The sequence below is a fragment of the Corynebacterium sp. CCUG 69979 genome (assembly GCF_024454095.1).
Taxonomy (GTDB): domain Bacteria; phylum Actinomycetota; class Actinomycetes; order Mycobacteriales; family Mycobacteriaceae; genus Corynebacterium; species Corynebacterium genitalium.
This window is the reverse complement of sequence record NZ_JAGPZA010000009.1, coordinates 1-56604: the sequence shown is the minus strand read 5'-3', so window position 1 is coordinate 56604 and position 56604 is coordinate 1. Positions and strand designations below refer to the sequence as shown.

The 56604-nt window shown below is 62.5% G+C and carries 56 protein-coding genes and 2 tRNA genes (1 of these 58 only partly in view); 12 read left to right on the top strand and 46 right to left on the bottom strand.

Annotated elements, in window-relative coordinates; translation table 11 throughout:
- A protein-coding gene (locus KBX18_RS06725) for an aspartate carbamoyltransferase catalytic subunit (RefSeq protein WP_255995367.1) crosses the window boundary here: on the bottom strand, positions 1-885 show its 5' portion. 57 nt of this gene lie to the left of the window's left edge; the window shows 885 of its 942 coding nt (coding positions 1-885); its start codon is at positions 883-885; its stop codon lies beyond the left edge, outside the window.
- Complete coding sequence (pyrR, locus tag KBX18_RS06720; RefSeq protein WP_005289999.1) at positions 885-1433, bottom strand: bifunctional pyr operon transcriptional regulator/uracil phosphoribosyltransferase PyrR; 549 nt, start codon at positions 1431-1433, stop codon at positions 885-887. The genes KBX18_RS06725 and pyrR overlap by 1 nt, the downstream gene beginning before the upstream one ends.
- Before the next feature lie 128 nt (positions 1434-1561).
- Here pyrR and KBX18_RS06715 point away from each other — a divergent pair, with 128 nt between their 5' ends.
- The 5 genes from KBX18_RS06715 to KBX18_RS06695 are packed head-to-tail and all read left to right on the top strand — an operon-like array spanning position 1562 to position 4523.
- A complete protein-coding gene (locus KBX18_RS06715; RefSeq protein ID WP_255995334.1) occupies positions 1562-2899 on the top strand; it encodes a TIGR01777 family oxidoreductase in 1338 nt (445 codons plus the stop codon).
- Positions 2896-3384 carry a YbjN domain-containing protein gene (locus KBX18_RS06710; protein WP_255995333.1) on the top strand — a complete coding sequence of 163 codons (489 nt, stop codon included), beginning with the start codon at positions 2896-2898 and terminating at the stop codon, positions 3382-3384. Before KBX18_RS06715 ends, KBX18_RS06710 begins: the two co-directional genes overlap by 4 nt.
- A gap of 2 nt (positions 3385-3386) precedes the next feature.
- Positions 3387-3878, top strand: coding sequence for a hypothetical protein (locus tag KBX18_RS06705; protein ID WP_255995332.1), 492 nt, complete (start codon positions 3387-3389; stop codon positions 3876-3878).
- A gap of 50 nt (positions 3879-3928) precedes the next feature.
- Positions 3929-4075 (top strand): hypothetical protein, encoded by a 147-nt coding sequence (locus KBX18_RS06700; protein ID WP_255995331.1) that lies wholly within the window; start codon positions 3929-3931, stop codon positions 4073-4075.
- A 25-nt stretch (positions 4076-4100) separates the two neighbouring features.
- The gene (locus KBX18_RS06695) at positions 4101-4523 is read left to right on the top strand and encodes a hypothetical protein (protein WP_255995330.1); all 423 of its coding nucleotides are present in this window, start codon (positions 4101-4103) and stop codon (positions 4521-4523) included.
- Between the two features lie 8 nt (positions 4524-4531).
- On the opposite strand, the gene KBX18_RS06690 is transcribed toward KBX18_RS06695, so the two are convergent.
- From KBX18_RS06690 to aspS, 16 genes are all read right to left on the bottom strand, one after another.
- Positions 4532-5380, bottom strand: coding sequence for a PPK2 family polyphosphate kinase (locus KBX18_RS06690; protein WP_255995329.1), 849 nt, complete (start codon positions 5378-5380; stop codon positions 4532-4534).
- The gene (nusB, locus tag KBX18_RS06685; RefSeq protein ID WP_370687232.1) at positions 5361-6014 is read right to left on the bottom strand and encodes a transcription antitermination factor NusB; all 654 of its coding nucleotides are present in this window, start codon (positions 6012-6014) and stop codon (positions 5361-5363) included. Before nusB ends, KBX18_RS06690 begins: the two co-directional genes overlap by 20 nt.
- A gap of 1 nt (position 6015) precedes the next feature.
- Entirely contained in the window at positions 6016-6579 is a 564-nt protein-coding gene (efp, locus tag KBX18_RS06680; protein WP_255995328.1) for an elongation factor P, read from the bottom strand.
- 61 nt (positions 6580-6640) lie between these two features.
- Entirely contained in the window at positions 6641-7732 is a 1092-nt protein-coding gene (locus tag KBX18_RS06675; RefSeq protein ID WP_255995366.1) for a Xaa-Pro peptidase family protein, read from the bottom strand.
- Entirely contained in the window at positions 7732-8163 is a 432-nt protein-coding gene (gene aroQ, locus KBX18_RS06670; RefSeq protein WP_255995327.1) for a type II 3-dehydroquinate dehydratase, read from the bottom strand. The genes KBX18_RS06675 and aroQ overlap by 1 nt, the downstream gene beginning before the upstream one ends.
- Positions 8160-9233 (bottom strand): 3-dehydroquinate synthase, encoded by a 1074-nt coding sequence (aroB, locus tag KBX18_RS06665; protein WP_255995326.1) that lies wholly within the window; start codon positions 9231-9233, stop codon positions 8160-8162. Before aroB ends, aroQ begins: the two co-directional genes overlap by 4 nt.
- 26 nt (positions 9234-9259) lie before the next feature.
- Entirely contained in the window at positions 9260-9796 is a 537-nt protein-coding gene (locus tag KBX18_RS06660) for a shikimate kinase (RefSeq protein WP_255995365.1), read from the bottom strand.
- A gap of 103 nt (positions 9797-9899) precedes the next feature.
- Positions 9900-11126: a chorismate synthase gene (gene aroC / locus KBX18_RS06655; RefSeq protein ID WP_255995325.1), complete on the bottom strand. Its 1227-nt coding sequence runs from the start codon at positions 11124-11126 to the stop codon at positions 9900-9902.
- 12 nt (positions 11127-11138) lie between these two features.
- Positions 11139-11573 carry a prepilin peptidase gene (locus KBX18_RS06650; RefSeq protein WP_255995324.1) on the bottom strand — a complete coding sequence of 145 codons (435 nt, stop codon included), beginning with the start codon at positions 11571-11573 and terminating at the stop codon, positions 11139-11141.
- Between the two features lie 4 nt (positions 11574-11577).
- Complete coding sequence (locus tag KBX18_RS06645; RefSeq protein ID WP_255995323.1) at positions 11578-12462, bottom strand: shikimate dehydrogenase; 885 nt, start codon at positions 12460-12462, stop codon at positions 11578-11580.
- A 3-nt stretch (positions 12463-12465) separates the two neighbouring features.
- Complete coding sequence (gene mltG, locus KBX18_RS06640; protein WP_255995322.1) at positions 12466-13620, bottom strand: endolytic transglycosylase MltG; 1155 nt, start codon at positions 13618-13620, stop codon at positions 12466-12468.
- Positions 13617-14120, bottom strand: a complete 504-nt coding sequence (gene ruvX, locus KBX18_RS06635; protein WP_255995321.1) for a Holliday junction resolvase RuvX — start codon at positions 14118-14120, stop codon at positions 13617-13619. The genes mltG and ruvX overlap by 4 nt, the downstream gene beginning before the upstream one ends.
- 99 nt (positions 14121-14219) lie before the next feature.
- A complete protein-coding gene (alaS, locus tag KBX18_RS06630; protein WP_255995320.1) occupies positions 14220-16901 on the bottom strand; it encodes an alanine--tRNA ligase in 2682 nt (893 codons plus the stop codon).
- Between the two features lie 45 nt (positions 16902-16946).
- On the bottom strand, positions 16947-18293 hold the full coding sequence (locus KBX18_RS06625; RefSeq protein WP_005289962.1) for a replication-associated recombination protein A: 1347 nt from the start codon (positions 18291-18293) through the stop codon (positions 16947-16949).
- Positions 18290-19534: a phosphotransferase gene (locus tag KBX18_RS06620; protein WP_005289961.1), complete on the bottom strand. Its 1245-nt coding sequence runs from the start codon at positions 19532-19534 to the stop codon at positions 18290-18292. The genes KBX18_RS06625 and KBX18_RS06620 overlap by 4 nt, the downstream gene beginning before the upstream one ends.
- Positions 19535-19548: 14 nt before the next feature.
- Positions 19549-21411 carry an aspartate--tRNA ligase gene (aspS, locus tag KBX18_RS06615; RefSeq protein WP_040424421.1) on the bottom strand — a complete coding sequence of 621 codons (1863 nt, stop codon included), beginning with the start codon at positions 21409-21411 and terminating at the stop codon, positions 19549-19551.
- 178 nt (positions 21412-21589) lie between these two features.
- Here aspS and KBX18_RS06610 point away from each other — a divergent pair, with 178 nt between their 5' ends.
- Together KBX18_RS06610 and KBX18_RS06605 are read left to right on the top strand one after the other, a co-directional pair.
- On the top strand, positions 21590-22498 hold the full coding sequence (locus KBX18_RS06610) for a neutral zinc metallopeptidase (RefSeq protein WP_040423675.1): 909 nt from the start codon (positions 21590-21592) through the stop codon (positions 22496-22498).
- Between the two features lie 20 nt (positions 22499-22518).
- A complete protein-coding gene (locus KBX18_RS06605; RefSeq protein WP_255995319.1) occupies positions 22519-23238 on the top strand; it encodes a CBS domain-containing protein in 720 nt (239 codons plus the stop codon).
- A gap of 217 nt (positions 23239-23455) precedes the next feature.
- On the opposite strand, the gene KBX18_RS06600 is transcribed toward KBX18_RS06605, so the two are convergent.
- The 6 genes from KBX18_RS06600 to KBX18_RS06575 all read right to left on the bottom strand — a co-directional run bounded on the left by KBX18_RS06600 (position 23456) and on the right by KBX18_RS06575 (position 29716).
- Positions 23456-24091, bottom strand: a complete 636-nt coding sequence (locus tag KBX18_RS06600; protein WP_005289951.1) for a DUF624 domain-containing protein — start codon at positions 24089-24091, stop codon at positions 23456-23458.
- 12 nt (positions 24092-24103) lie between these two features.
- Complete coding sequence (locus tag KBX18_RS06595) at positions 24104-24988, bottom strand: carbohydrate ABC transporter permease (protein ID WP_040424420.1); 885 nt, start codon at positions 24986-24988, stop codon at positions 24104-24106.
- A gap of 63 nt (positions 24989-25051) precedes the next feature.
- On the bottom strand, positions 25052-25897 hold the full coding sequence (locus KBX18_RS06590) for a carbohydrate ABC transporter permease (RefSeq protein ID WP_005289948.1): 846 nt from the start codon (positions 25895-25897) through the stop codon (positions 25052-25054).
- Between the two features lie 30 nt (positions 25898-25927).
- Entirely contained in the window at positions 25928-27271 is a 1344-nt protein-coding gene (locus KBX18_RS06585) for an ABC transporter substrate-binding protein (RefSeq protein WP_040423673.1), read from the bottom strand.
- Between the two features lie 10 nt (positions 27272-27281).
- Positions 27282-28562 (bottom strand): DUF4032 domain-containing protein, encoded by a 1281-nt coding sequence (locus KBX18_RS06580; RefSeq protein ID WP_255995318.1) that lies wholly within the window; start codon positions 28560-28562, stop codon positions 27282-27284.
- 35 nt (positions 28563-28597) lie between these two features.
- The gene (locus KBX18_RS06575; protein WP_255995317.1) at positions 28598-29716 is read right to left on the bottom strand and encodes an ABC transporter ATP-binding protein; all 1119 of its coding nucleotides are present in this window, start codon (positions 29714-29716) and stop codon (positions 28598-28600) included.
- Positions 29717-30083: 367 nt separating this feature from the next.
- Here KBX18_RS06575 and KBX18_RS06570 point away from each other — a divergent pair, with 367 nt between their 5' ends.
- Positions 30084-30788, top strand: coding sequence for a hypothetical protein (locus KBX18_RS06570; RefSeq protein ID WP_255995316.1), 705 nt, complete (start codon positions 30084-30086; stop codon positions 30786-30788).
- A gap of 39 nt (positions 30789-30827) precedes the next feature.
- Here KBX18_RS06570 and hisS read toward each other — a convergent pair whose 3' ends face one another.
- Genes hisS through tpx form a run of 3 tightly spaced genes read right to left on the bottom strand, consistent with a single transcriptional unit; the run spans position 30828 to position 33324 of the window.
- Entirely contained in the window at positions 30828-32153 is a 1326-nt protein-coding gene (gene hisS, locus KBX18_RS06565; RefSeq protein ID WP_255995315.1) for a histidine--tRNA ligase, read from the bottom strand.
- Positions 32154-32164: 11 nt separating this feature from the next.
- The gene (locus KBX18_RS06560; protein ID WP_255995314.1) at positions 32165-32824 is read right to left on the bottom strand and encodes an MBL fold metallo-hydrolase; all 660 of its coding nucleotides are present in this window, start codon (positions 32822-32824) and stop codon (positions 32165-32167) included.
- Positions 32824-33324: a thiol peroxidase gene (gene tpx / locus KBX18_RS06555; protein WP_255995313.1), complete on the bottom strand. Its 501-nt coding sequence runs from the start codon at positions 33322-33324 to the stop codon at positions 32824-32826. Before tpx ends, KBX18_RS06560 begins: the two co-directional genes overlap by 1 nt.
- 144 nt (positions 33325-33468) lie before the next feature.
- On the opposite strand from tpx, the gene KBX18_RS06550 reads away from it, so the two are divergent.
- Together KBX18_RS06550 and KBX18_RS06545 are read left to right on the top strand one after the other, a co-directional pair.
- Complete coding sequence (locus KBX18_RS06550) at positions 33469-34359, top strand: peptidylprolyl isomerase (protein ID WP_255995312.1); 891 nt, start codon at positions 33469-33471, stop codon at positions 34357-34359.
- A gap of 335 nt (positions 34360-34694) precedes the next feature.
- On the top strand, positions 34695-35024 hold the full coding sequence (locus KBX18_RS06545) for a hypothetical protein (protein WP_255995311.1): 330 nt from the start codon (positions 34695-34697) through the stop codon (positions 35022-35024).
- Positions 35025-35109: 85 nt separating this feature from the next.
- Here the strand turns inward: KBX18_RS06545 and KBX18_RS06540 are convergent, their stop codons facing one another.
- The 18 genes from KBX18_RS06540 to KBX18_RS06455 all read right to left on the bottom strand — a co-directional run bounded on the left by KBX18_RS06540 (position 35110) and on the right by KBX18_RS06455 (position 54343).
- Positions 35110-37389: a bifunctional (p)ppGpp synthetase/guanosine-3',5'-bis(diphosphate) 3'-pyrophosphohydrolase gene (locus KBX18_RS06540; RefSeq protein WP_255995310.1), complete on the bottom strand. Its 2280-nt coding sequence runs from the start codon at positions 37387-37389 to the stop codon at positions 35110-35112.
- 9 nt (positions 37390-37398) lie between these two features.
- Positions 37399-38007, bottom strand: coding sequence for an adenine phosphoribosyltransferase (locus KBX18_RS06535; protein WP_370687231.1), 609 nt, complete (start codon positions 38005-38007; stop codon positions 37399-37401).
- 55 nt (positions 38008-38062) lie between these two features.
- On the bottom strand, positions 38063-39718 hold the full coding sequence (locus KBX18_RS06530; protein WP_255995363.1) for an ABC transporter substrate-binding protein: 1656 nt from the start codon (positions 39716-39718) through the stop codon (positions 38063-38065).
- A 117-nt stretch (positions 39719-39835) separates the two neighbouring features.
- A complete protein-coding gene (gene secF, locus KBX18_RS06525; protein ID WP_005289923.1) occupies positions 39836-41074 on the bottom strand; it encodes a protein translocase subunit SecF in 1239 nt (412 codons plus the stop codon).
- Between the two features lie 2 nt (positions 41075-41076).
- A complete protein-coding gene (gene secD, locus KBX18_RS06520; protein ID WP_255995309.1) occupies positions 41077-43242 on the bottom strand; it encodes a protein translocase subunit SecD in 2166 nt (721 codons plus the stop codon).
- 73 nt (positions 43243-43315) lie between these two features.
- Positions 43316-43681, bottom strand: a complete 366-nt coding sequence (gene yajC / locus KBX18_RS06515; protein ID WP_255995308.1) for a preprotein translocase subunit YajC — start codon at positions 43679-43681, stop codon at positions 43316-43318.
- A gap of 25 nt (positions 43682-43706) precedes the next feature.
- Positions 43707-44783: a Holliday junction branch migration DNA helicase RuvB gene (gene ruvB / locus KBX18_RS06510; protein ID WP_255995307.1), complete on the bottom strand. Its 1077-nt coding sequence runs from the start codon at positions 44781-44783 to the stop codon at positions 43707-43709.
- Positions 44784-45407 (bottom strand): Holliday junction branch migration protein RuvA, encoded by a 624-nt coding sequence (ruvA, locus tag KBX18_RS06505; RefSeq protein WP_005289916.1) that lies wholly within the window; start codon positions 45405-45407, stop codon positions 44784-44786.
- Positions 45408-45414: 7 nt separating this feature from the next.
- Positions 45415-45960 (bottom strand): crossover junction endodeoxyribonuclease RuvC, encoded by a 546-nt coding sequence (gene ruvC, locus KBX18_RS06500; RefSeq protein ID WP_005289914.1) that lies wholly within the window; start codon positions 45958-45960, stop codon positions 45415-45417.
- 86 nt (positions 45961-46046) lie between these two features.
- Positions 46047-46802: a YebC/PmpR family DNA-binding transcriptional regulator gene (locus tag KBX18_RS06495; protein WP_005289912.1), complete on the bottom strand. Its 756-nt coding sequence runs from the start codon at positions 46800-46802 to the stop codon at positions 46047-46049.
- A gap of 67 nt (positions 46803-46869) precedes the next feature.
- Positions 46870-47718, bottom strand: coding sequence for an acyl-CoA thioesterase II (tesB, locus tag KBX18_RS06490; RefSeq protein ID WP_255995306.1), 849 nt, complete (start codon positions 47716-47718; stop codon positions 46870-46872).
- Positions 47719-47729: 11 nt separating this feature from the next.
- Positions 47730-48209: a hypothetical protein gene (locus tag KBX18_RS06485; protein ID WP_255995305.1), complete on the bottom strand. Its 480-nt coding sequence runs from the start codon at positions 48207-48209 to the stop codon at positions 47730-47732.
- A complete protein-coding gene (locus tag KBX18_RS06480; RefSeq protein ID WP_255995303.1) occupies positions 48200-49294 on the bottom strand; it encodes a glycosyltransferase family 4 protein in 1095 nt (364 codons plus the stop codon). The genes KBX18_RS06485 and KBX18_RS06480 overlap by 10 nt, the downstream gene beginning before the upstream one ends.
- A gap of 7 nt (positions 49295-49301) precedes the next feature.
- On the bottom strand, positions 49302-50219 hold the full coding sequence (locus tag KBX18_RS06475; RefSeq protein WP_255995302.1) for a phosphatidylinositol mannoside acyltransferase: 918 nt from the start codon (positions 50217-50219) through the stop codon (positions 49302-49304).
- Complete coding sequence (gene pgsA / locus KBX18_RS06470) at positions 50212-50865, bottom strand: phosphatidylinositol phosphate synthase (protein ID WP_255995301.1); 654 nt, start codon at positions 50863-50865, stop codon at positions 50212-50214. The genes KBX18_RS06475 and pgsA overlap by 8 nt, the downstream gene beginning before the upstream one ends.
- A complete protein-coding gene (locus tag KBX18_RS06465; RefSeq protein ID WP_255995300.1) occupies positions 50858-51457 on the bottom strand; it encodes an HIT domain-containing protein in 600 nt (199 codons plus the stop codon). The genes pgsA and KBX18_RS06465 overlap by 8 nt, the downstream gene beginning before the upstream one ends.
- Positions 51414-53483, bottom strand: a complete 2070-nt coding sequence (gene thrS, locus KBX18_RS06460; RefSeq protein WP_255995299.1) for a threonine--tRNA ligase — start codon at positions 53481-53483, stop codon at positions 51414-51416. The genes KBX18_RS06465 and thrS overlap by 44 nt, the downstream gene beginning before the upstream one ends.
- Positions 53484-53593: 110 nt before the next feature.
- Positions 53594-54343: a copper resistance CopC family protein gene (locus KBX18_RS06455; RefSeq protein WP_255995298.1), complete on the bottom strand. Its 750-nt coding sequence runs from the start codon at positions 54341-54343 to the stop codon at positions 53594-53596.
- A 180-nt stretch (positions 54344-54523) separates the two neighbouring features.
- Here KBX18_RS06455 and KBX18_RS06450 point away from each other — a divergent pair, with 180 nt between their 5' ends.
- Positions 54524-55987 (top strand): MFS transporter, encoded by a 1464-nt coding sequence (locus KBX18_RS06450; protein ID WP_255995297.1) that lies wholly within the window; start codon positions 54524-54526, stop codon positions 55985-55987.
- A gap of 221 nt (positions 55988-56208) precedes the next feature.
- On the opposite strand, the gene KBX18_RS06445 is transcribed toward KBX18_RS06450, so the two are convergent.
- Positions 56209-56280, bottom strand: a tRNA-Val gene (locus tag KBX18_RS06445).
- Positions 56281-56528: 248 nt separating this feature from the next.
- Here KBX18_RS06445 and KBX18_RS06440 point away from each other — a divergent pair.
- Positions 56529-56604 (top strand) — tRNA-Gly (locus KBX18_RS06440).

The window sequence follows — 56604 nt, the reverse complement described above, 5'->3', positions numbered from 1 at the left end:
GCCGTTGGTCACCTGGTTCAGAACCACCGCGTTGGGGCGGTCGGCGACGGCGAAGTTGATCTCCATGCCGCGCAGCATCGGGCCGGGGTGCATGATCAGGGCATCACTACCCAGTTTGTCAGCGCGAGCTTCCGACAACCCGTACAAGGTGGCGTATTCGCGGTGGGACGGGAAGAACCCGCCGAGCATGCGCTCCGCCTGAACGCGCAGCATCATCACCACATCGGGCGCGACCCCGTCAGCACCGCCCTCCAACTCGGCATCGAAGTCGTAGCACACCTTGCACGGCCAGGTCTCCACACCGGCCGGCAAGAGCGTCGGCGGGGCGACCAGCACAACCGTCGCGCCAAGCGCCGAGAGCAAGTCCACGTTCGACCGCACCACGCGCGAGTGCAAGCAGTCGCCGACGATGAGCACTTTCTTGCCCTCTAGGTCGCCGATGTGTTGGCGCATCGTCACAGCGTCGAGAAGCGCCTGGGTGGGGTGCTGGTGTTGGCCGTCGCCGGCGTTGATGATGCTCGCATCCGGCACCCACTGGCGCAGCAGATTAGGCGCGCCGGAGGCCGGGTGCCGCATGATGATCGCATCCGCGCCGACCGCCTCGATGGTCAGGGCGGTGTCCTTGAGTGACTCGCCCTTTTTCACCGACGAGCTAGAGGCAGAGACGTTGATGACATCGGCGCTCATCCATTTGCCCGCTGTCTCAAAAGACGAGCGTGTGCGCGTGGAGTTCTCGTAGAACAGCGTGAACACCGTCCGCCCGCGCAGCGTCGGCAGCTTTTTCATCTCGCGGCCGTCGAGGGCTTCGCGGAACCGGTCCGCCTCATCCATCAGGCCGATGATTTCTTCGCGGGACAAGTCCGCGATGCTGATCAGGTGCTTCATCATTCACCGTCCTTGATCAAGGTGACGCCGTCGGAGTCGTCGATCGGCGTGAGGGTGACTTCGACATCCTCACTGCGCGAGGTGGGAATGTTCTTGCCCACGTAATCCGCGCGGATCGGCAGCTCGCGGTGTCCGCGGTCAACAAGCACCGCCAGCTGAATGACCTGCGGTCGCCCGATATCCGCAATGGCATCGAGGGCGGCGCGGATGGTGCGGCCGGAGTACAAGACATCGTCGATAAGCACCACGATCGCGTCGTTGATGTCGACCGGAATGTCGGTGGGCAACAGCGCACGGTGCGGACGTGCCCGCAGATCGTCGCGGTACAGCGTGACATCTAAACTGCCAACCGGGACGGTGACCCCGGCGAACTCTGCGATCGCCGCGGAGATGCGCTTTGCCAGCGGCACTCCCCCCGACGGAATCCCCAGCAAAACAACCGACGGTGCGTCGGGTGCATCAAGCGCTGTTTTCTCGATGATTTGATGCGCGATGCGTGCAATCGTGCGCGACACGTCGTTGGCGTCGAGCAACTGTGTGGCACTCATCGAACCTCCTTCCCCGCCTCTCTGTGCGGAATTTAAAGGATGCGTTTCTGTGTGCGTGTCTAAGCTGGAAACCAGCTCTTGAACGACACCCGCAAGATTATCACTCAAACGCGTAAAGCAGGTTCCCATTGTCGATCACCACCACCCACCTCGTGCCCGCGCCGCTTGAGCGCGTCTGGGAGTGGCATACCCGCCCGGGCGCCGTGCAGCGCCTGACCCCGCCTTTTCTTCCGATGAGCGTTGTCTCCGGCGCTGAATCGCTGCGCGACGGCACCACTGTGCTCAAGCTGCCTGCCGGCCAGAAATGGATCGCGCAACACGTTGCCGAGGAATACATCGAGGGCTCCCAGTTCGTCGACGTGGCAGAGAACACCCCCGTCAAACAGGCGACCCAATGGAAGCACACCCACCTCTTCGAGCAGGCAGACAGCGGCACCCGCATCACCGACACCGTGGACACGCGCGTGCCGGAGGCCATGCTCAAGGCGGCCTTCGCCTACCGCCAACGCCAGCTCGTCGAAGACCTCGCGTTCCAAGACCGGCTCGAGCAGATTGCCGACGTCGCTCCGAAGACGATCGCGATGACCGGCTCGCGCGGGCTCGTCGGTTCCGCCTTGAGTGCGCAGCTGACGACCGCCGGCCACACCGTCGTTCAGCTTGTGCGCGGCGACGCAGAGGAGGGCCAGCGCCACTGGGACATGGAGAACCCGGACGCATCGCTTTTCAGCGGCATCGATGCCGTCATCCACCTTGCCGGCGAGTCCATCATGGGCCGGTTCACCGACACCCATAAATCGAAGATCTATTCCTCGCGCATCGGCCCGACGCGCAAGCTGGCCCAAGCCGCAGCGGACGCCGGTGTGGAGACGTTTGTATCCGCCTCAGCCGTCGGCTTCTACGGCACCAACGCCGGCGACCGCGTCCACACCGAAGCTGACGGCCAGGGCGATGGGTTCCTCGCCGAGGTCGTTGCTGAGTGGGAAGCCGCCACCGACTACGCCCACGACACCGGTGTGCGCACCGTGAACATTCGCACCGGGCTCGTCCTGTCCGGTGAAGGCGGACTGCTGCCGGTGCTGCGCTTCTCCGCGTCGACTGCCCTGTCGGCGCGCTTCGGCGACGGCGACTTCTGGATGTCGTGGGTTGCCATCGACGACCTGACGGACATCTACATCCGCGCGCTTTTCGACGATCAGCTCTCCGGCCCCGTCAACGCCACCGCCCCGAACCCGGTGACGAACGCCGAGATGTCGAAGGCGCTGACCTTGACACTCAACCGCCCCGAGCTGATGGGCATCCCCTCGCTCGGCCCAAAGGTGCTCCTGGGTGAAGAAGGCGCCCGCGAGCTCGCGCTGGCCGACCAGCGCGTTGAGCCGGCAAAATTGAATGAGCTCGGCCACCACTTCCGCTACCCCACCCTGCAGGAAGCACTCGACCACGAACTCGGCAAGGAGGAACTACTGTGACACGACCAACTAATGGTGAAGACGGGGACGTCGATACGCCCCGCGATATCACGGTGAATGACATTGCGGCTGTGCTCGACGCTGAAAACCTCGAGTACCGCATCGAAGAAGCTGACGCTGGCCCCGGCGAACCTACCCGTACGGTGCTGCGCACCGGCTTCGTCAACGCCGCGATGGTGTTCGCCTTCGACGACGGCCGGCTGGTGTTCGAGTCCGTGTGGCGCGGCGAGTTCACCCCGATGGACGCCTCGTCGCTGCTCTTCGCTGTGAACGAGTACAACCAGACGCGTTTCGCGCCGACGCTGCGTTTCTTCCAGAGCGAGGAGAACACACTGGTCATTACCGGCATCCGCTCGCTGGACGTCTCCCAGGGGCTTTCCGACGATCAGCTCGGGTCCTTCGTGGTCACCTCGATCGACGCGACATTGCAGGCCTTCGACTTCTTGGCTGAATCATTCCCGACCGCTGTGACATGGGAGGAGTAACCGTGAGCGACAACAACGTTTCGACTGTCACTATTGACCGTATTGTGGACGCCGCTGCTCAAGCGGACATCGGTGTAGAGGCAGACTCCACCGGCCGCGTTGCCCAGGGGCTGCACGAGGACCTGCAAATCATGATCGTGCTGCTGGACTCCGTCTTCATCGCCCGGGCTGACTCCGCCACCGATACCCCCGCCGACACGCCGGAAGCGACGCTGTACCTGGCTGCCAACGAGGTCAATTCGACGTTGGTGGGCGCGCGTGCGATTGTCGGCAACCGCTCCGAGAATCTCATCGTGCGCACCGAGTCCGAAGTGCATTGCGCAGCGGGCATGAACGATCCGCAACTGCGCGCAACTGTCACAGACGCGGTAGACAAGGTGGTCAGCGCGCACAACGCGATGGTTGTCCTCTCCGAGCAGATCGAAGCGGCGCAGGCCGAAGTGGAACAAGCCGAAACCGAGCGCAGCAGCGGAGATTCTGAACTCGAGCAGTAGCACTGAGCGGCGGTCATGTACGCTGAACCTGATCGCGGGAGGAGTGCAGCATGTCGAATCAGTGGAACCAGCCACCCCACGACGGCCGTAATGGCGGATTAGCGTTCGTGATTGGCTTCGGTGTGCTCTTCGCGACCGTTGATGAGTCGCCACCGACCTCCACCCCCACGTCCGTGACCACCACGCGCAGTTTTTAGCGCTGTAGCCCCCCCCTGAAGACACATGGCGCTGCACGATGTTGACTTCTTCGAGGTCATGGGTGCTTTCTATGCGCTTGACGCCGACAGCGCGATGGACGAGCTGTCCGCGTGTCCACCCAGTTGCTGGACGGCGCTCGCGTACGAGTGGAAGAGCGACAACGCCTCCGAGTATCACCAGTTCATTCAGTACGTCGTCGATGTTCTTCCCGCGCATGCGCCGATGGACTGGGTGTTTTCTCTTGTCGAGGAGTATCTGCACCCGATCGTGCACCTGCCCGACGCCGTGGACATCGCCGCGGAGACGCTCGTCCGGTTCTGGAACGCGCACCTGGAGTGCCGGACCGCTGACAATGAGCGTGAACTACGCGACTACCTCCGGCTGCTCGATGACCACCCGGATTCCGAGCGCGTTCCTGACATCGCCCGGCAAATCACGCCCCGGTGACGCGGGCTCTAAGACTCCTCGAGGCGCGTGAGTTCGGTCTCGATATCGAAGTCCGGTTCCGGCCAGGACAAGTCGAGCTCGCGCAATGCGCGTGCCAGCAGAGTTTTGACTACGGTGCGGCAGTAATCCTTGTCGTCGGACGGGATGCAGTACCACGGTGCGACGTCGGTGGAGGTACGCGTCATCGCGATCTCGTAGGCCTTCTGGTACTCGTCCCACAGCTGACGGTCGTCGATGTCGCCAGGGTTGTACTTCCAGTGCTTGTCCTCGCGCTCGAGACGCTTACGCAGGTTCTCCTTCTGAAAGTCCTGGGAGATGTGCGGCATGACCTTGATGATCTTGGTGCCGTTCGCAGCGGCTTCGTTCTCAAAGTCGACGATTGCCTCGTATCGCCGTTCGATCTCTTCAGGCGAGGCCATGTTCTTCACGCGCTGGACCAAGACGTCTTCGTAGTGGGAACGATCAAAGACAGACACCATGCCCGGCTCCGGCAGGTGTGGGCGGATGCGCCACAAGAAATCGTGTTTGCGCTCTTCTTCCGTCGGCTTACCGAAGGCCTTGATGTGCACACCCTGCGGGTCCATCACGTCGCCGACGACGTTGCGGACAATGCCGCCCTTACCGGATGTGTCCATGCCCTGGAGGACGAGCAAGACCGAGCCGGCATTCTCGTTACCGGCGCGGCCGTTGGCGTACAGGCACTCCTGCAGTTCGGCGATTTCTTCGTCGAAGTCGGAGTAGGCGCCGTCGACGTTGCCGTCGGAAAGCCCCGGCGTGGATGCCGGATCGACCGAGGCAATCTCGAAGTCAGATCCGACGCGGAGGGACTCTGCCTCCTCAATCGTTACTTTGGCCATAGGTAGGCTGCTGCTCCTTCGATGTCTCGGCGGGGGTGGAAGGCTCTTCCGCCTCGGAAGGCACAGCTGGCTCCGCAGCATTAGCGTCGATAAGCGACGTCGCAGCCAAGCCCGTGTTCTCTGTGACTGCCGCGGCTTCAGCGGTGTCGGTGAACTGCCCGAACTCGTCTGTTTCCTGGGCGATCTCGGGCGCATTGGACGCGTGTGCCTGGATGATGTCGTCGAGCACGGCGTGGATGTACGGTGATGCGTTATCGCCGGCGTACTCGGTGGACATTTCCATGGCGTTAGCAATGGAAATCGGCGGCTCGACCTCGTCGTTGTAGAGAATCTCCCAGGTAGCCACGCGCAGGATGGCGCGGTCGACGGCGGGGATCCGGTTGAGCTCCCAGTTGTCGGACAGGAAGCGCTCGATCGCGTTGTCGATCTCGTCCAAGGCGGCGGCCGCACCCGCGATGATCTCGCGGGTGTAGTCAGCCACAGGCGCGACGGCGTTCGCTGGATCGCCGGCCAGAGCGGCGCGGTCCTCCACGATCGCCACAGGGTCGACGTCGCGGGTCTCTGCCTCGAAGAGGATGTCCACTGCGCGGCGGCGCGCACGGTAACGGGCACCGTGACGTTTGTAGTCAGGCATCTTAGTTGTTCACGCGGGAGAGGTACTCGCCAGTGCGGGTGTCCACTTTGACCACGTTGCCGGTCTCCAGGAACAGCGGAACCTGAATTTCAGCACCGGTCTCCAGGGTGGCCGGCTTCGTGCCACCGGTGGAGCGGTCGCCCTGCAGGCCCGGGTCGGTGTGCTGGACGGCTAGGTCGACGGAGATCGGCAGCTCGGCGAACAGCGCCTCGCCCTCGTGGAAAGAGACCTGCACGCGCATATTCTCCAGCAGGAAGCGGGCGGCGTCGCCGAACTTGTCCTCGGGCAGCTCGTACTGCTCGTAGGTCTTGTCATCCATGACCACGTAGTTCTGGCCGTCGTTGTACAGGTAGGTCATGTCGCGGCGGTCCACAGTCGCGGTCTCCACCTTGACACCGGCGTTCCAGGTCTTGTCCACGGTCTTGCCCGTGACCACATCCTTGAGCTTCGTGCGCACGAATGCAGGGCCCTTGCCCGGCTTGACGTGCTGGAACTCGATGATCTGCTGGAGCTTGCCATCAACGTTGAGGACAAGGCCGTTCTTGAAGTCGGCGGTAGTTGCCACGTGAAATCCTCCTTGTGGGGGCCGTCAAAACATGCCCATGCTACACGAACAAGGATAGATACTAAATGACTGTGAGTTCCTTGGGGAACTCGGTAATGATCCGCGGCGCGCCAGAGGTGATCACCACGGTGTCTTCGATGCGCACGCCGCCCCTATCCGGCACGTAAATGCCGGGTTCGATCGTGAGCGTCATGTTCTCCACTAAAGTGCCAGTACCCTTGGCTCGCGCGTAGGGTGCCTCGTGGACATCCAGGCCAATGCCGTGGCCCGTGGAGTGCACGAAATAGTCGCCATAGCTGGCGTCGGTGATGATGTCGCGGCAGTGCTTATCGACGTCAGCCAGTCCCCTCCCCGGCGTCGCTGCCTTCACCCCGGCCATCTGCGCGTCAAGCACGACCCCATAAATTTCGCGGGCGAAGTCTGTGGCGTGGCCGATGCAGAACGTGCGCGTCATGTCGGAATTGAAACCGCGGTAGTGCGCGCCGAAATCGATAGTGACCAGGTCGCCGTCCTCGAGCACCCGGTCGCCGGCACTGTAGTGCGGCAAGGCGGAGTTCGGGCCGGAGGCGACAATCGTGTCGAAGCTGGGCCGTTCTGCCCCGCCGAGGCGCATGCGGTATTCGAGGTCGGCAGCGATCTCGCGTTCGGTGCGGCCGGCGCGAAGCTCGCCAGCGTCGATAAGCGCCGTGAGCGCGCCCACCGCAATGTCGGCGGCTTCCGTCAATCGTCGGATCTCAAAACCGTCTTTGATCAAGCGAATGTCTTCGATGACTCCGGTGACCGGGACGAGTGTCACGCCCTCCGGGCAGACCTTCTGCAGGCGGTTCAACCCGTCGACGCTCATGTGCGCGGCATCGAAGCCCACGCGCCAGCCGTCAGCCACACCGGCGATCAGAGTTTCCGCCGGCGTGGAGACGATCTCTGCCTCAATGTCCGGAACTTCGGCCGCGATCTGCATGGTGTAACGGCCATCGGTGGCGATCTTGGCGGAGAGGTCCTTGTTCACCAGCAGCGCACCGTTGGAGCCGGTGAAGCCGGAGAAGTACCGCACGTTGATCGGGTGCGTCAGCAGGAACGAGTCAATGCGCTGACCTGCCAGTTCCGCCGAGAGTTTGCGGCGGCGGGTCAGGAAACGGGAATCGGCAAAACCCATCATGCCCTCCTCAGGAAGTATTCCAACGCCAGCTCGTAACCGTCAGCCCCCAGGCCAGCGATGACTCCGGTCGCGATTGGCGAGAGGAAGGAATGCTGCCTAAACGGCTCGCGCGCGTGCACATTCGAGATGTGCACCTCGATGAAGCCGGGTCCGTTCTGCAGTTCCACGAGCGCGTCGCGCAGAGCCACGGACGTGTGGGTGTACCCGCCCGGGTTGATGATGACGGGCCAGTCGTTGTCGGCGGCGTTATGAATCGCGTCGATAAGCACGCCCTCATGATTCGACTGCCGGAAGTAAATCTCGGCACGATCGCCCGCGCGCGTTTTCAGTCGCTCCTCGATATCGGCGAGCGTCATGGAGCCGTAAATCTCGGGCTGCCGCTTGCCAAGACGGTTGAGATTGGGGCCGTTGAGCACGAGTACCTTCATGCCAACTCACTATAGGCTGCGTGCAGCTCCTCCATGGTCGCATCTTCTAGGCGCGTCGTGGCGCCAATACCTTCGAGCACGACGAAGCGGATGCGGCCGTCGCGGTTCTTCTTGTCGTGCGTCATGCCTTCATATAGTTCCTCGAAGGCATCCTGATCGTACGTGGTGGGCAAACCGACCGATGCGCAGATCCTGCGGTGGCGGTCAACGACCTCCTGGTCGATGAGCCCACGGTTGCGCGCCAGCGCTGCAACGAAGATCATGCCGACAGCGACAGCGTTGCCGTGGCGCCAGCGGTAATCTTCGCGCTTTTCGACGGCGTGGCCCAGCGTGTGGCCGTAATTGAGGATCTCTCGCAGGTGGGATTCCTTGAGGTCTTCGCCGACAACGCGGGCCTTGACGGCGACGGAACGCTCGATCAGCTCGGCGATGCGGTCCTTCGGAACGTCGCCCTCCGGGCTCTGCGCCGCTTCTTCATAGATGTCCAGGATGACCGGGTCGGCGATGAAACCGGTCTTGATGATCTCTGCGGAGCCGGCGACGAACTCCTCATGCGCGAGGGTGTCCAGGCGGTCTAGGTCGATGTACACGGAGTCCGGCTCGTGGAACGCGCCGACTAAGTTCTTACCGGCGTCGGTGTTAATACCGGTCTTGCCGCCCACGGCAGCGTCGACCATGGCCAGCAGCGTCGTAGGCACCTGAATGACCTTGATGCCACGCATCCACGCCGCAGCGACAAAGCCAGCGAGGTCTGTTGTCGCCCCGCCACCAAGGCCGATGACAATGTCCTGGCGTGAGAAGTTCTGCGCGCCGAGCGTGTCCCACAGCTCCCCTGCGACGCGCAGGGTCTTGCCGTCTTCCGCATCCGGGATCGGTGCGAGTGTGACGTTCAGGCCTGCGGCCTCGATCAGGGTGCGCAGCTGTTCGGCTGTATCCGCCAGCGGCGTTTGGTGCACGATCATCACCTGTCGTGCGTCGGTCTCCTGCGCACGCTGGGCGATCTGCTCGTTCACCCCACGGCCAATGTGGACCTGGTACGGGTTGGGGCCGGTGACGTCGATGACAGCCATGGGGGTGCTCCTAGCGGGGGGGGTTGTTAGCGCGATTCGATGAGCGCGAGGATTTCGGCCACGAGGCGCTGCGGCGGGCGCGAGTCGGTGCGCACGCGGTGCATAGCTACTTCGCGGTAGTACGGTTCGCGGGCTTCTAATAGAGCGCGGTACTGCGCCTCGGGGTCGTCTGCTTTGAGGACCGGGCGGGAGTCGTTACCGGCCGTGCGCCGCACGCCCTCCTCCACAGACACGTCGATCCACACCACATTGTGGGCTGCAAGCAACCTGCGAGTGGACTCTGTGAGCACGGCACCGCCGCCCAAGCTGACCACGCCGCCCGAGGCGAGAGAGCGCGCGACGTACTCGGCTTCCACTTCACGGAAGCGCTCCTCCCCCAGGTCTGAGAACACCTCGCCGGTGGGCTTGCCTTCGCCTTTGGCAATGAGCTCATCAGAATCCACCAGCGGCAGATTCATAGCGCGCGCCAGACGCCGGCCAATTGTCGACTTGCCTGCTCCGGGCGGGCCGACCAGGACCACGCGCGGAGAGGCATGCACCACGGGCTCATCCATCGTGCTCATGTCCGCCGGGTCGGATGAGGTGTTGCTCATCGGCATGTTTCCGGGCGTGGGTGTGCCAGCGGTGGCGGGGAACTTTGCCGGGCGCTGGGAATCAGCGGTCGGATCAGTCATTGTTGTTCTCACCGTCCCCGAAGGCGAGACGTTCCGAGACGTACTGCTTGTAGGCCTCGACATTGCGCTTGGTTTCTTCGACACTGTCACCGCCGAACTTCTCCAGCGTGGCGCGGGCGAGCACGAGCGCGACCATGGCTTCTGCGACAACGCCCGCAGCGGGCACCGCGCACACATCAGAACGCTGGTGGATCGCAGTGGCTTCATCGCCGGAGACCATGTCGAGCGTCTTCAGTGCGCGCGGCACCGTGGAGATCGGCTTCATTGCGGCGCGCACGCGCAGCGCCTCGCCATTGGTCATGCCGCCTTCCAGGCCGCCGGCACGGTTCGTCGTGCGGTGCACGCCCTGCACGTCGCGCACCATCTCGTCGTGCGCTTCCGAGCCGCGGCGGCGGGCTTCCTCAAAACCGTCTCCGACCTCGACGCCCTTGATCGCCTGAATGCTCATCAGCGCTGCTGCGAGCTGCGCGTCCAGGCGAGTATCGCCTGAGACGTGCGAGCCCAGGCCGATCGGGAGGCCGTCGACGATGACCTCGACGATGCCGCCAAGAGTGTCGCCGTCCTTCTTCGCGGCTTCAATCTGCGCGATCATGGACTCCTCGGCAGCCTCACCCGCGGCGCGGACGGGGGAAGCGTCGATCCGCTCCAGGTCGTCGAAGTTGGGCAGCGGGCCGTCGTACGGCTGCGACTGGCCAATGGAGATGACGTGCGAGAAAACCTCGACGCCAAGCACCTCCCGCAAGAACGAGCGCGCGATCGCGGCAGCTGCCACGCGCGAGGCCGTTTCGCGTGCCGACGAGCGCTCCAACACCGGCCGAACCGCGTCGAAACCGTACTTGACCATGCCGGAGAAGTCCGCGTGGCCCGGGCGTGGGCGGGTCAGCGCCGCGCCCCGGCCGGAGTTCATGGCTTTCTGCATCTCCGGATCTTGCATGTCGAGTGCTTCGGCCGACATGATCGTCGTCCACTTTGGCCACTCGGTGTTACCAATCATGACGGCGATCGGGCTGCCAATCGTCTTGCCGTGAATGATGCCGGTGAGAAGGGTCAGTTCATCCTGCTCGAATTTCATGCGTGCGCCGCGGCCGTATCCGAGCCTGCGGCGGGCTAGCTGGTAACCGATCTCTTCTTTTGAGACGGGCACCCCGGCCGGCATATTCTCGATCATCGCGATCAGAGCCTGACCGTGGGATTCACCTGCAGTAGTCCAACGAAGCATGGAGGCATTGTCTCATAAAGACCAAGTGCTCGTGCATGCAAGCCCCACTATCCACGCGGCCGCCAGCATGGACGGCCCGTGCGCCGTGTCGGGCAGACGCTTGATCAGCAAGAACACGATAGTCAGCGCACTTGCCAGCAGCATGGCGGCGAGCACCGCGAGGGCACCTCCCACCCCGGCGAGGGCGACCCCCAGGGGCACCGCGAGCTTGATGTCTCCGCCGCCGATGCCGGCATCAGTGCTTCGGTCAGAGCTGCCGCGTACGGCAAGGAGAAGGTACAGCGCCGGCCACACAAGCCCCCACAACCCTTGCGGGTAGAACACGCAGAAGATCAAGGCCAGCGCGGCTGCTGGAAGGGTGAGAAAGTCTGGGAGGCGGCGCTGTGAGACGTCGTAAAGCGCGAGCGCAATTGACCAGCCCCCCGCAACAATTCCCCCCGCCACCATGAAACTAACCGCCGAGACGTTTGACCCCGGTTGGTGAGATCCACCCGACGTGGCGCATGAGAGCTTCGTGCATGTCCGCGCGCGGGGCGGGGATGCCGGTGAACTGCTCGAACTGCGAATACGACTGGCAGGCGAGCATCGTCAGTCCACCGACGGTGAGGTGGCCGTTCGACGCCGCCTCCGTGGCCAACGGTGTGGGCCACGGGTCGTAGATGACATCGAGTACCGGTGCGTGGCCGAGCTCTTTGACCCGCGGTTCGATCACGTGAGCCGGAACCGTAGACACACTCAGGTCTGCGCTGAGCGAAATCGGCTCGAGGTCGCGCTCAAAGTCCAGGAACTCCGCCTCCGCGCTGGCACCGGTCTCCCGCAGCAGCGGCAGCAATTCTTCGCTGCGGTTTGTGCGGTTGAGCACGGTGAGCTTATCGACGCCGCGGTGCGCCAACGCCCACAACGCCGGCCGCGCGGTCCCGCCACCCCCGATGACAATGGCGTGTCCGATGCGCGCCTGCCCGATGAGCTGGTCGAGCGCTCCGTCGATGCCCTCACAGTCAGTGTTGTCGGCGCGCCAGCGACCGTCGTCCAGGCGGACGAGCGTGTTCGCGGAACCGATCGCCCGCGCGCGCTCCGTCGCCTCGTCGGCGAACTCGAGTGCGGCGAACTTGCCCGGCATGGTCACGGAGAATCCGCGGTAGGAACTGTCTGCTCCCCCGACGATGCCCGGCAGTTGCTCAGCGGTGCACTCGATGCGTTCGTAAGACCAGCCCGTGAGTTCCGCGGCGTCGTATCCCGCGCCGTGAAGCACCGGCGAGAGCGAATGCTCAATCGGGCTGCCCAAAACGGCGGCCTTGCTCGTGGCCTCGCTACCGCCCGTGATCGCAGTGCTCATGGTCTAGCGCTGGGAGTCGAGGATGCCGGAGTCGTAGGCCTTCTGGACTTCAGCTTGGTGCTCCTCGAAGGTGTTGGTGAAGATCGTGGTGCCGTCGTGGTCGATCGTGACGAAGAACAGCCACTCGCCGTCAGCCGGGTGCTCCATCGCGTGGATTGCTTCATCCGACGGAGAGGCAATCGGTGTCTCCGGCAGACCGTCCTTAGCGTAGGTGTTCCACGGCGTTTGCCTCTGGCGGTCAGAGTCGCCGGTGGCCAGCTCCACGGACTCGAGGTCGTAGTTGACGGTGGAGTCGAACTCGAGGCGCATCGGCTCGTCGAGACGGTTGAGGATGACACGGGCAACCTTGTCGAACTCCCCTGCCGGCGCCTCGCGCTCCACGAGGGAGGCAGCGACGAGCAGGTCGTACGGGCTCAGGCCGATCGCCTGGGCACGGCCGACAATGTCGGTGCTGTTGTACTTGTCGGCCGAGCGGGTGACCAGATCAGTGAGAATCGTTTGGGCGTCAGCGCTCGGGTCGACGATGTACTCGCCCGGAGCGATAAGGCCCTCGAGACGCTTCGGGTCGCCCTTGCGTGCCTCGACTGGCTGGATCGCCCACTCAGGCACGCCGAGGGAGGCAGGGTCGGCGTTTGCAGCGACGTCATGAAGCTGCTCAGCGCTCACGCAGCCCTCGGCATCGCCGTCTGGGCCGCAGGTGACTGTGGAGATGTTGGAGTAAATACCAAAGCGCGTGTCTCCACCGACAACGCGGACATCCATCAGCGTCGAACCACCCGGGATCTTCAGCAAGTCGATCTTGTTGGCGGGGTCGAGCAGTGCTGCGACAGCAGCCTCAGCACTCATCTTCTCCTGCAGACGGTAGAAACCGGGCTGGATGCTGTCGGCGTCCGGGGTCGACATTGCCGCAGCTTGGAAAGACTGGTCAGAGCGGACCACGCCCTCCTCTTGCAGCGCTGGTCCCATTTGGCTTAGCGTCGTGCCCTCGGGGATCTCGACGACCTTCTCCACACCGTTGCCGGCACCTTGGAAGTCGCCGCCGTTAGACATCGAGCGTGCAACGGCGATGTAGACGATCGCTCCGATGATGAGCAGAATCGACGCCACCAGAACCGCGATGCCGCGGGTGCGCCCTTGGGAAGTCCTAGCCGAGCTCACGTTGTCGTCTCCTTGAGGTTGAGCTGATTAGCGCGGCCATCGAGCCACGATTGGAGAATAGCCACAGCGGCTGCTTGATCAATCACAGCACGGCCGTCGCGGGCGTTCACCCCAGACGAGCGCAACGCGTTGGTCGCCTCGACGGTGGTGAGCCGCTCATCTGCGAAGCGGACAGGAACGTCCGGGTTGCGGCGACCAATCCGGAAAGCGATCTCCTTGGCGTGCTTGACGCTTGCGGAACCGTTTCCCTTCAGATCGCGCGGCAATCCGACGACGACCTCTACAGCGTCATATTCGCTAATGATGTCGAGTAAGCGGTCAATGTCCGCACCATCGCGGTCTTTGAAACCGGTCATGCGCTCCACAGTCTCCACCGGGGTGGCCAACAGACCATCCCGGTCAGAAGAAGCCACACCGATCCGAACAGTGCCCACATCAATGCCGATGCGGCGCCCCGGACCGGGATCGTCGACCCCGGGGGTATCCGGCTGGATCTTCATGTCGTGGACCTCAATATTGCTATGGAAACTACGGAGAGCGCAGTGTCTTCCCTATGTTGTCAGTGTCGTGATCGATCTGTGACCTAACAGCACCCTAGCTTATACTTTTCCGATTTCTTCACGCAGGGCCGTGAACCCAGCCTCGATTCCGGAGGCGTCGGAACCTGACCCCTGCGCCAGGTCCGGCTTTCCGCCGCCCTTGCCGCCGACGTAGCCACCGAACATGCCAACATACTGACCAGCCTTGATGCCCTTATCGACGGCACCTTGCGTGGCCGCCACCGCGAACGGCACCTTGCCGTCGGTGCTAGATGCCAGCACGATGACAGCCGGATCGCTGCCCAAGCGGCCGCGCAGGTCGGTGGCCATGGTGCGCATATCGCCGCCAGTGAGACCGTCGGGAAGCTTCACTGTGAGGAACTTGATATCCCCGATTGTCTCTGCCTGCTTGACCAGTTCGCCGGTCTGGTTCGCCAGTTCCTTCTTGCGCAGGTTCTCGATCTCCTTCTCCGCTGCGCGCAGCCGCTCCGTGAGCTGAGCGATGCGCTCTGGAAGCTGGTCGGTCGGGGTCTTCAGCTCCTCTGCCAGGCCGCTAGCGAGCGCTGCTTCCTTGGAGAAGTAGGCGAAAGAGTCCATGCCCGAGTAGGCCTCAATACGGCGCGCACCGGAACCGACGGAAGATTCGCCCAGCACAGCCACCGGGCCGATCTGGGACGAGTGCTCCACGTGGGTGCCGCCGCACAACTCGATGGAGAACGGGCCGCCGATCTCCACGACGCGGACCTCATCACCGTAGTTCTCACCGAACAGCGCCATCGCACCCATCTCTTTCGCACGCTCAAGCGATGTCTCAAACGTGTTGACAGCGAAATCAGCGTCCACCGCCTGGTTGGCAATGACTGCGATCTCGTCGAGCTGCGCCGGAGTGAGTTGATCGGTGTAGTTGAAGTCGAAGCGCAGGTAGCCCGGCTTATTCATCGACCCAGCCTGGACAGCGGTCGGGCCGAGCACCTGGCGCAGCGCGGCGTGGATGAGGTGGGTGGCGGTGTGCGCCTGACGGGCGCCGTGGCGCCACGTCGGGTTCACCTCCGTGCGCACTGTTTGACCCAGGTCGAGCCCGCCGTTTTCCACGGTCGCCTTGTGGACCCAGAGCTTCTTGTTGCCCACCTTCTGCACGTCGTGCACGGACAGGACGGTGTCGCCCACGACAATGCGGCCGCGGTCAGCCAGCTGGCCGCCGCCCTCGGCATACATCGGGGTGATGTCCAGGATGACCTCGACCTCATCACCCTGGCCGACCTCACCGACCTTCTCACCGCCGCGGACCAGCCCGATGACCTTCGAGTCATGGTCAAGAGTGTCGAAGCCAACGAACTCGGTGGGGTGCGCGTCGACCCATTCGCGGTACAGCGACTCGTCGATATTTCCCGTCTTCTTAGCCTTGCTATCAGCCTTGGCGCGGTCGCGCTGCTCCTTCATCGCAGCATCGAACGCAGCCATGTCCACCTCGAGGCCAGCTTCGGCGGCCATCTCAAGGGTGAGGTCAATCGGGAAGCCGTAGGTATCGTGCAGCTCAAACGCTTGCCCACCCGGCAAAACGGTTTGGCCGGAACCCTTGACGGTCGCCGCGGCTTCGTCGAAACGGTGGGTACCGGACTCCAGCGTCTTCAGGAAGGCCTTTTCCTCGTTGACGGCCACGCGCAGGATGCGCTCGCGGTTCTGCTCAATCTCCGGGAAAGACGGGGCCATCGTGTCCATGATCGTGTTCATGAACGTCTCGATGGTGGTGCCCTGCGCACCGAGCAGGCGCGCCGAGCGGACAATGCGGCGCAACAAGCGGCGCAAGATGTAGCCGCGCCCCTCGTTCGACGGCGTGACACCGTCAAGGATGATCATCATTGCGGTGCGGGAATGATCGGCGATGACGCGGAAGCGGACGTCGGAAAGCTCCCCTTCTTTACCCCCCGCACCGTACGTGGTGCCCGTGAGCTTCTCCGTCGCCTCAATGACCGGGTGCAGCAAGTCAGTCTCGTAGACGTTGTCCACACCCTGCAGGATGCAGGCGAGACGCTCAATGCCCAGGCCGGTATCGATGTTCTTGTTCGGCAGCTCACCGAGAATCTCGAAGCCGCCCTTCTTGTCGCCCTCGCCGCGGATGGACTCCATGAAGACCAGGTTCCAGATCTCCATGTAGCGGTTGTCGTCAGCGATCGGACCGCCTTCCTTGCCGTGCTCGGGCCCGCGGTCGTAGTAGATCTCGGAGCTCGGGCCGCACGGGCCAGGCACGCCCATGGACCAGAAGTTGTCCTCCATGCCCATCCGCTGAATGCGCTCTGCCGGCACGCCGATCTTGTTCTCCCAGATCTCAGCAGCCTCATCGTCCTCGGTGTACACCGTCACCCACAGGCGCTCGGGGTCCAGGCCGAAGCCACCGTCGGCCTGGCTATTGGTCAGCAGCGACCACGCCAGCTCAATCGCTCCCTCTTTGAAGTACTGACCGAAGGAGAAGTTGCCCGCCATCTGGAAAAACGTGTTGTGGCGGGTGGTGATGCCCACTTCCTCAATGTCCAGAGTGCGCACGCATTTCTGGATGGACGTGGCCGTGCCGCTGTCGAACGGCGGGGTCTGCTGGCCGAGGAAGTACGGCTTGAACGGCACCATGCCTGCGTTGACGAACAGCAGGGTGGGGTCGTCGAGGATCAGCGAGGCACTGGGCACCGGGATGTGGCCGGCGTCGACGAAGTGCTGGGTGAAGCGGTCCCTGATTTCGTGGGTCTGCACAGACGTGTCCTTTGCGGGTCGTTGGACTTTTCTCGTCCAGCTACTTTACCCGCGGACCATTCCTCGCAGTCGCTCGGCGTAGTCCTGGATGCGCTTTTCGGCGCCGTGCCCGGTGGGCTCGTAGTAGCGCGCTTCATCCAGCCCCTCTGGAATGTAGCGCTGCTTGACCACACCGCGTGGATCGTCGTGCGGATACACATACCCCACCGCGTTCCCGATCTTTTTAGCCCCCTCATAATGGCCGTCGCGCAGGTGGGGTGGGACGGTCCCGGATTTGCCAGCGCGGACGTCAGCAAGCGCGGCGTCAATCGCTTTGATGACCGACGGCGACTTCGGCGCTGTCGCGAGATGAATCGTGGCCTGCGCCAGCGGGAGCCGGCCCTCCGGCATGCCGATGAACTGCACCGCCTCGGCCGCAGCGGTGGCTGCTTGCAGCGCGGACGGGTCGGCCATGCCAATGTCCTCGGAGGCGTGAATGACCAGCCGGCGGGCAATGAACCGCGGGTCCTCCCCTGCCTCAATCATCCGGGCGAGGTAGTGCAAGGCCGCATCGACATCGGAACCACGGATGGACTTGATGAAGGCTGAGATGACGTCGTAATGCTGATCGCCATCACGGTCGTAGCGCACCACAGCGCGGTCGACGCTGCGGGAAACCACATCAGCGGTGATCGTCCCATCGGCCCCTTCTGCGGCCGCCTCAAGGTACGTCAGCGCGCGGCGGGCGTCACCGCCGGCGAGCGTCACCAGCTGCTCCCGCGCCTCCGGTTCTAAGGTCACCGAGCCATTCAGGCCTCGTTCCGAGGACACGGCGCGGTCGACGACGGAGGCAATATCAGCGTCGGAAAGCGACTCAAGCCGCAGCAACAGCGACCGCGATAGCAATGGCGCCACCACACTGAATGAGGGGTTCTCCGTGGTCGCCGCGACAAGCAGCACCGTGCGGTTTTCCACCGCGGCCAACAGCGCGTCCTGCTGTGTTTTGGAGAAACGGTGGACCTCGTCAATGAACAGTACTGTGCGCTGGCCGCGGGCGAGATTGCGCCGAGCGCCGTCCAGCACCTCGCGCACCTGCTTGACACCCGACGACAGCGCCGACAAACCGACAAAGTTCTGCCCCATCGCCGCCGCGATGAGGGAGGCGATCGTAGTCTTGCCCGTGCCGGGCGGTCCGTAGAGAATCACGGACGCTTCACCCGATCCCTCGACGAGACGGCGCAGCGGGCGGCCTTCACCGAGCAAGTGGTCCTGTCCGACGAGCTCATCGAGCGTGCGCGGGCGCATGCGTGCTGCCAGCGGCGCAGACGCCCCAGCCTCGAAGAACGCAGTGCCGCGCTCCCCTGCGGACGCCGCGGCGTCAGAGAGGTCGGAGAACAGCCCTCCCTGCGTCACTTCAACCGCTCCGCGACGTGAGAGGCGAAATCAGCGATGACGGCGTTGCGCGGTGTGTCGCCGGCTGCGGCGTACCACGCCAACGCAGAGAAAGCATCGCCGATGTCGCGGCGGATCGCTTTCTCCACCGCGGTGAAGTCGGTGTGGGCTGGGGAACGCAACACACTCGCGCCACGCTCCACGTCTTCTTCCAGCGCCTCGGGATCCTGGACGAGCTCGTAGTTGCCGTTGTCCGCCATGATCCAGCCGCCGCCGTAACGCGTCGTTCCGCGCGGCTCTTCGCCGTCCAGGTACAGCAGCGAGACACTGAAGAACGCCCAGCCAACCAGCGCAGCTGTAATGCGGGAGTGCAGTGTTTCAGTGTTCTGCAAGGCCGGCCACACGCCGGCGACCTCGGCAATCCACGCCTCCAGGAACACCTTCGTCTCCGCCTCGCTGATCGGGCGGGCGGAAATGTACTGCGGGAAGCCCGCGATGACACCAGCTACGTCGAAGATGACGTCACGGAACCCGGCCCACTCATAGTCGAGGAACTGGGTGCGGTCGGCGAAAATGATGTTGTCCGGCGAGAGATCGAACGGCGTGAACGCGCGCGATTCGCCGTGCAGCATGTGCACCTGCACCGTGCCGGCAATGTCGGCGACGTCCGCGGGCACATCAATCCCAGCGCGGCGGACGATCTCCAAGCCGTCGAGGATGCGGTTTTCCAGCATCGATTCGCGCATCGCCTGAATCTCTCGGGCACCGTCCCTCGCGCGTACCATCCGGGCCAGCAGAGTGTTGAAGCTCAGCTCCGCGCCTGCCGTGCCAGCGTGCATCTTGCCCAGCGACGTGCCAAGGTTGCGCAACAGCCGAATGCGCTGCTCTTCGTCCGAGTTTTCCAGCAAGGTAGCCAGCGTGTCGCCGTCGCCAGAGTCGGTGAGAATGATCGCGTGCTGCTCAAGGTCGTAGCCCAGCATCACGGGCCCCGGACGCGCTTCTTCGCTTAACGACGTTGTGAACTGGTACGCCACCACTTCCCGCAGAAAAGCAGCGTCATCGATCGGATCATCGGTCTGTGGCGAGTACTTGACCACGACGGAGCGGTACGACAGGAAGGGGTTGTTGGCCACACGCAGTCGCAGCACCACCGTGCCACTGGCGCCAGAGAGTTCCTCCGGTTCAGTCAGGTGCTGTTGCCCGCCGTAACGCTGCGTGAGCACCGCTTCGGCGACGGCAATGATCTGCTGCTGGTCCAACATGGCGTGTGCCCTCGCTACTGGCCGGGCGTGCCTGCTTCATTGAGGGACGCTTCGTCGCCGAGTTTCACCTCGTTGTCCGCGCCCGCAGCAGCCTCATTCGGCTTCTTCTCCGGCTTGAAGTCAACTCCGGTCTCCTTGCGCTGTGCAGCCGGAATCGGTCCCGGAGCGTCCGTCAGCGGGTCGACGCCGCCGCCGGACTTCGGGAAAGCGATGACGTCGCGGATGGAGTCGAAGCCGCCCAGCAGGGAGACAATGCGGTCCCAGCCGAAGGCGATGCCGCCGTGGGGCGGGGCTCCGAAGGAGAAAGCGTCGAGCAGGAAGCCGAACTTCTCCTGCGCTTCCTCATCACCAATGCCCATGACGTCGAAGACGCGCTTTTGCACATCCTGGTTGTGGATACGGATCGAGCCGCCGCCGATCTCGTTACCGTTGCAGACAATGTCGTAGGCGTAGGCCAGAGCCTCACCCGGCTCCTTGTCAAAGCTGTCCAGGTACTCCGGCTTCGGCGAGGTGAAGGCGTGGTGCACGGCCGTCCACTGGGAGTTGCCCAATGCGACGTCGCCGGATGCCGTGGCGTCCGCTGCGGGCTCGAACATCGGGGCGTCGACGACCCAGGTGAAGGCCCACGCGTCATCGTCGATAAGCCCGAGCTTGTTGGCGATCTCACCGCGTGCGGCACCGAGAAGCGCACGCGAAGATTTCGTGTCGCCGGCGGCGAAGAAGATGCAGTCGCCCGGCTTCGCGCCCACGTGCGCGGCAATGCCTTCGCGCTCAGCGTCGGTGATGTTCTTTGCCACGGGACCAGACAGCTCGCCGTCCTCCCCGATGAGGATGTACGCCAGGCCCTTGGCGCCGCGTTGCTTTGCCCATTCCTGCCAAGCGTCGAGCTGGCGGCGCGGCTGGGAGGCACCGCCCTCCATGACGACGGCGCCGACGTACTCGTTCTGGAAGACGCGGAAGGTGGTGTCCTTGAAGAAGTCGGTGCACTCCACCAGCTCGATGTCGAAGCGCAGGTCCGGCTTGTCGGAGCCGTACTTCTCCATCGCTTCCTTGTAGGTCATGCGCGGAATCGGTGTGGGGATCTCGTAGCCGATGAGCTTCCACAGCTCCACCACGATTTCCTCGGCGAGCTCAATAATGTCGTCCTGGTCGACAAAGCTGGCCTCAATATCCAGCTGGGTGAATTCCGGCTGGCGGTCGGCGCGGAAGTCCTCGTCGCGGTAGCAGCGCGCGATTTGGAAGTAGCGCTCCATGCCGGCCACCATGAGCAGCTGCTTGAACAGCTGCGGCGACTGCGGCAGCGCGTACCAGGAACCCGGGCGCAGACGGGCCGGGACGAGGAAGTCACGGGCACCTTCCGGGGTGGAACGCGTCAGCGTCGGGGTTTCGATTTCCACGAACTCGTGCTTGCTCAGCACGTCGCGGGCAGCCTTGTTGGCCTTCGAGCGCAAACGCAGGGCTTCGGCCTGGCGCTCACGGCGCAGATCCAGGTAGCGGTAGCGCAGGCGGGTTTCCTCGCCGACCTCGCCGGAAGAGAAGTCTTCGACCTGGAACGGCAAGGCCGCAGACTTGGACAGCACCTCAAGCTCGGTGGCGTTGACCTCGATCTCCCCAGAGGCCAGGTTCGGGTTTGCAGAGCCCTCCGGACGCGGTTCCACCACACCGGTGACCTTGACACAGAACTCGCTGCGCAGGTCGTGAGCGGCCTCAGCGACATCAGACTCACGGAAGACCACCTGCGCGTAACCGGAACGGTCACGCAAATCAATGAAGATCACGCCGCCGTGGTCACGGCGACGACCAACCCAGCCGGTGAGGGTGACGGTCTGGCCGTCCATGTCTTTACGGAGATCTCCCGCAAGGTGAGTGCGCAGCACGGTGTACTCCACGTCCTTCCACGTTTCGAGCTTGAACGATTGCGTTTAACTCCCGCGAGTCTACCCAATGGCCCGACCACTCCCACGAACGGCTGTTCTCCACGGTTCGCGTCGACTATGACCCGGTGCTGTGGCAGTTCACGGCAGCAGTGGCGCGATGCTGTGGCACAATTCACGTATGACGTTCAAGAGCGGTGTGACCCCGACGGGTCAAGGTGTAAGCACCTCCGGCGGCAGCGGCCGCCGCGGCGGTGGCGGTATGCCCATCATGGTTGGCGGCGGAGGTCTGGGCACCCTGGTCCTCGTCGCTTTGTTCCTCTTGCTGGGCGGCGGGGGCGGTGGCGGCGGTACATCGCCCGCCCCGCAAGGCCAGGGCCAGCACAGCGAGCAGGGTGGCGACGGCTTCGATCTGGCCCAGTGCCAGCGCGAAGGTGCCGTCAACGAGATTCCGGAGTGCCGCGCTGCTGCCACCGCAGATTCTTTGAACAACATTTGGGGCGGGGTCCTGCCGGAGCAGGCGGGCATCGACTACTCGATGCCGAACATGCGCATGTTTGAAGGCGACGTACAGACCGGCTGCGGTTTCGCCAGCGCTGACACCGGCCCGTTCTACTGCCCGCGGGACAAGACGATCTATATTGACGTGAGCTTTTACAACCAGCTCGAGCGCATGGGCGGTTCTGACGGCTCTCTGTCACAGATGTACGTCGTCGCCCACGAGTGGGGCCACCACCTTCAGAACCTCGAAGGCACCCTGGGCCTGAGTGACTACAACAACCCAGGCGAAGACTCTGCTGCGGTCGCCATTGAGCTGCAAGCCGACTGCTACGCCGGTGTGTGGGCATCCCGCGCCGACAAGGGCGAGGACGCCATGCTGGAACCGATCACTGAAGAGCAGGTCAAGCAAGCAGTCCAGACCGCCCGCGCGATCGGCGACGACCACATCCAGGAGCAGTCGGGCCGCGAGGTCAACCCTGACGCGTGGACCCACGGTTCATCCGAGCAGCGCCAGCAGCTCTTCCTCGCCGGCTACAACTCCGGCTCCATGTCCCAGTGCGACACCCTAAACCGCGGCGCCTACAAGTAGACCCCTTTCACTGAGTAGTTATGAGCGAACCCACCAACCGTGCCGTCCCCTTCATGGCCGCCTTCAACGACATTGAGAGCTTTCTCCGCACCGCTTTGGACGCGAAGAAGTCGGACAGCTTCAACTGGATGGTCTCCAAGGCGGAGAAGAAGAACATTGTCACCCCCGCCCAGGCCAACGACCTGAAAGAGTTCGCCAGCCTCCGCAACGCCATTAGCCATGGTGAGTGGCAGGACTTCCGCCCCATCGCCGAGCCGCTGGCGGAGACGGTCGCGGAGATCGAGCGGATCCGCGACCAGCTTCTCGATCCCCCGCTGGCCATCGACGTCCTCGGCCACCAGGACGTGATCACGTTCTCACCCGATGACGACATTCACGAGCCCCTGCGCGTCATCCGTGACACCGGTATCTCCCAGTTCCCCGTTTACGACGACCGCCAGTGCATTGGTGTCCTCACCACAAACACCATCGCTCGCTGGCTCGCTGAGGACCTGGCTGAAGACGACACCATTAGCGCCAAGCCCGTCGGAGAGATCCTCTCCCACAATGAGCCCAAAGACCACGCGATCTTCATGCCGCGCACTGCCACTGCAGTCGAGGTCATTCACGCGCTCACCTCGCCCGGCAACGAGCGCACACTCCCCCGCTTGGTCATCATCACCGAGCACGGGAACCCGAACCAGCAGCCGCTGTGCGTGGTTACTGCCTCCAATTTGCCCGCGCTTTTCGACGCCGCTTAGCCCCCGGCCCCTCACCGCAGCCCCCGGAACGAACGCTCTCGGTTCATCCCGCCCCGCCGTGAACATATAAAGGTTTTGTGAGTTTCGTGCCGTTGAAATTGGCTCCGTAAACGCCCAGTTCAGTCGTTACTTGTGGGACAGGAGTTACTTGACGCGTGGACGGCACGAAAATGCGGCTCCCCGAACGCGCTCGCGCCCGCCACCCCGGCCCCCGGGTTTAATCAGCGAGCTCCTGCCCGAGCGGGCGCGCCAGCACGAGTCGCACGAGGTACAGCGCAACGGCGGGAATGAAGAAGAACGCCAGTGGCACTGATAGGGCAACCGGCAGTTTGATCGCGACAAGCGCTGCTCCTGCCACGACAAGGACAGCGATGACTGTGCGGCCGAGGAACCGGAACGTGTTCTGAATCGCAGCTGTAGCCAGTTCCACGAAACCATCCCGGTCCTCCTCCGCAGGCAATGAGGCGAGGGCAAAGAACCACACCGTGATGCCGGCGATCATGATCGCCCCGGAGAGAGCAAGCCCTTGAATGACGGTGAGTGCAGCACCGTCGATACCAGCTTGGAACACCACGAATTGCTGGTAAACCAGCAGCGCACCCGCCAGAAGCAGCAGGATCCAGTAGAGGGATACGCTCTTCCACCGCACGGTGAGGTGCCGGATGAACATGAGCCCATAACGGGATCCCCGCCCCTGCACCATGTCCCCGACCACGGCGTTCGCGGCGCGCCACGCGGCACCCCCGGTCACCACCGGTAAGGATGTGACCACCAACAGCATGTTGAGGATCACGATGTCCGCGAGCAGCGTGAACGCCGCCATGAACTTCGAGTCGGGGTGGAAGATCTGCATGTGCTCTCGCAGCTAGCCCTTCACAGCACCTGCGGCGACGCCTTCGATGATGTGCTTCTGTGCGGCGACGTAGAAGATGATGATCGGGGTGATGGCCAGCACCAGCATGGCCATCATCGCACCGAGGTCGCGGTCGCCCTGGGATCCGATGAACTGCTGGATGACAACCGGGATGGTGCGGTACGGGGTGGACAGGCCGATGACCAGGTACGGCAGGAGGTAGTCGTTCCAGATCCACATGGCGTTGAGGATGGCCACGGTGATGGCCGTGGGCTTGAGCATCGGAAGGACAACGCGGAAGAACGTCGCCAGCGGCGAGCACCCATCGATGTAGGCGGCCTCCTCAATCTCGAGCGGAATGGACTTCACGAATCCGGAGAACATGAACACGGACAATCCGGCACCGAAGCCGAGGTAGAGCACGACCATGCCCAGCGGGTTGGCCAAGCCGAGCCGGTCGGCGATGACGACAGTCGGGAACATGACCATCTGGAACGGGATGACCATCGAGAACACGAAGGCGTAGTACAGGCCGTTGGTCCACCACGTCTTCACACGGGTGATGTAGTAGGCGGTCATCGCGGAGAAGAACACGATCACCACGACAGAGCTAATCGTGATCACGAACGACCACACGATCGCCCATCCAAACCCTTCGCCCTGCACACCAGTGACGTAGTTGGTCAGCCCAGCCCACAGCTCACCCACCGGCAGCGCGAACGGGTTGGTGGAAATGGCGAAACGGTCTTTGAACGAGTTCAACAGGATGAAGAAGATCGGCCCGAGGAACACAACGGTCAGGAAGATCAGCACTGCATAAATGAGGACCTTCGCACCGCCGGACACTGTGGATTCGTCGGCAGCGGCGCGTTTGTTGCTTTTCGACGGCGTCTTCATCCCGGCTGCTTCAGTCTCTCCTTCGACAGCTTTATCGGTTGCGTTGATGCTGGTAGTCATGATTTAAGCCTCCACTTCCCGGCTGCGGGTGGCGCGCAGCTGGAACATTGCGATGGCGACGACTACGACGACGAAGATGACTGCCTTCGCCTGCCCCACGCCTTCGGCGCCCACGCGGTTGAACATGGTCTTGACAATGTTGAGGGCGACCATTTCGGTCTCGCCTCCGGGTGCGCCGTCGGTAAGCGCCAAGTTCTGGTCGTAGACCTTGAACGTGTTCGACAGCGTCAGGAACAAGCAGATGGTGATTGACGGCATCATCAGCGGAATGGTCACGTGACGCAGCTCTTCCCATTTGGACACACCGTCGATCTCAGCGGCCTCGATGAGTTCCGGCGGGACGTTCTGGAGCCCGGCGATGTAGATGATCATCATGTACCCGATGAGCTGCCAGTTCATCAGCATGATCAGGCCGGCGTATCCGAAGCGCCAGTCTGCGGCGATCGTGGTCTCGTAGTTCGCCAGCACAGCGTTGATCATCGACTGCCAGGTGTAACCGAGCACGATGCCGCCGATCAGGTTCGGCATGAAGAACACCGTGCGGAAGAAGTTGGTGCCGCGCAGTTTCCGCGTCAGCGTCCACGCGATTGCGAAGGCGATGACGTTGACGGTGATGATGGACACCACCGCCACCAGGATGGTGAAGAGCAGCGCTGAAACGAACCCTTCACGCTCGGAGAAAACGCGCGCATAGTTGTCCAGGCCGACCCAGGTGGCATCGGTAATAGTGGTGAAGTCAGTGAATGATAGCGCCGTACCGACGAGGAACGGCACGAAGAACGCGATGCCGAATGCGATCAGTGTCGGCAGCACGAAGATGGGGAAATATTTCTTCAGTGTCTCTTGCATGGTGTGGTCCCTTGGTTGCTCCCGGTCCGCCTAATCCATCAAGGCGATCTGGTTGTCCATCTCGTACGTCCAGTCCTCTTTGAGCTTGCGCACGAGGTCCTCCCACGACATGTTTCCGTTGGCGTACTGCGCAAGGTTCTGGCCGTACAGGTCGCGGAACTGCTGGTTCGGTGAGTACTGGAAGTCCCACGGGAGGGCCTCGACGGAGTCGTCGTTAAGCGCTTCCTGCACTTGGCGTGCAAGCGGATCTTCTGGAACGTCGTCGATGCCGTAGTTCTCAAACGGGGCGATGAAGCCCAACTCGTTGATGACGAGCTCCTTGCCGCGTTCGGACAGGAAGAGCCAGTCAAGGAAGTCTTGCGTGGCCTGCTGGTCTTCTTCGCTGGCCTTGTTGTTGACTGACAGGAAGTTCTCAGTGCCCACGTTGAGTCCGACTTCTTCCTCGTTCGGCAGCCCCATGTACATGGGCATGAACTTGATCTTGTCCTCTTTGACGGTGTTGCCGCCCTCCCCGGAAATCTGGCCCCAGGCCCAGTTGCCGTTCTGGACCATCGCGGCCTTGCCAGTGGCGAATTCCGCCATCGCATCGGACACCGCGCGGGCAGGCGCCAAGCTGGGGTTGACGGTGGAGTTTTCCAAGTACAAGTCGAGCAGGTTGTGGTAATTCTCGCCGTAGGTGAACTCAAGCTCCCGCAGATCAGAGAAGTCTTGGACACCGCGGTCTTCAATCTCGTAGTGCAGCGGGCCGTTCATGAGGTGGTTCGTCCACCGCCACTCTTCGCCGGCTCCGAGCGAGGTCGCCGCGAACACGCCCTCGATGCCCAGCTCGTCTTTGCGCGCCTGCATGTCTTCCGCCACGACCTTCAAGTCGTCGAAGGAATTGAGCTCCTCCATCGAGGTGACCTTCGCATCAGGAAGCGCGAAGTAGGCTTCCATGATCTCTTCGTTGTAGAGAATGCCGAAGCCCTCCATCGCGAAGGGAACGCCCACGATCTTGCCGTCCGGATCAGTGATGGGCTGCGCGTCATCCTGCAGCGACGTGGCAATCTCGAAGTCGGACATGTCAGCCAGATAATCCTTCCAGATGCCGTAGCCTTCTTGGCCGTTGATCTGGAACAGCGTCGGCGCGTTGGACTTGGCCATCTCGGCCTTGAGCGTCTGCATGTAGGAACCGGAGGCAGCGGTGACTACTTTGACCGGCACTCCGGTCTCTGCGGTGTATTCCTCGGCGATCTTCTCGAATGCCTCGGCCTGCTCCGGTTTGAAGTTCAGGTAATACACGTTCGGGCCGTTGTTTTGCCCGCAGGCAGTGAGCAGCGACGCGCTCAACCCGACGGCAGCAACAGCCGCCAGTACGCGGGTGGTCGATTGCATGGAATGTACCTCACTCATCATCGATCGTCGTTTCAAGATCTTGGGTTTCAGCAGTGTAAATGCGCGCCTCATCGGGCCGGGCGGGCAGGATGGTGCGGAAGTAGGATTGGGCTGCTTCGTCGAGGGGAACGTAGCGCGACTCGTTTTCGGAGACGAACCAGCGGTGGTCCAGAATTTCGTGGAAGACTTGGACGGGCTCAAGCTTCGCGCGCAATGCGGGCGGCGTGAGCGCGACGATCGGATCGTACCGGTTCACCAACCAGTCGAGCGCGACTTCCTCTTGGGACAGTGCACCGTCGTGGTGGAGCGCCCGGTAGACCTCCATCTCACCCAGCAACCGCTGCGCTTGCCTGTCCTGGACGTCCAACCCAGTGAGTTGTTTGAGCTTGCGGCGATGGAAACCAGTGGAGAACACTGCCGGCTCGATGCTCACACGGTAGACATCGACGGTCTCGTTGTCAGCACCGGTCCTACTCTCATGGCTGATCTCGGTCTCACCGATGTCGAAGCCGAGGGCGTGAATCTTCTCCACGTGCTCAGCAATCTGAGCGAACGCGTCACCTTCGACAACCAGCTCCTCCGTCATGAGGCCCCACAGTTCGTGGTAGATCGCGTCGACGGCATTGCCGAGGGCGATGACATCCACAGCGGCGTCGATGTATCCACCTGCTTGAAGGTCCATGAGTTCGCCGATGATGTTGACCCGGGCGAGCTCGACGTCGTAAAGCCTGCGGCCGCGCGAGAGCGGCTCGTGAAACTCACCAGTCTCAGCGTCAACCAGGTACGCGGAGAACTCGTCTGCGTCGCGGCGGAACAAGGTGTTCGACAACGACACGTCGCCCCAATAGAAGTTCAGCAGGTGAAGGCGAACGAGCAGCACCGCGAGTGCGCGAATCAGCTTGCTCACCGTCTCTGGGCCTAGTGCCCGGCTGAACACGTCGCGGTACGGCAACGAGAATTCCAGGTGCTCTGTGACCAGGCACGGTGTGAGTTGCTCTTCCCCTGACGCGCTGGTGCGGTTAGCCACGACAGCGACCGGGGTCACACACGGAATGTCGAGGGTACGGAGCTTTTTGAGCGTGCGGTACTCGTGGTACGCCACCGACTCGCCGATCTCTTTGATGGCCAGAGCCGCTCCCCCGGCAGAAATCAGTCGAACCGTATGCCGCGAGATGCCCCGCGGGTGCGCAGCGAGCAGCTCAGAAGGCCAGTTCTCCAGCGGGGTGGACCATGGCAGACGAAGCAGCACCTTAGCATAGGCCGGCGACTGAATGCTCATTTTCTCTGACATGGTCACTTCACCCCGCGCGGAAAGCGCGGCTTGTTCTAGATCCTTTTCCCGGTGGCCTTGGAGAACACGTGCAAGCCGCCCTCATTGACGGTGACGTGGATGATGTCACCGTCTTTGATCCCGGACATCGGTGCCACGCGCACCACAATCTGGCCTGCCGCGGAATCGTCCACGCCCTCTTCGCGCCACTCGCCGCCGACCAGGTGACCGTAGATGAAGGAATCGGAGCCGAGTTCCTCGATGAAATCGACCTCAACGGGCACAGTGTGCTCAGTGGTCTCCGAAACAACGGTCAGAGCCTCCGGGCGGAACCCGATGATGATCTGGTTGTTGTCCTCCGGCGTGAGAGCCTGAACGTGCTCAGATGCGAGCGGGATGGATGCATCGCCGAGTCGCGCCACATTGCCTTCAACATTGAACGTGGACAGGTTCATCGCCGGGGAACCGATGAAGCCGGCGACGAAGACGTTGACGGGCTCCTCGTACAGCTCGCGCGGGGTGCCCACCTGCTGCAGCACACCGAAGTTGAGCACAGCGATCCGGTCGCCCATGGTCAAGGCCTCGGTCTGGTCGTGAGTGACGTAAATGGTGGTCACACCCATGCGGCGCTGGAGGCTGGCAATCTGGGTACGGGTCTGCACACGCAGCTTCGCATCCAAGTTGGACAGTGGCTCATCCATGAGGAAGACCTGCGGCTCGCGTACGATGGCGCGCCCCATGGCCACACGCTGACGCTGACCACCGGACAGCGCCTTCGGTTTGCGGTCGAGGTACTCAGTCAGGTCGAGCGTTTTCGCGGCTTCCTCGACGCGTCGATCGATATCGCCCTTATCCATGCCCGCGATCTTCAGGGCAAAACCCATGTTCTCGCGCACGGTCATGTGCGGGTACAGGGCGTAGTTCTGGAAGACCATGGCGATGTCGCGGTCTTTTGGCGACTCGTTCGTGACATCGCGGTCGCCGATCAGAATGCGCCCCTCGTTCGTCTCCTCCAAGCCCGCTAGCATGCGCAGCGCGGTGGATTTTCCGGAGCCAGACGGCCCAACGAGAACAAGAAACTCACCGTCCGCAATTTCAAGATCGAGCTTATCGACGCTTGGTTTGACCGCCTTCGGATAAATCCTCGTGGCCTTGTCGTAGATCACCGTTGCCATATGCTTCTCCTCTGTTAGCCGGCGAACCCATCGGTTTAGTTTTCATCAAACCTTAGGTTGACCTTAACATCGGCGATTCACTTCCAAGGCATTCTGCAGCTATGGGCTTACTCACCCCCACTACCCCCGCATTCACGCACGCGATCATCCATCTGCTGTCCTGGACACCCCAACGCCATATGCGAAGTCGCCGGGTCCGTGGATGCTTGCTGAACTACTCCACTGACTCTTGGTTCAAATGGGCGGAATCCACGTTGTCATTAATTTTGCGTCGACGGTTCGAAATCTACGGTTAAGCTTTACAGCGAAAGTAGTCAGGTCTGGCCCCTGCCAACCGACAAGCATATGACACCAATGGAGGCTGGCAATGGGCTTACAAGACGCTACCGGATTCGATCCGCAGAAAGATGATCATGACAAATCGTCGAAAGAGGTTGAACACGCCCGGACTCACCCCCTAATGAAAGCTCTGGACGAGGCTCTCGTTAAGGGAGCCAGCCTGAGCGCGCGGCGCGTCGAAGCTTTGCGAACGAAGCGTCCAACAGCGAGTACAAAAGAACTTGCAAACCAGCTGGAACGCGATTTTCGGCAAAGTGTGACTGTCACTGGTGTCGCCACCGGAGCTAGTAGCGCAGCACCTGGAGTAGGCACGTTCGTAGGGTTAGCGGCCGCAACTGGGGATATGGCATGGTTCATCACGAGTGCAGCGAGGTACATTCTTGCTCTCGCGAGGCTTTATGACCTCGATCTAGAAGACATAGAGCGTCAGAGGGTTCTAGTCATGACCGTTTTGTTAGGGGGCAGCGCTACAGGAGTGGCTACCCGCGCAGCAGAAACCACTGGGCAGCATTTGGGCAAGAAGGCGGTTCAGCAGATTCCCATGCAGACGGTGCGAAGCATCAATAAGAAACTGGGTCCCTATTTTGTCACCAAGTTCAGCCAGCGCGGAGTCATTCAACTGGGCAAAGTACTTCCTTTTGGATTCGGTGCCGTGATCGGCGGAGCTGGCAACTACGCTGTTGCCCACAGCACGATTCTCAGTGCGCGTAAGGCATTCGAAGAGTTCGAATGATACCGAACAGACGCCAAGGTGAACGCAGTTGATGAAAGGCTAAACCTCACCAGGTTCATTGGCATCGTCGGGGATGAAGATCGCGTCGATGATCTCGTGAACGTCGAGGGCAACGGTCTTCTGAGTTTGGTCCTCGAGGTTCTTGACAGTGATCTCACCGGCTTCGAGTTCGCGCTCGCCCAGGACCAGGGCAGCTCCTGCTCCGGAACGGTCTGCACCCTTCATGGCTCCCTTGAGACCGCGTCCACCGTAGGACATGTCGGCGGAGATGCCGTTGTGGCGGAGTTCGTCGATAAGCAATGCCATGCGTTTTTGAGCCTGCTCGCCAATGCCCACGCCGTATGCGACGACGCGCTGGTCAACGCCCTCGATCTGCACGCCTTCAGCTTCAAGGGCGAGCACAGTGCGATCGACGCCGAGGCCGAAGCCAATGCCAGAAAGGTCTTGGCCGCCGATTTGGGCCATCAGGCCGTCGTAACGCCCGCCGCCGCCGATGCCGGACTGTGCGCCCAGGCCGTCGTGAACGAACTCGAAGCACGTCTTGGTGTAGTAGTCCAGGCCGCGGACCATGCGCGGGTTGATCGTGTAAGCAATGCCGAGGTCGTCGAGCGAGCCGGTGACCGTCTCGAAGTGCGCGCGACACTCGTCGCTCAAGTGGTCGAGCATGAGCGGCGCGTCCGCGGTCATCTCCTGGACCTCGGGGCGCTTGTCGTCCAGGACACGCAAGGGGTTGATCTGGGCGCGGTGACGGGTTTCCTCATCCAGCGGCAGATCCAAGAGGAAGTCCTGCAGCTTCTGGCGGTAAGCCGGGCGGCAGGTGCTATCCCCCAGGCTGGTCAGCTCGAGGCGGTAACCGGTCAGGCCCACGGCACGGTAGCAACGGTCTGCCAGGGCGATCACTTCGACGTCGAGAAGCGGATCGTCAACACCGATCGCTTCCACACCGACCTGCTGGAGCTGGCGGTAGCGGCCGGCCTGCGGGCGCTCGTAGCGGAAGAACGGGCCGTAGTAGTTGAGCTTGACCGGCAGCTGGCCGCGGTCGAGATTGTGCTCGATGACAGCGCGCATGACGCCAGCTGTGCCCTCCGGGCGCAGTGTGACAGAGCGGTCACCGCGGTCGGCGAAGGTGTACATCTCCTTCGAGACCACATCGGTGGACTCGCCGACGCCGCGCGCGAAGAGCGTGGTGTCCTCGAAAATCGGCAACTCGATGTGCTGGTAACCAGCCAGCTGCGCCTGGCGGACGAACTCGGAGCGGACCGCATGGAACGTGGCGGACGTCGGCGGGACGTAATCCGGCACGCCCTTCGGGGCGCTCAGCGGCTGAAACTTCTCGGTCTTTTCGGGCTGGCCAGTGTTGCTCACGTCGGCCGATCTTAGCGCGCGGAGCGTGCCTCGATGAGAAACGGGTTCGTCCGACGTTCCTTGTCCATTGTGGTGGCTGCGCCGTGGCCGGGCAGAAGGGTGAGCGAGTCGTTGAGGTCCCACACGGGCCCCGCCAGAGACCCATTCATTGCAGCCGGGTCGCCGAGTGGTAGATCTGTGCGGCCGATCGTCCCGGCGAAGAGAACGTCTCCAGTCAATGCAACGTTCTCCTCGTCGTTGACCAGGATCGTCGACCCCGGTGAGTGACCGGGCGCGTGAACGATCCGGAAGTCGATCCCAGCGAACGTCATCGTGGAGCCAGCCTCAAGATGGCGCAGATCCCCCGGCATCTTCATGTCATCGGTGCGGAAAAGCTGCGCGAACTGGCCGGGTGCGCCCCACTTCGGGTCGAGCATGACCTCATCGTCGGGGTGAATGTAGACGGGCACGTCGAACTCAGCACACTCACGGGTGTGATCAATGTGACCGTGGGTGAGCACAACGCACTCAAGCTGTGCACCGAACTGCCCCAAAAGTTCGCGCACCTTATCGACGGTGCCGAGCCCGGGATCCACAACAAACGCCGCCGGTCGGTCCGAACCATTCGCCTTGCTGACGACGACGTAGGTATTGGTCTGAAATGGCCCAGCAGTGAAACCAGAAAGCTGCATTACTTGCCCAGCGCTTCCTTGGCTGCGTCGTAGTCGGGCTCGTTCGCGATCTCGCCAACGAGTTCGGTGTGCACGACGTTGTGGTCCGCATCGGTTACCACGACGGAGCGCGCGAGCAGCCCCTCGATGGGCGAACCCTGCATGACCACGCCGTAGTCCACGCCGAAGGTGGAGCGGAATGCGGAGGCGGCAACAACGTTGTCGATCCCCTCAGCCGCGCAGAAACGCTGCTGCGCAAAAGGCAGGTCCTTGGAGATGCACAGCACCACGGTGTCGTCGACATCAGCGGCCACCTTGTTGAACGTGCGCACGGACTGAGCGCACACGCCAGTATCCAGGGACGGGAAGATGTTGAGCACTAGTTTCTTGCCAGCGAAGTCGGAGTCGCGGACAGTGCCCATGTCCCCGCCGACGAGTTCGAAGGACGGGATTGCGGAGCCCACTGCGGGCAATTCGCCGGAGGTCGTGGTCGGTTCGTTGCGGAATGTGACGTTAGCCATGCGCCCCACAGTAAATAAGGGCGCGCAATCCCGCCACGATCGCTGAACACTCGACTCGCGACCCATCGCACCCCCGCGAAGCACCCACCGACTAGTCTTTTTATGCATTCGACCACCTAGGCCCATTACTTAAAGGGAGTTCACGTGACCAACAATGCACAGCGCGGTAAGGATGCTCTGAAAGAGCTCGACCGCGAGATCAAGGCGCGCGACCGCAAGGAGCAGCAGCGCCCCTGGACTATTGCGGCCCTGTCGCTGCTGGTGATTGCGCTTGTCGGTGGCGGCATCTACTTGGCCGCAACCTGGGGCAGTGATGACGAAGAGATCTCGGCCGAGGAGCAGGAACAGGAGCAGACCGAGGAGCAGCAGGAGATGGACCCGGTGGCCCTGTCCCGCCAACGCTCCGAGCCGTTGGAAGAGACAGTCTCTTGCACCTACGAAGAGGACGGCGCGGACGAGTTCTTCAAGGGCCTGCCGGAGCAGGAGAACGTCTCCACCCAGGGCACGGTGGACATCACCCTGGACACGTCTGCCGGCCCGATCGGCATGACGCTGGACCGTTCCGTCTCCCCGTGCACGGTCAACGCGATCGAGTACCTGGCGAAAGAGGGCTACTACGACGACACCATCTGCCACCGCATCACCACTGAAGGCATTCACGTCCTGCAGTGCGGTGATCCGTCCGGCACCGGTTCCGGTGGCCCGGGCTTCAAGTTCGCCGATGAGTACCCGGTCGATGACCCAGCCGAGAACGAGAACATGACCTCCCTTTACGAGCGCGGCACCATCGCCATGGCCAACTCCGGACCGGGCTCGAATGGTTCCCAGTTCTTCCTCAACTACCAGGATTCTCCGCTCCCGCCGGCGTACACCTACTTCGGCACCATCAGCGAGGAAGGCCTGGCGACTCTGGACAAGATCGCCGAGAAGGGCGTGAAGGAGCCGGAGAATGAAGAAGAGGCGATGGGCATGATGAGCCCGGGCGACGGTGCCCCGGCTGAGGAAGTCCGGATCACCTCCGCAACGGTCGGATAGCACCCGCCCAACCCTCTCCCCCGCTCAGTGATCTTCATCACAGTGGCGGGGGATTTCCTTTTGCTTTTAGCTTTACGACGCTCCCAGTTCCCCCACAGCGAACATCCACCATTCCCTCAAGCGCATAGGTAATCGCCACGTCAGCTGGTTTTTCTCTGGCCGGACAAACAATGGACCGCCCTACCAGCAACTTTCGAGGTCAAACACAGATTCGCACTCTTCCAGGGCAGTATCCGTCCAAATGTGGTGAATTCCCTGTGAACCACCTTGCCCGTCTGATACCCGATATGTAAGGTAGCCATCGACATAACGAGCTTCTTCTGAAAGGCATTCACATGAAGATCCGCAAGGGCCTCCTCGCCGCTGCAACCGCAGCAACCGTTTCTATCTCCGGCATGACCGTTCCGGCTTTCGCTGAGGAGCCTGCCGACAACAACACCAGCAGCTTTAAGCCCGGTTCCTCCACCAAGGACGACAACGGCGAAGAAAAGGAAAGCTCCTCCCTCGGGGAGGTTGGCGAAAAGATTAAGGCGGGTTCCTCCGATAAGGACGGCAACTGGGACCCGAAGAAGATCTCTGCTTGGATTGGTGTGTTCACCGCACTCCTTACCGCCGTCGGCGCTCTGATCACGTTCCTCGACAAGAACTTCGACATCAAGTTCTAGGGCATCACCCTTGATCGGCGCCTAGTATGAGGCCATCCGGCCGCCGGGATTTCCCGGCGGTCTTTTTCATTGCGGTGGGGGCGCTTTAGGCGGTGACGCGGTAGACGTCGAAAACGCCCTCGATGTTGCGCACCTGGTTCATCAGGGTGCCCAGTTGTTTGGTGTCTGAGACCTGGAAGGTGAACCGCACGGTGGCGATGTGGTCGTCGTCGCAGCGATGGTTGAACGCGACGACAGGCAGCTTCTGGTCGTTGAGTACACGGGTGAGCTCAGCGAGCAAGCCCTGCTTGTCCAGCGCCTCCAACTGCATCGTGGCCAGGGAGACTCCGCCGTGGCGGGATCCGCGGTCCCAGGCGACGTCGATAAGCCGTGCTTCTTCCGCTCGAAGCTTGTCGGCGTTCGTGCAATCGGAGCGGTGCACCGAGACTCCCCCGCCGCGGGTGACAAAACCGAAGATCTCGTCCCCCGGCACTGGCTGACAGCAACGTGCAAGCTTCGCCATGACATCCGGGGATCCCTGCACCAGAATGCCGGGCCCGTCGGAGCTGCTGGGTGCCTTGGTCATTTCTGACATCGGGGTGCGCGCGGTGAGCGCATCGACGGCGTCATCCTCGTCGCCGAACATTTCAACGAGCATGCCCACCACATGCTTGGCGGAAACTTGGCCAGCACCGATCGCCGCGTAAAGCGAATCAATGCCGTCGTGGTGCAGCTGAGCGGCCACCTTGTTCATGGAGTCGGTCGTGAACAAGCGGTGCATCGGCAGGCCGCCGCGCTGCACCTCAGCGGCGAGCGCGTCACGCCCGGCTTCCAGGTGCACCTCGCGGCGCTCCTTGGCAAACCACTGGCGGATCTTGTTGCGCGCACGCGGCGAGACGACGAAGTCCTGCCAGTCACGCGACGGTCCGGCGTTGGGGTCCTTAGAGGTGAACACCTCCACGCGGTCGCCTGACTTCAGTGTCGACTCGAGCGCGACCAGTTTGCCGTTGACCTTCGCCCCGATGCAGCGGTGGCCGACCTCCGTATGGACGGCGTAGGCGAAGTCCACCGGAGTAGAACCCGATGGCAGGTTGATCACGTCACCCTTCGGAGTGAAGCAAAAGATCTGGGCGGACGTCAGGTCATAGCGCAGCGAATCGAGGAACTCGTTCGGGTCGGCCGCTTCCTTTTGCCAGTCGAGCAACTGGCGCATCCAGGTCATCTGGTCCAGCTCGGCCTGGTCGCCCTTGTGCGAGCCCTTCGTCTCTTTGTAGCGCCAGTGCGCGGCCACGCCGAACTCGGCGTTATAGTGCATCTCGTGCGTGCGCACCTGGATCTCCAGGGGACGGCCCGAATCGTTCATCACCGTGGTGTGCAGCGACTGGTACACGCCAAAGCGCGGGTTGGAGATGTAGTCCTTGAACCGTCCCGGCATCGCCGAGTACATGGAGTGGACCACGCCGATCGCCGCATAGCAGTCGCTGACGTTGTCCACCAAGATCCGGATGCCCACCAGGTCGAAGATCTCGTTGAAGTCGCGGCCGCGCACCACCATCTTCTGGTAAATCGACCAGTAGTGCTTCGGACGGCCCATGACGTCGGCCCTGACACCGTTGGATTTCAGCTCGGTCTGAATCTCCGCGGTGATCTCCTTCAGGGCCCGGTCGCGCGAGGGGGCGCGCTCGGCGACAAGGCGTACGATCTCCTCGTACTTCTTCGGGTACAAGATGGCGAAAGCCAGGTCCTCTAGCTCCCACTTGACCGTTGCCATTCCCAGGCGATGCGCCAGCGGCGCGATGACTTCCAAGGTTTCGCGGGCCTTCTTCTGCTGCTTCTCCGGCGGCAGGAAGCGCATCGTCCGCATGTTGTGCAGGCGGTCGGCCACCTTGATCACCAGCACGCGCGGGTCATGCGCCATGGCCACGACCATCTTGCGGACTGTCTCGGCCTCAGCGGCGGAGCCGAAGGCGACTTTGTCGAGCTTGGTCACACCGTCGACAAGCCGCGCGACCTCAGGCCCGAAGTCTTCCGTGAGATCCGCGAGCGAGTAGTCGGTGTCCTCCACCGTGTCGTGCAGCAGAGCGGCGACAACGGTGGTGGTGTCCATACCGATCTCCGCGCAGATCGTGGCCACTGCAAGCGGGTGGGTGATATACGGGTCACCGGATTTGCGCGACACGCCTTCATGCAGGCGTTCTGCAGTGTCGTAAGCGCGGGTGAGAACCTCGGCGTCGGCCTTCGGGTGGTACTTCTTGTGAATCGCGAACAGCGGCTCCAACACCGGGTTCGTCTTCGGGCGTCCACCGGTCAGCGACCGCGCGAGGCGGGCGGAAACACTGCGCATGGACGCGCCCGATCGGCGTTGGGGCTTGTCGGTCGACGTCATACGGACATTCTAGGCTGCCTCCGGCTCACCGCTGTTAATGACCACGAGCGGAACATCGCCCAAGCGCTCACGTCCGCCCAAACCGGACACCTCGAGCACGACCACGCATCCGGCGACGGTGCCGCCAGCACGCTCAATCAAGTGGCGGGCGGCGACGAGGGTGCCACCAGTGGCCAAAACATCGTCGACAAGCACAATGCGCTTGCCCTCGACATTCATGCCCTCCGCCGGAATCTCCAGCGCTGCTTCGCCGTACTCGAGCGAGTACTCTTCGCTGATCACAGGCGGGGGCAGCTTCCCCTTCTTGCGGATCGCCAAGATGCCCAACCCCATCTCATAGGCGACTGCGGAGCCGAGCAGGAAGCCGCGGGCGTCCAGACCGCCAATCATGTCGGCACCGAGGTTCTGGGACGCCTGGGCCATCTCTTCAATGACGATGTGCAGCGCGTCGCCGTCTGCGAGCACCGGCGTCAAATCCTCGAACAACACTCCCTCTTCGGGAAAGTCCTGCACGTAGCGCATCTTGTCAGCCAGCGCCTCGCGCGCGCTGCCGTACTTCGGCTTACTGCCGTGCTCGTTAGCGAGGGCTTCTTCAGGGTTGTTGGCAGGGGTATTCACGGTGCGACAGCGTCCTTACGTGTTTTGCGCGGGCTCAATACGGCTAGGCGGGGGTTCAGGATTCCGAACCGGGGACCAGCCAGCGGTCCATGTTCCAGCCAATCCCGACAGGGCCAGTGTAGACCACGACGTTCTGGATGTTCTTGTTCACAATGAACGTCCGCGGCTGCGCCGACAGCGGAATCGACGGGACCTCGTCCCAGAGGCGCTCCTCTTCCGAGCGCAGGCCGCTCAGCTCTTCGGAGCGAGCATTGGAGGTGTCATACTCGCTCATCGGGTCGACGGCACCAAGGAACGCGTCAATCGGCTCGGACTCAGCGCGGTCATTCCATGCCGGCTCAAGCTTCATCAGGTCGGCGCGGGTTTTCCCGGGGCCCGTCACGTCGGTGACAGTGATGCCGGCGGGTTCACACGCTTTCCGCATCTCTTCCACCATGGCTTGCATGCGCGGGCTCGGCGTCGCGTACCCCACGCGCAGCTCGAGGCCCGATGCAGATTGCGCTTCCTCGATGTTCTGCTCTATGTGCCGGTTCGCAATGTCGCCCAGGCGGCGCGCCAAAGGATCGTTGTGGTTGAGCACGTGCACCGGCGAGACGGGAACTTCAATCCCGGCAACGCGTGACGACGCTTCCGCCACCGCCCTATTATCAATGCACTTCGACAACGCCTGACGGTTCTCCTTGGTCGCCCACGGGCCTGCGTCGGCGAACACGAGCGTGTCCGTCATCTCCCCGATCACGGTCTGCAGCTCCTGGTGGCTTTCCGGAGCGTCACTGTCCTCCACGGACTGATCCTCGTTTGCTGGCTCAGTGTCGTTGGGGTTGTCACCGGCCACCGCGTCGTCGGCGTGCGCCCCCTCATCGGGCAGCGGCTCAGCGTGGAACCACTCCGGGTTGTGGTCATTGAGGTCAGCGACCATGAGAGCGCCGACGTTCTGCAACTCTGTCGAATCCTTCGACGGCGGCCAGACAACGATGCGGTCCATCTCCGGTGCGTCCCCGTAGTAGTTCTCGTTGGGGACTAAGGTGACCTCACCGCCCTCGCCCACGCTCTCAATCGAGTACGGGCCGAAGGACACCTGCAGCTCTGGATCGAACCCAGCCATGGTGAAGCCGTAGCGCCACACATCCGCCGTCCTTGCGAGGACGTCGTCATTCATGTCTTGCAGCGCGGTAGTCAGTTCGGCTTTGCTCATCCCCAGCTTGCGCGCGATCGCGTGCGCCGGCAGCACCGTTCCGGCGCCAAAGAGTTCGCGCCAGCGTCCACCCTTGCCTTCCTCGAACACGACCGTGAATTCTTTCGAGCCCGGCTTGCACTCAACACTTTCCACCTGCTGCATCTGCGGCATGTGGGAGGAGAAAATCTGCGGGTTGGCACCAGCCGTGTACGCAAGGGTGTAGTCGTCGCACGTCACCGGCTCACCGTCTGAGAACACAGCCTGATCGGACAGGGTGTACACGACTTGGCGCTGCGGGCCGGGGAGAACCTGCGTTTCCATCAGGTCGGTGTTCGGGATGCGTTGACCGGACGGCCCGGGAACGAAGACTCCGGGAAACACGCGGCCAGACAAGCGCTGCATCTTCAGGGAATCACCGACGTTTGACCCGGCATTGGTGGTCACCAGCGGGTCCGACAGCTGGTAGCCGAAGGAGTCAAGAGCATCAGCGCCGGAGGAGTCCTTCTCAGATTCACTGCACCCGCTCAACACCATCGCTGACACGGCAAGTATAGCCGCGACCTGCTTTCCACGGTTCCACCTCACGGGTAGTTCCCCTTCCTTCCGGACATTGTCTCGATAGCGTTTGAGCTTAGGCTACAAACCAGCACACTAGCGCTGGCTCGGCCTCCACGTCGTGGTGGTTGTGCGTGCCGCATCCGTCTCGACCTCATTGTAGGAAGCCGACGTCACCGGAGAGGTCACCGTGCGCTTGGACTTTCCACCAGCAACATCAGCGTCGTCAGCGTCGCCGTCTTCCGCACCGTTCTTGCCGGCACGGTAGTCAGCCACAGCCTGGTTGTGCTGCTTGTACTTGCTCTGCATGTTGGTCAGGCTGACCAGCAGCGGAGTAGCCAGGAACAGGGAGGAGAAAATGCCCTCCACAACGCCGATGAGCTGAATGAGCGCCAAGTCTTGCAGGGTGCCCACACCGAGCATCCACACGGCGACAACCATCAGGGCGATGATCGGCAGCGCCGAGATGACAGAGGTGGAGATAGAACGCATGACAGTCTGATTGACTGCCAGGTTCGCTTCCTCCGCATACGTCGACCTGCGCGAGTCCAAGACGCCTGCCGTGTTCTCCTTGACCTTGTCAAAGACAATGACGGTGTCGTAGATCGAGAAGGTCAGCACGGTCAGCAGACCGATGATCATCGCCGGGGTGACTTCCAGGCCGAAGAGCGAGTAGATGCCCATGATGATGATGCCGTCGATAAGCAGGGCGAGCATGGCCGCGATCGCCATATTGCGCTGCAGACGGATGGCCACGTACGCGGCGGCGGCGATGAGGAAGATCACCATCGACAGGATCATGCGCTGGGTGATCGTGGAACCCCAGGATTCGGAGACAGTCGAGTCGCCGATGGCGTCGGGGGTCGCTTCGCCGGCAGCATCCTTCGGCTGGTGCTGCTCGTAGATGGCCAGGCGGGCAGCGTCGATCTGCTCCTGAGTAAGGTGCTCCGAGTTGATTTCCAGCGAGCGCGCGTCACCGGCACCGACGATCTGGGTCAGCTCCGGGGTGACACCCGTGGCATCGACGAAGGTCTCCTCCACTTCCTCAGCCACAAGATCGCCGGCCGGCATCGTCATCTTGGTGCCGCCCTCGAAGTCGATGCCCAGGTTGAAGCCGCGAATGAGCATGGCCGCGATCGAAATGACCAGCAGCGCGACGGTGATCAGGTACCACAGCTTCGAACGGCCGACGAAGTCGATCGCACCAGAGCCCTCATACAGGCGCTCCACACCCTTGGTGGCCGTGGTCTGCTTCGTCTGCGTGGTCTTTGCCGCCGTGGCAGCAGAGTCGGAGGTAGTAGCTCCGTTGTCGTGAGCGTTGACGGAGGTAGTCATGGTTACTTCTCCTCTTCGTTGCCGGCGGTGAAGCGCGTGCTGCCGCGCGTAGCATCGGTGCGGATGGAGTCCGGTGCGGTACTGGGATCAGAGTCGCTGACCGGGACTCCGGTCGTGTCCTGGGATGTTTCGACGATCTTGAGATCGCTGTCTTCCAGGTCCTCGTTGACCCCTGCGGTAACCGGAGCACCAGCGCCGACGAGCGCCGGCTGCTTTGCCCGGCGCACGGACTTCCTCGGGTTAGCATTCTTGGATTTCGCTGCCTCGAACGCCTTGCCCATACCGTTGACGGACGGCTTGGCCCAGAACGGGTTGCGGGACGCGAGAATCATTAGCGGTGCAGTGACCAGGAAGGTCACCAACAGGTCGAAGATCGTGGTCAGACCCATGGTGAAGGCGAATCCCTTGACCTCACCGACAGCGAGGATGTAAATCACCACGGCACCAATGAGCGTGACGATGTTACCGGTGACAATGGTGTCCTTTGCACGATCCCAACCATTGAGGGTTGCAGAGCGCAAGGTTCTCCCGCGGCGGACCTCATCCTTAATGCGTTCGTAGAGGACCACGAAGGAGTCGGCGGTGGTACCGATACCGATGACCAAACCGGCCACACCCGACAGGTCGAGCGTGTAGCCGATCCAGCGTCCCAGCAGCACGAGGGCGCCGTACACCAAGGCGCCAGCGGCGAATAGGGTGAACAGTGAGATCACACCGAACAGTCGGTAGTAGTAGAAAACGTAGGCGGCCACGAGCAACAGGCCGACGAGACCTGCGATGATGCCTGCGTTGAGGGAGGCGACACCCAGTGACGGCGGAACCGTCATTGCAGTTCCACCCGGTTCGCCGTTCTCACCGGCAAACGACAGCGGCAATGCACCGTAGCGCAGGTTGTTCGCCAGTGTTTCAGCTTCCTCCTCGGTGAACTGCCCGGTGATGGAGGTCGCGGAACCGACCGGAGTGGGCGACTGAATCTGCGGTGCGGAGATGACCTGCGAGTCCAGCGTGATGGCGACCTGTTGGCCCACCATGGCACCAGTCAGCTCAGCCCAGGTGGAGGAACCGTTGAACTCGCCGTCCTGCTTGAAAGCGAAGTTAATCTCCATCTGGCCCGTCTGCGGGTTGAACCCGCCCGTGATCGGACGGTTGGTGTCAATCTCGCTACCGGTCAGGCGCGGCCCCTCGGGATCCTCCACGCCCTGCAGCAGCGGCACGGCCTCGAGCAGCATCGGTTGGCCGCCGCTGGAATCGCAGGCCACCAGGGGCTTGGTCGGATCGTCGGTACCCGCCAGCGGATCGGCCGGGACAGTGCCATCTTCGCCCTTCGGCGTGCACAGAGCCTGCATGAGGATGGTGGCGGCCTGCAGCTTCGTCGGGTCATCAGACTGACGGTCCTCGCGAAGCATCTCCGTAGTCTCCTGGCGGAAGTCAGACGCCTCGAGGGTGTTGTCCGGTTCCGGCTTCGGCTGAGCGGTGATCTCCGGGGCCTCGATCGGCTCTGGCAGTTCCATCCCTTCCGGGACCTCTTCGCCCTGCTCTTCTTGAGCCCTCTTCATGGCCTCGATCTGCTGGTTCATGCCGTCAGCGAACTGCTTGACGGTAGTCTCCGCCTCCTCCGGGGTGAGTACGCGGTATTCGACCCAGCGGTTGGCCATCTCACCGAAAACGTCCGGGAACGCTTCCTGATCGATCATCGGGCTTTGCTGGCCGACCGGACGGAACAGCAGCTGGGAGGTTTGGCCGATGTTGCGTACTTCGGAGGTGTCCTCACCAGCGACCGTGATCACCAAGGTGTTGCCGTCGACGACAACAGATGCGTCGGACACGCCCATACCGTTGACGCGGTTCTCCAAAATGGTGCGGGCCTGATCGAGCTGCTCCTGCGTGGGTTGCTCGCCCTGAGGCACCAGTGTGACACGGGTACCTCCCTGCAGGTCGATACCCAGCTTCGGAGAAGCCGTCCTATCCCCAGTGAAGAACACTAGGGCGTAGGTAGCCACGACAATGAGCGCGAACAGCGCCAGCGCACGTGCCGGCCACGCCCGTTTCGATCCCCCCTCGCGGGAGGATCGTTTCTTGGAAGTCTTCGAAGTCACGTACGTGCTCTCCTCATAACCTGCTGCGTCAACCCCGCCGTGCTCCGCAAGCCATGGTCGGCCCCGGGGCATGGCGGGGAAAAATCTTCAAAAGGTGATCGTACGGCATGGACCCGGATTTGAATAAGCCGGTTCCGGCCGGGTGCTACGGGCGCGGATCCTGCTCCGGGTCCACGTAGCCCTCGGGGTGCTCACCATCGTCAGCACTAAAACCGTCAGCACTACCGGCATTCTCAGCGCCCGGCTGCACTGTTTCATCGTCGATAATCTTCATCACACCGGCGCGGTCCATGGTCACGACAGCGCCCGGGGCGAGTTCCACTTCCACAGTTTGCTCGGTGCCGCCGACAATCTCTCCGTAGAAACCGGAGACAGTGAGGATGCGATCGCCCGGCTTCGCAGACGCCTGCAGTTGTTTGGCCTCAGCGATGCGTTTGCGGTTCACCCGCGTCATCACAATCATGGGCAGCGCGAACAGGGCGAAAACAAGAAGCAGAAGAATTAAATCCATGGCTCCTCATTGTGGCATAGCTCAGTCAGTACAAATGGAGCTGTCCCGGCGCTTCCGGCGGCGGTGTCATTCCAAGGTGGTGCCAGGCCGAGGCAGTAGCCACACGCCCACGTCCTGTGCGCGCCATTAACCCAGCGCGAACAAGGTACGGTTCGCAGACCTCTTCAACTGTCGACGGCTCCTCCCCGACCGCAATCGCCAACGTGGACACGCCCACCGGGCCACCCCCATGGGACTTGATCAAAGTCTCCAGCACGGCCCGGTCAAGGCGATCGAGTCCTAGCTCATCGACGTCGAAAACCTCAAGAGCTTGTTGGGCCGCCTCGACCGTGACGCGGCCATCGCCGTTGACCTCAGCCCAGTCGCGCACGCGGCGCAAAAGACGGTTGGCAATACGGGGAGTGCCGCGCGAACGCGAGCCGATCTCCACCGCTGCGTCGCCGTCAATGTCCACCCCGAGGATCGATGCCGCGCGTGTAATCACTCGAGTCAAGTCCTCTACGTCGTAGAACTCCATTTGCGCAGTGAACCCGAAGCGGTCGCGCAGCGGCCCAGTGAGCATGCCGGCGCGCGTGGTGGCACCCACGAGAGTAAATGGCGGGATATCCAACGGGATCGATGTCGCGCCTGGGCCCTTGCCGACGATGACGTCAATGCGGAAATCCTCCATTGCCATGTATAGCATTTCTTCGGCGGGCCGAGCGATGCGGTGAATCTCGTCGATGAAGAGCACGTCGCCTTCCATGAGGTTCGATAGCATTGCCGCCAGATCGCCCGCACGCTCCAGTGCGGGACCAGATGTCATGCGTAGCGACGTCCCCAGCTCCTGCGCAACAATCATCGCCATCGTCGTTTTACCCAGGCCGGGCGGGCCGGACAGCAGAATGTGGTCGGGAACGACATTGCGCTTCTTCGCGCCTTCGAGCACGAGACCGAGCTGCTGGCGGACTTTCGGCTGACCGATGAACTCATCAATCGACTTCGGGCGCAGTGCTTTCTCGAAGTCGCGTTCCTCGGTGTGCTCAGTGGCGTCGATAGGCGAATTGACCTGGCGCGCGAGCTCCGGCGGAAGTTCGAACTCAGTCTTTTCCACATCCGACATTTACTTCTTCCCCAATCTGTTCAGCGCAGCGCGCAGCAAGACAGAAGATTCAGCACCGTCGTTCTCTGCCGCGACAGCATCGACAGCAGCCCGCGCGCTCTTCTCCGGGAAGCCCAGTCCGACGAGAGCTTCCACGACCTGCTCCGTCGCGAACGAGCTTCCGCTTATCGGCGGCACCTCCCCAGCGGCCTCCGGCGCCTCCGATTGGGCTGCCCCCGGGTAGAGCCCCTGGAGCTTGTCCTTGAGCTCGAGCACCATGCGGTCAGCCATCTTCTTGCCCACACCCGGAATCGACTGGATCGTCTTCGCGTCCCCGGAAGTGATGTGGGCGGCCAACTCACCTGGGGTGAAGACAGACAAAGCGGCGATGGCCAGTTTGGGTCCGAGCCCCGAGACTGCGGTGAGTCGATGAAACATGCTGCGCGCGTCATCGTCAGTGAACCCGTAGAGCGTCATATCGTCTTCGCGGACCACCAAAGTGGTCAGCACACGGGTTGTCTCCCCGCGGACCAGACGGGCCAGCGTCGGCGGCGGGGCCAGGAAACGGTACCCCACCCCAGCGCATTCGATGACCGCGTGGTCCAAGCCGATGGAGATGACCTCGCCGTTGAGCGAATCGATCATGGGTTCACTACGCCTTTCCTGTGGTGGAGTTCAAAGCCAACGCTGCGGCGTTGCCGCGCGCGAGCAACGGGGCGCGCCAGCAATGGCATACAGCGATTGCCAGCGCGTCAGCGGCGTCAGCTGGTTTCGGTGGCGCGCCCAGCCCGAGGATGCGGGTGATCATGGACGTCATCTGCTTTTTGTCCGCGCGCCCGTTGCCCGAGACCGCTTTCTTGACCTCGGACGGGGTGTACATGTGCACGGGGATGTCGCGCTTCGCCGCCGCCAGCACCATCACGCCCACCGCATGGGCGGTATGCATGACTGTGGAGACGTTGCCGCGTTCGAAAATGCGCTCCATGGCGATCACGTCCGGCTGGTAGTCGTCGATCCACTCTTCCACCGCCTGCGACAGACGCAGCAGACGGTGCGCCAGTTCAGCATCGGAGGGGGTGCGCACAACACCCACCGCCACAGGAATGACCTGGCGTCCCTTCCCAGCCTGAATGACAGACAGGCCGCACCGGGTCAAGCCCGGGTCAATGCCCATCACACGCAGGCCTTCGAGGTTCATCGCTCCCCTTGTCCACCCCGACCTTCGGAGTCACACATTTGTTCTACCACACGGTGTGGACACAACCGGGGACCGACGTACTCTGCTTACTCTGCGGCCAGAGCTTGCGCCACCTCGTCGGAAAGCGTCATGTTGGTGTAGACGTTCTGGACATCGTCGGAGTCGTCCAACGCGTCGATAAGCTTCTCCAGCTTCTTCGCGCCATCGAGATCCAGATCGACCTCGACTGAAGAGCGGAAGTCCTGCTCGGTCTCCTCGACCTCAATTCCAGCTTCCTGCAGTGCGTCGCGCACGGCGTGCAGGTCAGATGCCTCGGAGACGACCTCGAAAGACTCACCCAGGTCGTTGACTTCCTCGGCACCAGCCTCAAGCACTGCCAGAAGGACATCGTCCTCAGTCAGCTCGCCCTTGGCCACGGTGTTCACGCCTTTGCGGGCGAACATGTAGGCCACAGAACCGGACTCTCCCAGGTTGCCGCCGTTCTTGGTCATGGCGGTGCGGACCTCAGTAGCTGCACGGTTGCGGTTGTCCGTCAGGCACTGAATCAACATGGCCACGCCGTTGGGCCCGTAGCCCTCGTACGTGATGTCTTCCCAGTCGGAACCGCCAGCTTCTTCGCCGGAACCGCGCTTGCGTGCACGCTCAATGTTGTCACCGGGAACGGAGGCCTTCTTGGCCTTCTTGATCATGTCGTCCAAGGTCGGGTTGCCCGCCGGGTCACCACCGCCAGTGCGTGCCGCGACCTCAATGTCCTTGATCAGCTTCGCCCACAGCTTGGAGCGCTTCGCGTCGTTAGCCGCTTTCTTGTGCTTCGTGGTTGCCCACTTTGAGTGGCCTGCCATGTGCCTCTCCCCTCTACGCGGTGATGAAGTGTCGGCTGTTCAGTATACGGAGGGGTGCCACAGCCACTTACTTGAAGGCCGGTTTGCCTTCCTCCAGTGTCCGCGTGAGCCCTTCTTGCACAACCATGGCCACCAGGTTGCCTTCCCGGTCGAAGATGCGGCCCTGGGTCAACGCGCGGCCAACGTGCGCTGACGGTGAGACTTGGTCGTAGAGCATCCACTCGTCCGCGCGGAAGGGACGCAGAAACCACATCGCGTGATCCAGCGACGCCATTTGCACATGCGCATCACGGTGCGGCACCAGCGCGGAGTGCAACAACGTCAGGTCCGACATATAGGCCAGGGTGCAGATGTGGAATGTTTGGTCGTCGGGAAGCTCCTTCTTGGAGCGGAACCACACGACTTGCTGGCTGGGCGTGTACTTGTTGTGGTCGAACTCATCCTCGGGCACGATGCGCACGTCCCAGTCCTTCGCCCACAGCTTGAAGAATTTCAGCGGGCCGTCCACCTGCTCCAACGGAACCACGTTCTCCGGTTCCGGGACGGTGCGCATCGTGTCGGAGTGCTCAATGCCGTCATTGTCGGTGACGTGGAAGCTGGCCTCCATGTGGAAGATGGCCTTGCCGTCCTGGATTGCGCGCACAACACGGGTGGCAAAGCTGCGGCCGTCACGCACACGCTCAACAACGAAGATGGTGTCCTTGTCAGACTGGCCGGGGCGGACAAAGTACCCATGCAGGGAATGAACGATCTTGTCGTCCTCCACTGTTTTCGTAGCAGCGGACAAGCACTGCGCGGCGACCTGTCCACCGTAGGTGCGCTGCAGACCGGTGAACACGCCCGTGCCGCGGAAGATGTCGGAGTCCAGCTGCTCCAGATTCAGGATCTCATCAATGGTGGGTACTACGAAGTCCATGAACAAACACCTTAGCCCGAGTGAACCTCTCCCGGAGGCTGCGGGCAAAATTCCGGCATTGGTGCTGTACCGGCCAACCGCAGCGCTCTCACCCCCGGTTTGAGACGCACGGCGCGCGCCGCTGACACAGCATCGTTGTACAAGCGCAGCGCTAAACCCACGCGTTCGTCGGCGCGCGCGAGTTCCGCTGCCTGCACCCGGGACGACAGGGTGGGTAGCTGGTCGAGCACGCGCCTTTCCGCCAGAAGCCGGTCATGAAACTGTGCTGGGGCAAACCCGATGCTCTCCGCCTCCCGGGCTGCAGGCGCAAGCGGCGGGCACAGGGCGGCGACAACCGCCATGCGGCGGTCCAGAGCTGCCCCTAAGCCGTCATGCGCGCGGTCGAGACGGATGTGGAGCCGGTCGAGACGGCGGGCCGTGAGCACTGCCCACAGGGACACAATCGCTACGACAGCAACAATCACGCACACAACCGCGATCACTAGTTCCACGATTGCCCTCCCATCACGGTCTCATACACTTCCATCACCTCGCGGGAGACGACACCCCAGTCGTAGCGAAGAGCGCGGGCCTGCCCGGCGCGGGCCAGCTGTGCGCGCGCCGATGGGTCTTGGATGAGTCCGGCAAGGGTGGCGGCAAGAGCGTCAGAGTCCCCCACCGGGAAGAGAAGGCCGGCTGGGGTGTCAGATTCTGTGTCGCAAACGGCGGCGAAAGCTTCAATGTCGCTGGCAACAACAGCACACCCTGCAGCCATTGCTTCCACGAGGACGATGCCGAAGGACTCCCCACCGGTGTTCGGTGCGACATAGATGTCCGCCTCCCCGAGGATCTGCGCTTTCTCCTCCTCGGTGACCCGTCCAGCGAAGTCGACACCGGGAACCTCGCGGTGGGTGCCTCCCCCGACGACGGTGACGCGGAAGTCGCAGTTCACCATGGCCCGCAACCTCGCAACCGCATCGAGGAAAACGTCCAGCCCTTTGCGGGGTTCGTCGAGACGCCCAAGAAAGACAATGTTCACTGGGCCGCTGTCACTGTGCCGCTGCGCGTCACGGAACCGTGCGCTCTCCACCCCGTTGGGGATGAGCAACGGGTCCCCACCAAGCTGCTCCACTTGCCAACGGCGGGACATCTCGCTGACGGAAATCCCCGCGTCAATTTTCTCCAGTGCGGGCCGCAGGAACGGCCTGGCGAGTTTCAATAAGGTCGATGACACCGCCGACGCGTGATACGTCGCCACCACCGGGCCGCGTGCCACGATGAGCGCGGCGAGGGAGTAGCTGGGGGCGTTCGGCTCATGCAGGTGAAGGACGTCGAAGTCCCCGGCGCGAAGGAAGTTCCGGACGACCCGGAAGGTCTTCGGCCCGAACGCGATACGCGCCACCGAGCCGTTGTAGCTCAGCGGCACAGTGCCCCCACCGAGCGTCACGTAGTCCGGCACTTCTGACGGGTCCGTCCCCGGCCCGAGCACTGCGACCTCGTGCCCCTGGCTGATGAACACCTCTGCGAGGTCGAGAATGTGCGCCTGCACCCCGCCGGGGTGGTCGAAGGAATACGGGCACACCATGCCAATTCGCATTCCGGCCTCACTCCCCGTACGTGCGAGGCTTGCGGGTTTTCTTGTCAGCAAGGAAGACCGGCTGCAGCGCATGCCAGTCCTGGGGGTGGGCGGCGATGTTCGCGGCGAAAAGATCCGCCACGCGCTGCGTTGTCTCCTCGACGGTGGTCACCTCCACCTCCGGGGAGCCCGATAGCCCCCAGCGCGGATCACGGTCCGTACCCATGAACCATGAGTGCGCCACATGCAACCCGGCGCCGGTCTCCAAAGCGAGCTTCGCCGGGCCTGCCGGGAACGTCGCCTGCTCACCGAAGAAGGACACGGGCACTCCCCGCGGCGTCATGTCGCGCTCCCCCATGAGGCACACCACCCCGCCGGCAGCCAGCACCTCTTTCATCTGCTGGTACGGCGGCACCTTTTCCCCTGTGGCGGCGAGAACGTTGAATCCGAGTTGCTGCCGGTAGTCCACGAACGCGTCGAAAAGCACTTCGGGCTTGAGCCTTTCTGCGACGGTGGTGAAGCCGCCGTAGCGCTGCACGAACCACATCCCTGCCATGTCCCAGTTCCCGGAATGCGGCAGCGTGAGAATGAGGCCTTTGCCGCGCGCGAGGGTGGCATCGACGTACTCGCGGCCAGTGACGTCTTCGTCGAGCCGCGCCATGAGCGCCTCATTCCCCGCGATCGCCGGCAAGCGGAAGGCTTCGCGCCAATAGCGCGCGTAGGAGCGTATCGACGCCCGCACCAACTCCCGCGTCACATTCTCCGCCCCCACAACCCTGGTGAGATTGCGGCGCAGCATCTCCGGTCCCGTGCCCTTGCCGGAAGCGTAATCCGCACCCGCGTTGAACACCGCGACTGCCAGAGGATCCGGCATGCGGCGCACGAGTTTCCACCCGGCGATGTAACCCGCGGCGCGCAGCTTTTCGCCAATGCTCTCCTTAGACATTGGCTGCCTCCGGAGCGCCGGCGGGCGCGGCAATGCGCTGCTGCGCGCGGGGATCGCGGGAGGCTATGATCAGCCGCTGCACCACCGTGAACACGGAGCCAACCATGAGCAGCCATAGCGCGATTTCAATCGCGTGCGGTACACCAAGCCCTTCTAAGAACAGCCCGACCAGCGACACGATGAGCCGCTCGGGGCGTTCCACCAAGCCACCGTCGACTTTCAAACCGCCCGCTTCCGCGCGCGCCTTGATGTAGCTAATGGTTTGCGAGAGCACGAGGACAGTAAGGGCAACGACGATATGCGCTGGGTGCGCCTGGTCGACGTAGATGAGCCAGAGGCAGATGGCGCCGAACAGTGCGCCGTCGGTAAGCCTGTCGCAACTCGCGTCCAACGTCGCGCCGAACGCGGTACCGCCTCCGCGCAGACGCGCCATCGTGCCGTCGACCATGTCGAAGGCGGAGAAGAACGCGATGAGTACCGCCGCCCACACCAACTGATCCGCAGGAATGAGCACGACGGTGACGGCGATCGCGGCAAACGTTCCCAGCAGCGTCACGGCGTTGGGACTCAGGCCCATGCGCAGAAGAAGCTTTGCGACGGGCTCAGCCACCGGCACCGCCGTCTTCCTCCCATGCACACTAAGCACGGGCGTCCTCATCGCAGATTTCGGCCCACGCGTCCGCAAGCAGTGCGCGCGTGTCCTTGAGCAACTGCGGCAACACTTTGGTGCCGCCGATGACGGTCATGAAATTCGAGTCCCCTGCCCACCGCGGCACGACATGGAGGTGCAGGTGGTCGCCGACCGAACCGCCGGAGGCCTTGCCCAGGTTGAGTCCGACATTGATCGCCTCCGGCTGGGACACGCGCTTAAGGGTGCGCACCGCCAACTTGGCGAAGACAGCCATCTCCGCCGTCTCCTCTTCCGTCAGCTCCTCAAGATCCGCAATCTTGCGGTACGGCACGACCATGAGGTGCCCGGCGTTGTACGGGTACAGGTTGAGCAGCGCGTACACCGTCTCCCCGCGGGCGATGATCAACCCATCCTCATCCGATTCCTTCGGCGCAGCTAGGAAGGGGTCTTCGTGTCGCTTCTGCTGGCCGGGGATCTTCGAGATGTAGTTCGAGCGGTACGGTGCCCACAGGCGCGTGAGCCGGTCCGGCTCGCCCACGCCCTGGTCGACGTACGCTTGGCCGTTATTGTCGCTGTGCCTCAATGGACACCTCGTTCGGCTGCTCATTGTTGTGGCTGTCTACCCACTGGCTGATCAGCTCGATCGCCTCATCCACGGGCACACCGTTGACCTGGCTGCCGTCGAGGAAACGGAAGCTCACCGCGTCCGCCTCCACATCGCGCGCGCCGGCGAGCAGCATGAACGGCACCTTGCCGGTGGTGTGGTTGCGGATCTTCTTCTGCATGCGGTCATCCGAGTGGTCCACACTCGCGCGAATGCCGCGTTTACGCAGCTTGTCAGTGACGGCATCCAAGTGCGGCGCGAACTCGTCTGCCACCGGGATGCCCACCACCTGGCGCGGTGCCAACCAGGCAGGGAACGCGCCGGCGTAGTGCTCTAGGAGCACGCCGAAGAAGCGCTCGATAGAACCGAACAGGGCGCGGTGAATCATCACCGGGCGCTGCTTGGTGCCATCGGAGCTCGTGTACTCCAAGTTGAAGCGGTCCGGCAGGTTGAAGTCCAGCTGAACGGTGGACATCTGCCAGGTGCGGCCGATCGCATCGCGCGCCTGCACCGAAATCTTCGGACCATAGAAGGCAGCACCCGCCGGGTCCGGCACCAGCTCTAGGCCCGACTTGGTAGCCACGGACTCCAGGATGTTCGTCGAACGCTCCCAGATGTCGTCGTCGCCGATGTACTTCTCCGAATCCTTCGTCGAAAGCTCCAGGTAGAAGTCATCCAGGCCGTAGTCCTGCAGCAGGGAAATGATGAACCCGAGGACGTCAGTCAGCTCTTGCTCCAGCTGGTCCTCAGTGCAGTAGATGTGCGCGTCGTCCTGCGTGAAGCCGCGGGCACGGGTCAGGCCGTGCACCACGCCGGACTTCTCATAGCGGTAGACGGTGCCGAACTCGAATAGGCGCAGCGGCAGCTCGCGGTAGGACCGCCCGCGGGAGTCGAAGATGAGGTTGTGGAACGGGCAGTTCATCGGCTTGGCGTAGTAGTCCACCGGTTGCTTGACGCAGTTGCCGTCCTCATCCCACTCGCCGTCGAGCTGCATTGGCGGGAACATGCCGTCGGCGTACCAGTCCAGGTGACCAGACTGCTGGAACAGGTCACCCTTGGTCACGTGCGGGGTGTTGACAAACGAGTAGCCCGCCTCCAGGTGGCGCTTGCGGGAGTGGTTTTCCATCTCCATGCGCACAATGCCGCCGTCCGGGTGGAAGACCGGCAGACCGGAGCCGACCTCGTCCGGGAAGGAGAACAGATCCATCTCGGCACCGAGGCGGCGGTGGTCGCGCTTCTCCGCCTCCTCCAGCATGTGCTGGTACTCTTCGAGCTTCTCCTTGGTTTCCCAGGCAGTGCCGTAGATGCGCTGCAGACCGGCGTTGGACTGGTCGCCGCGCCAGTAGGCTGCCGACGAACGGGTTAACGCAAAGGCTGGAATGTACTTCGTGGTGGGCACGTGGGGGCCGCGGCACAGGTCGTGCCAGACGACCTCGTCGGTACGCGGGTTGACGTTGTCGTAGTGGGTCAGGTCACCGGCACCAACTTCAGTGGCCTCGTCAGAATTCGGATCGACCGAGCTCTTGTCCTGGATCAGTTCAAGCTTGTACGGCTCGTTCTTCAGGTCTTCCGCTGCTTCCTCGGTCGAGGCGTAGACACCACGGACGAACTTCTGGCCCTGTTTGATGATCTTCTTCATCCGCTTTTCCAGCGTCTTCAGATCCTCAGGAGTGAACGGCTCCTTAACGTCGAAGTCGTAGTAGAAGCCATCATTGATAGCGGGGCCGATACCCAACTTCGCGTCGGGGAATTCCGCCTGGACAGCCTGCGCCAGCACGTGCGCGCAGGAGTGACGGATGACGCTGCGGCCCAGCTCCGTGTTGGCCGCTACCGGCATAAAGGTGGCAGTTTCCTCGGGCACATGGGAAAGGTCCTTGAGAGTGCCTTCCTCATCCTGGACGACCACAATGGCGTCTTCACCCTTATTCGGTAGGTTCAACTCCCGCATTGCCGCCCCGACCGGGGTACCGGCAGGAACCTCGAAAGGCTCGAAAGCTGGGGCTGGGGCTGGGGACATCCCGCTCGACATATCTGTTTTCAGCGCTCCTTTGCGCTCGCGCACCGGCGGCATACCTGGCCGCTGGCACTGGTCTTGGTGCTTCGCGTGTGCGATCTTACCCCGGGCCGATCACAGACCTGCTAGTTGCGCGGATCTACACCGTCTTCTCCGTCGGTTTCACGCTCGGCGGTGCCGGCTCCCTGGGTGCCTTCCCCTGCCGTGTAGCCGGCCCCGGTGTGGCCCGAGCGGTTGTATTGGTTGCCTTCTTTTCCTTCGTTGTAGTCCAAGTCGCGGATCCGCTTATCCGCTTTCTTATGTTGTTGGCGCTTGCCCATCGCAGCAATGCCGACACCGCCGAGCAGCAGGACACCCATGAGCAGCCACAGCCAGGTGTAGCCTCCGTCGGTCACCTCATCGGAGTTCTGCGATGTCTCGTCAGACCCCACTTCAGAAGAGTCCTCCTGGTGCACGGTCGCGTCTTCGGTTTCCTGGGCAGCCTGCATTCCGTCGGGGGCATAAGTGAACTGGGTCATGCCCTTTGTCGCGTGCCCGTCGGAGGACGTGATCTGGAAACCGATCCGGTAGTCACCCGGCTCTGGGTTCAGACCGTCCGGCACATCGATGCTCACGTTGCGGCCGTCTACCTCAGGCTCGCCGCTGAACAGTACCTCGTCGTCGGAGATGCGCGACAGCGCGAAAGTGTTGAAGTCCGGCTTCGGATTCCCGGAAAACTCGAGCGTCAATTCCTCGGGGAACTCCGTCACCGTTTCCTCAATGCCCGGTGTCGCGCTGACCACTGAGTCGTGAGCGTGCGCCAACGGCGTGGCCGCCAATGCGAGTGCGGGTGCGGCAACGATGAGCGCCATACTGCGGCGGCGCAATCCAGCCATGGGAGTCTCCTTAGCGTCTTAACGTCTCTGCTGCGAAACTGCGAATCTGCGAAACTGCGAACAGTCAGGGTGATATCCAGGCTAACTGCTGTTGCAGTAAAACTGGACAAAGCGCCCACAAGCCCCGGGTGGTTCGGGGCTCGACTTACCCGACGCGGTTTCGCGGGGTAGGTTAACCGGGTGTCCCGCGATCGTGTCCCCACCGCAAGTAGTTGGCCGTTTTTCACGGTCATCTCCCTCGGCTTGGTCATGGTCGCGCTGGATAACTCGATCCTGTACACCGCGCTTCCAGCGCTGAACGCGCAGCTCGGCGCCACTCCGCTGGAATCGCTGTGGATCATCAACGCCTATCCCCTTCTCATCACCGGACTGTTGCTGGGGACGGGCACGCTTGGCGACAAGATCGGCCACAAAAGAATGTTCCTCATCGGCCTAGTCATCTTCGGTCTCGCCTCGCTCGCTGCCGCATTCGCCCCCTCCGCGTGGGCGCTTGTCGCGGCGCGTGCGGTGCTCGGCACCGGGGCTGCTGCGATGATGCCGGCAACACTGGCGTTGATCAACCAGATCTTCATCGAGGAGCACGAGCGCAACGTCGCCATCGGCATCTGGGCGTCGACAGCAATCATCGGCGCTGCTGCCGGCCCGCTTGTCGGCGGTCTCCTGCTCGAGTTCTTCTGGTGGGGCTCCGTCTTCCTCATCAATGTCCCCATCGTCGCCGTTGCACTCGCCGGTACAGTCCTCCTCGGCCCGCCGAATAAGGCCAACCCCGCCAAACATTGGGACTTCATCAGCTCGGCCTACGCCCTGTTGGCGTTGTCGGGCCTGACCATGACCATCAAGGAAGCCACCCGCACCGGGTCCGGAAACGCGCTTCTCATCGGTGCTGTGATCGCAACAGTCGTTGGAGCTGTCGCTTTCCATCAGCGGCAGAAGCGTCTCGACGACCCCCTTCTCACCTTCGACATCTTCCGCAGCCGCATCTTCGCCGGCGGCGTCCTCGCAGCGACGGGCGGCATGTTCGTTCTCATCGGCATGGAAATGACGTCCACCCAACGCCTTCAGCTTGTCGACGGCTTCTCCCCCTTCCACACCGGCCTCTCCATCGCCGCAGTCGCACTGGTGGCATTCCCGTTTTCCATTGCAGGCGGGGCGCTGCTCGATCGGATCGGGTTCCTCAGCATCATTGGCTCCGGCTTTCTCGCCAACGCCCTCGGCGCCGTCATGTCCTGGTGGGGATCCCAATCGGACAGTTTCCCGCTCTTCCTCGCCGGCTTTCTCATCCTGGGTGCGGGCTCGAGCTTTATCATGTCGGTGTCCTCCATCGCCATCATCGGTGCTGCCCCGCTGGAGCGCTCCGGCATGGCCGCCGGCGTTGAGGAAGTCTCTTACGAGTTCGGCACACTCATTACCGTCGCCATCACTGGCTCCATTTTGCCTGCCGTCTACGCGTCCAACCTGCCGCCCGAGCTTGCTAGCGCTGGCATGGACGCCATGTTCAACCCCACCACCAACCCGCTCGCTTCTCCTGCGTACGTCCACGCGCACGAGGTGGTCATTCTCTTTGTCGCCACAGCCGCCGCGCTCTTCGGAGTCGCCACGGCATGGTGCTTCCGCGGGAATCCGAAGTCTGCAGTACCGCGCTAGACCGACCGGCCCGCCGCTTCCCGATTGACTAGTTCTCAACGACTAGATCGTTGCTTTCTCGGCCCAAATCCGAACGATCTAGCTGTTTGGATCTAGCTAATCGCACCGCGCCCCCCTTCGGCCTTATTTATTGCCTTAACCTTCTGCGTCACTCTGGGGTGCGAAAGCGGCAGTCGCGGCACAAAGAAACCCTAGTTCAGACCAGAACTGGGGCTATACTGTGGTCCTAGCTGGGATCGAACCAGCGACCTTTCCGGTGTGAACGGAACGCTCTTCCACTGAGCCATAGGACCTCGCAAGCGATCAAGCGATGCTGTGCTTAGCGCGAGAGATACATTAACACCAGGTTGCCAAAAGACCATAATCGCGGGACCTTCAAGGGTGGGGTGGAGCCGTCGATAAGCATGCGCGCGACAGTGACCACCGCAAATGTAAGTAACATGGTGGCGATTTGGCTTAGGCCACGACGACACATTAAAGTTTTGAGTCGCACTAGTTCAGATGAACAGAGTTCAACACAGTTCATCTGGGCGCAGTGAGTGCGGATGTAGCGCAGTTGGTAGCGCATCACCTTGCCAAGGTGAGGGTCGCGAGTTCGAGTCTCGTCATCCGCTCCA

What these genes read in the sequence shown, in the direction of transcription:
- pyrR (WP_005289999.1), bottom strand. Translation starts at nt 1,433, where the DNA reads ATGAGTGCCACACAGTTGCTCGACGCCAACGACGTGTCGCGCACGATT.
- KBX18_RS06700 (WP_255995331.1), top strand. Translation starts at nt 3,929, where the DNA reads ATGTCGAATCAGTGGAACCAGCCACCCCACGACGGCCGTAATGGCGGA.
- KBX18_RS06695 (WP_255995330.1), top strand. Translation starts at nt 4,101, where the DNA reads ATGGCGCTGCACGATGTTGACTTCTTCGAGGTCATGGGTGCTTTCTAT.
- KBX18_RS06690 (WP_255995329.1), bottom strand. Translation starts at nt 5,380, where the DNA reads ATGGCCAAAGTAACGATTGAGGAGGCAGAGTCCCTCCGCGTCGGATCT.
- nusB (WP_370687232.1), bottom strand. Translation starts at nt 6,014, where the DNA reads ATGCCTGACTACAAACGTCACGGTGCCCGTTACCGTGCGCGCCGCCGC.
- KBX18_RS06675 (WP_255995366.1), bottom strand. Translation starts at nt 7,732, where the DNA reads ATGGGTTTTGCCGATTCCCGTTTCCTGACCCGCCGCCGCAAACTCTCG.
- aroQ (WP_255995327.1), bottom strand. Translation starts at nt 8,163, where the DNA reads ATGAAGGTACTCGTGCTCAACGGCCCCAATCTCAACCGTCTTGGCAAG.
- aroB (WP_255995326.1), bottom strand. Translation starts at nt 9,233, where the DNA reads ATGGCTGTCATCGACGTCACCGGCCCCAACCCGTACCAGGTCCACATT.
- KBX18_RS06660 (WP_255995365.1), bottom strand. Translation starts at nt 9,796, where the DNA reads ATGAGCACGATGGATGAGCCCGTGGTGCATGCCTCTCCGCGCGTGGTC.
- aroC (WP_255995325.1), bottom strand. Translation starts at nt 11,126, where the DNA reads ATGCTTCGTTGGACTACTGCAGGTGAATCCCACGGTCAGGCTCTGATC.
- KBX18_RS06650 (WP_255995324.1), bottom strand. Translation starts at nt 11,573, where the DNA reads ATGGTGGCGGGGGGAATTGTTGCGGGGGGCTGGTCAATTGCGCTCGCG.
- KBX18_RS06645 (WP_255995323.1), bottom strand. Translation starts at nt 12,462, where the DNA reads ATGAGCACTGCGATCACGGGCGGTAGCGAGGCCACGAGCAAGGCCGCC.
- ruvX (WP_255995321.1), bottom strand. Translation starts at nt 14,120, where the DNA reads ATGAAGATCCAGCCGGATACCCCCGGGGTCGACGATCCCGGTCCGGGG.
- KBX18_RS06620 (WP_005289961.1), bottom strand. Translation starts at nt 19,534, where the DNA reads ATGTTGGACCAGCAGCAGATCATTGCCGTCGCCGAAGCGGTGCTCACG.
- KBX18_RS06610 (WP_040423675.1), top strand. Translation starts at nt 21,590, where the DNA reads ATGACGTTCAAGAGCGGTGTGACCCCGACGGGTCAAGGTGTAAGCACC.
- KBX18_RS06605 (WP_255995319.1), top strand. Translation starts at nt 22,519, where the DNA reads ATGAGCGAACCCACCAACCGTGCCGTCCCCTTCATGGCCGCCTTCAAC.
- KBX18_RS06600 (WP_005289951.1), bottom strand. Translation starts at nt 24,091, where the DNA reads ATGCAGATCTTCCACCCCGACTCGAAGTTCATGGCGGCGTTCACGCTG.
- KBX18_RS06595 (WP_040424420.1), bottom strand. Translation starts at nt 24,988, where the DNA reads ATGAAGACGCCGTCGAAAAGCAACAAACGCGCCGCTGCCGACGAATCC.
- KBX18_RS06590 (WP_005289948.1), bottom strand. Translation starts at nt 25,897, where the DNA reads ATGCAAGAGACACTGAAGAAATATTTCCCCATCTTCGTGCTGCCGACA.
- KBX18_RS06585 (WP_040423673.1), bottom strand. Translation starts at nt 27,271, where the DNA reads ATGCAATCGACCACCCGCGTACTGGCGGCTGTTGCTGCCGTCGGGTTG.
- KBX18_RS06580 (WP_255995318.1), bottom strand. Translation starts at nt 28,562, where the DNA reads ATGTCAGAGAAAATGAGCATTCAGTCGCCGGCCTATGCTAAGGTGCTG.
- KBX18_RS06575 (WP_255995317.1), bottom strand. Translation starts at nt 29,716, where the DNA reads ATGGCAACGGTGATCTACGACAAGGCCACGAGGATTTATCCGAAGGCG.
- KBX18_RS06570 (WP_255995316.1), top strand. Translation starts at nt 30,084, where the DNA reads ATGGGCTTACAAGACGCTACCGGATTCGATCCGCAGAAAGATGATCAT.
- KBX18_RS06560 (WP_255995314.1), bottom strand. Translation starts at nt 32,824, where the DNA reads ATGCAGCTTTCTGGTTTCACTGCTGGGCCATTTCAGACCAATACCTAC.
- tpx (WP_255995313.1), bottom strand. Translation starts at nt 33,324, where the DNA reads ATGGCTAACGTCACATTCCGCAACGAACCGACCACGACCTCCGGCGAA.
- KBX18_RS06545 (WP_255995311.1), top strand. Translation starts at nt 34,695, where the DNA reads ATGAAGATCCGCAAGGGCCTCCTCGCCGCTGCAACCGCAGCAACCGTT.
- KBX18_RS06540 (WP_255995310.1), bottom strand. Translation starts at nt 37,389, where the DNA reads ATGACGTCGACCGACAAGCCCCAACGCCGATCGGGCGCGTCCATGCGC.
- KBX18_RS06530 (WP_255995363.1), bottom strand. Translation starts at nt 39,718, where the DNA reads ATGGTGTTGAGCGGGTGCAGTGAATCTGAGAAGGACTCCTCCGGCGCT.
- secF (WP_005289923.1), bottom strand. Translation starts at nt 41,074, where the DNA reads ATGACTACCTCCGTCAACGCTCACGACAACGGAGCTACTACCTCCGAC.
- secD (WP_255995309.1), bottom strand. Translation starts at nt 43,242, where the DNA reads ATGCCCCGGGGCCGACCATGGCTTGCGGAGCACGGCGGGGTTGACGCA.
- yajC (WP_255995308.1), bottom strand. Translation starts at nt 43,681, where the DNA reads ATGGATTTAATTCTTCTGCTTCTTGTTTTCGCCCTGTTCGCGCTGCCC.
- ruvB (WP_255995307.1), bottom strand. Translation starts at nt 44,783, where the DNA reads ATGTCGGATGTGGAAAAGACTGAGTTCGAACTTCCGCCGGAGCTCGCG.
- ruvA (WP_005289916.1), bottom strand. Translation starts at nt 45,407, where the DNA reads ATGATCGATTCGCTCAACGGCGAGGTCATCTCCATCGGCTTGGACCAC.
- ruvC (WP_005289914.1), bottom strand. Translation starts at nt 45,960, where the DNA reads ATGAACCTCGAAGGCCTGCGTGTGATGGGCATTGACCCGGGCTTGACC.
- KBX18_RS06495 (WP_005289912.1), bottom strand. Translation starts at nt 46,802, where the DNA reads ATGGCAGGCCACTCAAAGTGGGCAACCACGAAGCACAAGAAAGCGGCT.
- tesB (WP_255995306.1), bottom strand. Translation starts at nt 47,718, where the DNA reads ATGGACTTCGTAGTACCCACCATTGATGAGATCCTGAATCTGGAGCAG.
- KBX18_RS06480 (WP_255995303.1), bottom strand. Translation starts at nt 49,294, where the DNA reads ATGCGAATTGGCATGGTGTGCCCGTATTCCTTCGACCACCCCGGCGGG.
- KBX18_RS06475 (WP_255995302.1), bottom strand. Translation starts at nt 50,219, where the DNA reads ATGTCTAAGGAGAGCATTGGCGAAAAGCTGCGCGCCGCGGGTTACATC.
- KBX18_RS06465 (WP_255995300.1), bottom strand. Translation starts at nt 51,457, where the DNA reads ATGAGCAGCCGAACGAGGTGTCCATTGAGGCACAGCGACAATAACGGC.
- thrS (WP_255995299.1), bottom strand. Translation starts at nt 53,483, where the DNA reads ATGTCGAGCGGGATGTCCCCAGCCCCAGCCCCAGCTTTCGAGCCTTTC.
- KBX18_RS06455 (WP_255995298.1), bottom strand. Translation starts at nt 54,343, where the DNA reads ATGGCTGGATTGCGCCGCCGCAGTATGGCGCTCATCGTTGCCGCACCC.